Annotated in this window: 54 protein-coding genes and 1 tRNA gene (1 of these 55 running past the window's edge); 32 read left to right on the top strand and 23 right to left on the bottom strand. The window is 33.6% G+C overall.

Going from position 1 to position 57,671, the window contains the following annotated elements; translation table 11 throughout:
• Positions 1–594: the 5' portion of a TonB-dependent receptor plug domain-containing protein gene (locus tag NU08_RS15545; protein ID WP_129748048.1), read on the bottom strand. It extends 1,872 nt beyond the left edge of the window; only the first 594 of its 2,466 coding nucleotides appear in the window; its start codon is at positions 592–594; its stop codon lies beyond the left edge, outside the window.
• A 12-nt stretch (positions 595–606) separates the two neighbouring features.
• Complete coding sequence (locus NU08_RS15540) at positions 607–2,289, bottom strand: M23 family metallopeptidase (protein ID WP_129748047.1); 1,683 nt, start codon at positions 2,287–2,289, stop codon at positions 607–609.
• Between the two features lie 181 nt (positions 2,290–2,470).
• On the opposite strand from NU08_RS15540, the gene NU08_RS15535 reads away from it, so the two are divergent.
• The 3 genes from NU08_RS15535 to rny all read left to right on the top strand — a co-directional run bounded on the left by NU08_RS15535 (position 2,471) and on the right by rny (position 4,828).
• Positions 2,471–2,761, top strand: coding sequence for a hypothetical protein (locus tag NU08_RS15535; RefSeq protein ID WP_008464802.1), 291 nt, complete (start codon positions 2,471–2,473; stop codon positions 2,759–2,761).
• A 4-nt stretch (positions 2,762–2,765) separates the two neighbouring features.
• Positions 2,766–3,059, top strand: a complete 294-nt coding sequence (locus NU08_RS15530) for a cell division protein ZapA (RefSeq protein WP_008464801.1) — start codon at positions 2,766–2,768, stop codon at positions 3,057–3,059.
• 209 nt (positions 3,060–3,268) lie between these two features.
• Positions 3,269–4,828: a ribonuclease Y gene (gene rny, locus NU08_RS15525; protein WP_111363704.1), complete on the top strand. Its 1,560-nt coding sequence runs from the start codon at positions 3,269–3,271 to the stop codon at positions 4,826–4,828.
• Positions 4,829–4,903: 75 nt separating this feature from the next.
• On the opposite strand, the gene NU08_RS15520 is transcribed toward rny, so the two are convergent.
• The 6 genes from NU08_RS15520 to NU08_RS15495 all read right to left on the bottom strand — a co-directional run bounded on the left by NU08_RS15520 (position 4,904) and on the right by NU08_RS15495 (position 10,366).
• Positions 4,904–6,424: a PAS domain-containing protein gene (locus tag NU08_RS15520; protein WP_129748046.1), complete on the bottom strand. Its 1,521-nt coding sequence runs from the start codon at positions 6,422–6,424 to the stop codon at positions 4,904–4,906.
• Positions 6,425–6,577: 153 nt separating this feature from the next.
• Positions 6,578–7,474 carry a site-specific tyrosine recombinase XerD gene (gene xerD, locus NU08_RS15515; RefSeq protein ID WP_129748045.1) on the bottom strand — a complete coding sequence of 299 codons (897 nt, stop codon included), beginning with the start codon at positions 7,472–7,474 and terminating at the stop codon, positions 6,578–6,580.
• Positions 7,475–7,555: 81 nt separating this feature from the next.
• Complete coding sequence (locus tag NU08_RS15510; protein ID WP_129748044.1) at positions 7,556–8,167, bottom strand: porin family protein; 612 nt, start codon at positions 8,165–8,167, stop codon at positions 7,556–7,558.
• Between the two features lie 141 nt (positions 8,168–8,308).
• Positions 8,309–8,884 carry a porin family protein gene (locus NU08_RS15505; RefSeq protein WP_129748043.1) on the bottom strand — a complete coding sequence of 192 codons (576 nt, stop codon included), beginning with the start codon at positions 8,882–8,884 and terminating at the stop codon, positions 8,309–8,311.
• An 88-nt stretch (positions 8,885–8,972) separates the two neighbouring features.
• Positions 8,973–9,554 carry a porin family protein gene (locus tag NU08_RS15500; RefSeq protein WP_129748042.1) on the bottom strand — a complete coding sequence of 194 codons (582 nt, stop codon included), beginning with the start codon at positions 9,552–9,554 and terminating at the stop codon, positions 8,973–8,975.
• Positions 9,555–9,763: 209 nt separating this feature from the next.
• Positions 9,764–10,366: a porin family protein gene (locus tag NU08_RS15495; protein WP_129748041.1), complete on the bottom strand. Its 603-nt coding sequence runs from the start codon at positions 10,364–10,366 to the stop codon at positions 9,764–9,766.
• Positions 10,367–10,657: 291 nt separating this feature from the next.
• On the opposite strand from NU08_RS15495, the gene NU08_RS15490 reads away from it, so the two are divergent.
• The 3 genes from NU08_RS15490 (at position 10,658) to NU08_RS15480 (ending at position 14,378) form a co-directional block, all read left to right on the top strand.
• A complete protein-coding gene (locus tag NU08_RS15490; RefSeq protein WP_129748040.1) occupies positions 10,658–11,215 on the top strand; it encodes a porin family protein in 558 nt (185 codons plus the stop codon).
• 124 nt (positions 11,216–11,339) lie between these two features.
• Positions 11,340–11,753, top strand: a complete 414-nt coding sequence (gene aroQ / locus NU08_RS15485; RefSeq protein ID WP_066035150.1) for a type II 3-dehydroquinate dehydratase — start codon at positions 11,340–11,342, stop codon at positions 11,751–11,753.
• 135 nt (positions 11,754–11,888) lie between these two features.
• On the top strand, positions 11,889–14,378 hold the full coding sequence (locus NU08_RS15480; RefSeq protein ID WP_129748039.1) for a DUF5686 and carboxypeptidase regulatory-like domain-containing protein: 2,490 nt from the start codon (positions 11,889–11,891) through the stop codon (positions 14,376–14,378).
• Between the two features lie 251 nt (positions 14,379–14,629).
• Here the strand turns inward: NU08_RS15480 and NU08_RS15475 are convergent, their stop codons facing one another.
• From NU08_RS15475 to NU08_RS15460, 4 genes are all read right to left on the bottom strand, one after another.
• The gene (locus tag NU08_RS15475) at positions 14,630–15,505 is read right to left on the bottom strand and encodes a cation diffusion facilitator family transporter (protein ID WP_129748038.1); all 876 of its coding nucleotides are present in this window, start codon (positions 15,503–15,505) and stop codon (positions 14,630–14,632) included.
• A 154-nt stretch (positions 15,506–15,659) separates the two neighbouring features.
• Positions 15,660–16,973 (bottom strand): UDP-N-acetylglucosamine 1-carboxyvinyltransferase, encoded by a 1,314-nt coding sequence (gene murA / locus NU08_RS15470; protein WP_111363682.1) that lies wholly within the window; start codon positions 16,971–16,973, stop codon positions 15,660–15,662.
• Between the two features lie 188 nt (positions 16,974–17,161).
• Positions 17,162–17,881, bottom strand: coding sequence for a DUF4290 domain-containing protein (locus NU08_RS15465; protein ID WP_129748037.1), 720 nt, complete (start codon positions 17,879–17,881; stop codon positions 17,162–17,164).
• Between the two features lie 4 nt (positions 17,882–17,885).
• On the bottom strand, positions 17,886–18,182 hold the full coding sequence (locus NU08_RS15460) for a DUF493 family protein (RefSeq protein ID WP_066033683.1): 297 nt from the start codon (positions 18,180–18,182) through the stop codon (positions 17,886–17,888).
• A gap of 289 nt (positions 18,183–18,471) precedes the next feature.
• Here NU08_RS15460 and NU08_RS15455 point away from each other — a divergent pair, with 289 nt between their 5' ends.
• The 7 genes from NU08_RS15455 to NU08_RS15425 all read left to right on the top strand — a co-directional run bounded on the left by NU08_RS15455 (position 18,472) and on the right by NU08_RS15425 (position 24,977).
• Entirely contained in the window at positions 18,472–19,383 is a 912-nt protein-coding gene (locus tag NU08_RS15455; RefSeq protein WP_129748036.1) for an alpha/beta hydrolase family protein, read from the top strand.
• A 10-nt stretch (positions 19,384–19,393) separates the two neighbouring features.
• Positions 19,394–20,176, top strand: a complete 783-nt coding sequence (locus NU08_RS15450) for a hypothetical protein (RefSeq protein WP_129748035.1) — start codon at positions 19,394–19,396, stop codon at positions 20,174–20,176.
• 217 nt (positions 20,177–20,393) lie between these two features.
• Positions 20,394–20,927 carry an AAA family ATPase gene (locus tag NU08_RS15445; protein ID WP_129748034.1) on the top strand — a complete coding sequence of 178 codons (534 nt, stop codon included), beginning with the start codon at positions 20,394–20,396 and terminating at the stop codon, positions 20,925–20,927.
• Positions 20,928–20,992: 65 nt separating this feature from the next.
• A complete protein-coding gene (locus NU08_RS15440) occupies positions 20,993–22,888 on the top strand; it encodes an ATP-dependent DNA helicase RecQ (RefSeq protein WP_129748033.1) in 1,896 nt (631 codons plus the stop codon).
• Entirely contained in the window at positions 22,888–23,835 is a 948-nt protein-coding gene (fmt, locus tag NU08_RS15435; protein WP_129748032.1) for a methionyl-tRNA formyltransferase, read from the top strand. The genes NU08_RS15440 and fmt overlap by 1 nt, the downstream gene beginning before the upstream one ends.
• A gap of 180 nt (positions 23,836–24,015) precedes the next feature.
• A complete protein-coding gene (locus NU08_RS15430; RefSeq protein ID WP_008464760.1) occupies positions 24,016–24,288 on the top strand; it encodes an HU family DNA-binding protein in 273 nt (90 codons plus the stop codon).
• Between the two features lie 128 nt (positions 24,289–24,416).
• Positions 24,417–24,977: a YqgE/AlgH family protein gene (locus NU08_RS15425; protein ID WP_129748031.1), complete on the top strand. Its 561-nt coding sequence runs from the start codon at positions 24,417–24,419 to the stop codon at positions 24,975–24,977.
• On the opposite strand, the gene NU08_RS15420 is transcribed toward NU08_RS15425, so the two are convergent.
• Together NU08_RS15420 and NU08_RS15415 are read right to left on the bottom strand one after the other, a co-directional pair.
• Positions 24,974–25,810, bottom strand: coding sequence for an aminotransferase class IV (locus NU08_RS15420; RefSeq protein ID WP_129748030.1), 837 nt, complete (start codon positions 25,808–25,810; stop codon positions 24,974–24,976). The genes NU08_RS15425 and NU08_RS15420 overlap by 4 nt on opposite strands.
• A gap of 54 nt (positions 25,811–25,864) precedes the next feature.
• Positions 25,865–26,257, bottom strand: a complete 393-nt coding sequence (locus NU08_RS15415) for an START-like domain-containing protein (RefSeq protein WP_008464757.1) — start codon at positions 26,255–26,257, stop codon at positions 25,865–25,867.
• 150 nt (positions 26,258–26,407) lie between these two features.
• On the opposite strand from NU08_RS15415, the gene NU08_RS15410 reads away from it, so the two are divergent.
• The 8 genes from NU08_RS15410 to NU08_RS15375 all read left to right on the top strand — a co-directional run bounded on the left by NU08_RS15410 (position 26,408) and on the right by NU08_RS15375 (position 32,735).
• Positions 26,408–26,481, top strand: a tRNA-Met gene (locus NU08_RS15410).
• A 116-nt stretch (positions 26,482–26,597) separates the two neighbouring features.
• Positions 26,598–26,858 (top strand): hypothetical protein, encoded by a 261-nt coding sequence (locus tag NU08_RS15405; protein WP_129748029.1) that lies wholly within the window; start codon positions 26,598–26,600, stop codon positions 26,856–26,858.
• 215 nt (positions 26,859–27,073) lie between these two features.
• Positions 27,074–27,310 (top strand): GNAT family N-acetyltransferase, encoded by a 237-nt coding sequence (locus NU08_RS15400; protein ID WP_317126363.1) that lies wholly within the window; start codon positions 27,074–27,076, stop codon positions 27,308–27,310.
• Positions 27,311–27,536: 226 nt separating this feature from the next.
• On the top strand, positions 27,537–28,058 hold the full coding sequence (locus tag NU08_RS15395) for an RNA polymerase sigma factor (protein WP_129748028.1): 522 nt from the start codon (positions 27,537–27,539) through the stop codon (positions 28,056–28,058).
• A gap of 46 nt (positions 28,059–28,104) precedes the next feature.
• Positions 28,105–28,314 carry a hypothetical protein gene (locus NU08_RS15390; RefSeq protein WP_119792834.1) on the top strand — a complete coding sequence of 70 codons (210 nt, stop codon included), beginning with the start codon at positions 28,105–28,107 and terminating at the stop codon, positions 28,312–28,314.
• Between the two features lie 12 nt (positions 28,315–28,326).
• On the top strand, positions 28,327–29,169 hold the full coding sequence (locus NU08_RS15385; protein ID WP_129748027.1) for a FecR family protein: 843 nt from the start codon (positions 28,327–28,329) through the stop codon (positions 29,167–29,169).
• Between the two features lie 100 nt (positions 29,170–29,269).
• Positions 29,270–31,888 (top strand): TonB-dependent receptor, encoded by a 2,619-nt coding sequence (locus NU08_RS15380; protein ID WP_129748026.1) that lies wholly within the window; start codon positions 29,270–29,272, stop codon positions 31,886–31,888.
• A gap of 4 nt (positions 31,889–31,892) precedes the next feature.
• The gene (locus tag NU08_RS15375; RefSeq protein ID WP_165352464.1) at positions 31,893–32,735 is read left to right on the top strand and encodes a DUF4249 domain-containing protein; all 843 of its coding nucleotides are present in this window, start codon (positions 31,893–31,895) and stop codon (positions 32,733–32,735) included.
• Between the two features lie 42 nt (positions 32,736–32,777).
• Here NU08_RS15375 and NU08_RS15370 read toward each other — a convergent pair whose 3' ends face one another.
• From NU08_RS15370 to NU08_RS15355, 4 genes are all read right to left on the bottom strand, one after another.
• Positions 32,778–33,317 carry a GNAT family N-acetyltransferase gene (locus NU08_RS15370; RefSeq protein ID WP_129748024.1) on the bottom strand — a complete coding sequence of 180 codons (540 nt, stop codon included), beginning with the start codon at positions 33,315–33,317 and terminating at the stop codon, positions 32,778–32,780.
• Positions 33,318–33,328: 11 nt separating this feature from the next.
• On the bottom strand, positions 33,329–33,958 hold the full coding sequence (locus NU08_RS15365) for an MgtC/SapB family protein (RefSeq protein WP_129748023.1): 630 nt from the start codon (positions 33,956–33,958) through the stop codon (positions 33,329–33,331).
• A 98-nt stretch (positions 33,959–34,056) separates the two neighbouring features.
• On the bottom strand, positions 34,057–35,859 hold the full coding sequence (locus tag NU08_RS15360) for a glycoside hydrolase family 2 protein (RefSeq protein ID WP_129748022.1): 1,803 nt from the start codon (positions 35,857–35,859) through the stop codon (positions 34,057–34,059).
• Positions 35,860–36,164: 305 nt separating this feature from the next.
• Entirely contained in the window at positions 36,165–36,770 is a 606-nt protein-coding gene (locus tag NU08_RS15355) for a nucleosidase (RefSeq protein ID WP_129748021.1), read from the bottom strand.
• Positions 36,771–36,952: 182 nt separating this feature from the next.
• Between NU08_RS15355 and NU08_RS15350 the strand changes: the two genes are divergently transcribed.
• The 4 genes from NU08_RS15350 to NU08_RS15335 all read left to right on the top strand — a co-directional run bounded on the left by NU08_RS15350 (position 36,953) and on the right by NU08_RS15335 (position 39,306).
• On the top strand, positions 36,953–37,516 hold the full coding sequence (locus tag NU08_RS15350) for a DUF6642 family protein (RefSeq protein WP_129748020.1): 564 nt from the start codon (positions 36,953–36,955) through the stop codon (positions 37,514–37,516).
• A 1-nt stretch (position 37,517) separates the two neighbouring features.
• Positions 37,518–38,435: a helix-turn-helix domain-containing protein gene (locus NU08_RS15345; protein WP_242502568.1), complete on the top strand. Its 918-nt coding sequence runs from the start codon at positions 37,518–37,520 to the stop codon at positions 38,433–38,435.
• A gap of 70 nt (positions 38,436–38,505) precedes the next feature.
• On the top strand, positions 38,506–38,706 hold the full coding sequence (locus tag NU08_RS15340) for a hypothetical protein (RefSeq protein WP_129748019.1): 201 nt from the start codon (positions 38,506–38,508) through the stop codon (positions 38,704–38,706).
• Between the two features lie 27 nt (positions 38,707–38,733).
• Positions 38,734–39,306, top strand: coding sequence for a pentapeptide repeat-containing protein (locus tag NU08_RS15335; RefSeq protein WP_129748018.1), 573 nt, complete (start codon positions 38,734–38,736; stop codon positions 39,304–39,306).
• Positions 39,307–39,397: 91 nt separating this feature from the next.
• On the opposite strand, the gene NU08_RS15330 is transcribed toward NU08_RS15335, so the two are convergent.
• From NU08_RS15330 to NU08_RS15315, 4 genes are all read right to left on the bottom strand, one after another.
• Positions 39,398–40,966 carry a DUF5123 domain-containing protein gene (locus tag NU08_RS15330; protein WP_129748017.1) on the bottom strand — a complete coding sequence of 523 codons (1,569 nt, stop codon included), beginning with the start codon at positions 40,964–40,966 and terminating at the stop codon, positions 39,398–39,400.
• Between the two features lie 43 nt (positions 40,967–41,009).
• Positions 41,010–42,803 (bottom strand): RagB/SusD family nutrient uptake outer membrane protein, encoded by a 1,794-nt coding sequence (locus NU08_RS15325; protein WP_129748016.1) that lies wholly within the window; start codon positions 42,801–42,803, stop codon positions 41,010–41,012.
• Positions 42,804–42,823: 20 nt separating this feature from the next.
• Entirely contained in the window at positions 42,824–46,051 is a 3,228-nt protein-coding gene (locus tag NU08_RS15320; protein ID WP_129748015.1) for a SusC/RagA family TonB-linked outer membrane protein, read from the bottom strand.
• A gap of 631 nt (positions 46,052–46,682) precedes the next feature.
• Complete coding sequence (locus tag NU08_RS15315) at positions 46,683–47,849, bottom strand: MFS transporter (protein WP_129748014.1); 1,167 nt, start codon at positions 47,847–47,849, stop codon at positions 46,683–46,685.
• A gap of 103 nt (positions 47,850–47,952) precedes the next feature.
• On the opposite strand from NU08_RS15315, the gene NU08_RS15310 reads away from it, so the two are divergent.
• From NU08_RS15310 to NU08_RS22360, 7 genes are all read left to right on the top strand, one after another.
• Complete coding sequence (locus NU08_RS15310) at positions 47,953–48,786, top strand: AraC family transcriptional regulator (protein WP_129748013.1); 834 nt, start codon at positions 47,953–47,955, stop codon at positions 48,784–48,786.
• Positions 48,787–48,856: 70 nt separating this feature from the next.
• The gene (locus NU08_RS15305) at positions 48,857–49,213 is read left to right on the top strand and encodes a hypothetical protein (RefSeq protein ID WP_242502567.1); all 357 of its coding nucleotides are present in this window, start codon (positions 48,857–48,859) and stop codon (positions 49,211–49,213) included.
• A 96-nt stretch (positions 49,214–49,309) separates the two neighbouring features.
• Positions 49,310–49,837 carry a DUF3347 domain-containing protein gene (locus tag NU08_RS15300; RefSeq protein ID WP_129748012.1) on the top strand — a complete coding sequence of 176 codons (528 nt, stop codon included), beginning with the start codon at positions 49,310–49,312 and terminating at the stop codon, positions 49,835–49,837.
• 2 nt (positions 49,838–49,839) lie between these two features.
• Positions 49,840–50,400: a helix-turn-helix domain-containing protein gene (locus NU08_RS15295; RefSeq protein WP_129748011.1), complete on the top strand. Its 561-nt coding sequence runs from the start codon at positions 49,840–49,842 to the stop codon at positions 50,398–50,400.
• 470 nt (positions 50,401–50,870) lie between these two features.
• Positions 50,871–53,405 carry a heavy metal translocating P-type ATPase gene (locus NU08_RS15290; RefSeq protein ID WP_129748010.1) on the top strand — a complete coding sequence of 845 codons (2,535 nt, stop codon included), beginning with the start codon at positions 50,871–50,873 and terminating at the stop codon, positions 53,403–53,405.
• A 186-nt stretch (positions 53,406–53,591) separates the two neighbouring features.
• Positions 53,592–55,835, top strand: coding sequence for a multicopper oxidase family protein (locus NU08_RS15285; RefSeq protein WP_242502566.1), 2,244 nt, complete (start codon positions 53,592–53,594; stop codon positions 55,833–55,835).
• 137 nt (positions 55,836–55,972) lie between these two features.
• The gene (locus tag NU08_RS22360) at positions 55,973–56,131 is read left to right on the top strand and encodes a hypothetical protein (protein WP_165352463.1); all 159 of its coding nucleotides are present in this window, start codon (positions 55,973–55,975) and stop codon (positions 56,129–56,131) included.
• A 67-nt stretch (positions 56,132–56,198) separates the two neighbouring features.
• Here NU08_RS22360 and NU08_RS15280 read toward each other — a convergent pair.
• Positions 56,199–57,671: gliding motility-associated C-terminal domain-containing protein (locus NU08_RS15280; RefSeq protein ID WP_129748009.1), on the bottom strand; the 1,473-nt coding region annotated here is incomplete at its 5' end.

Genomic DNA, 57,671 nt, shown 5'->3' with positions numbered 1-57,671 from the left:
ATCTGTATTCGTAAAACTTAATCCTTCCTGCTGTCCTGAACGAATTAAAAACGGACGATATACCTCTACTTCGTTTACATACACTAGATTTTCATCATAATTCCCGCCACGAACCATGTACTGCGTGCTTAATTCGTTATTTGAATTAACGCCAGGAAGCGTTTTCAGAATATTTTCGATTCCTGGATTGGCACCCGGAATCTTTTTTATGGTTTCAGTATCAACAGAAGTTATTCCTTGAACACGTTTTCTATTTCCAGAAGAAACAAAAACTTCTCCCATCTGTTCTTCAGAATTATTCATAATCGGATTAAAGACAAATACTTCATTTGTTTTTAAACTAACTGTCAAACTCATCATTTTTAAAGAAACGTGAGTAAAAATCAGAGAAACTTTTTTGTTTGACGATATTACTATTTCGTAAAAACCATTTGCATCAGATTGCACAGAAGTTTCTTGTGACGAAATATTTACGCCAGCAACAGGATGTTTCTCTACATCCAAAACCAACCCTTTAATACGAGCGTTTTGAGCCAAAGCAATGCAGCTGAAAAATAAAAAAAGAAAAGCGAATGTTAACCTATTTTGACTCAAAGATTTTGGGTTTTATTTTTGTTGACTTCTAAAAAAACGAGTTTCAAAGATAGTAGTATTTCCTACATTATCAACAACTTCAACTTTTAATACGTTTTCACCTTCTGCCAAATACTGATCGTCAAAAGTATGCGTAATTCTTCTCGCTTTATTTTCGTATTCAAACAAAACCCAGCTTCCGTTCAAATATCCATTATAAGATTTTATTCCAGACAACGAATCGCTTATCGTTAAATCAATTTTCTTTTGATCGCTAATCCATTTTCCTTCAATTGGTTTTGCAATTTTAACAACTGGCGGAATCGTATCTAAAACCAAACCGTAAGTGCCCAATATTTTTGCTTTTGCAGTAAAAACATCACCTTTTCTGATCGTTCCATTATAGCTTGTTCCCTTTCCGATATAAAGTTTATCTCGCAAAGATTCTGGATAAGTATCATCTTTTATAGTAATTGTAAAATTAGAATGCGCAGGAACAGTATCGTCATGAATAAAAATTTTATTATTTCTCACATCAAAATTCATATTGAAATCATCGTAAAAAGTTCCAGCAGGAAAGAAAACCGACATATTGTCTTTCTCAAAATTAGCATCTCTATTATACTTGATAAAATACTGTCCGTTTGTTGGCTCCGCTCCTACAAGCGGTGTTGCAACATCAAACTCAATTGGAACCGTAACCGAATTCATATTCCCAAAATAATCCGAAACTTCAATTTTGTAATTTGAAGTTAAATTCGGTTCTGCTTTTACAATACCATGAAGAGAATCTGTTTTGATAATGCTCAACGCAAAAGGCGTTTTCATGAAAAGCTTCTGCACGCGTTGTCCCGATTTTTTATATCTAGGATAATCAATAAAAGCATTGATGTAACGCATTTCATCAAAAGAATATGTATTAAACTGATAATTATAATTCTGATTTCCGTTTAAAAAAGTCGAAACATTAAAAACTCCATTTTTATTATGCGACACATCATCGGTGTCTACTGCATTAATTCCGAAACCAATTTTTCCGTTTGCCTTAATTTTAGATGCTAAATAAGTGCCATCTTTTTGAAGTGCCATACTTACCAGCAAAGGCTGTTTTGACTGATTTACCGTTGCATTATCTAAAGGATAAACATACAAACTAGACAAAGTTGGTTTTTTGGTATCTTTTAAATTTTGGTCAAAGCCGAAGAAAATCGGATTGATAACAAATTCGGTTTTGGTATCACGAATTTCAAAATGAAGATGCGGTCCTTCTGACGAACCTGTATTTCCAGAAAGTCCAATTATATCTCCTTTTTTTACAGGAAGCTCATCCGGCTTTGGAAACATTTCAATCTCATAGGCTTTTTCTTTGTAATGCGTTTTTTTTACATAATCTAAAATTGCTCCAGTCGGCGTTTGCAAATGCCCGTAAACCGAAGTATATCCATTTGGATGTGTAATGTAGATGCATTTTCCGTTTCCAAAAGTCGAAATTTTAATTCGTGAAACATATCCATCCGCAATTGCATGTACAGTCAAACCTTCTCTTTGATTCGTTTTTAAATCAAAACCAGCATGAAAATGATTCGGTCTTAACTCCCCAAAATTACCGGATAGTTGCATTGGAATATCTAATGGGGGACGGAAATAATCTTTAGGATATTGTGTTTGAGCAAACACAGAATTACAAATTAAAAGGGCAAGTACATATAATCTCATAAACAACATTTTTGCTAAGATAAGCAAAAATAAGCCAATAAAAGCAAGAAAAAAGCTTCAAAAACCCAATTAATTGAATTACAATATATTTATCTAAAATAATGCAAAAAAATCGATAAAAAATTGCATTAATAAAAAGGAATATTAACTTTGTAGGATTAAGTAATGAATAGGATGTATAATGAGTGTAATTGCAGAAATAATTGATACTCTTGAATATAAAGTTGAAAAGCTTTTTGAGAAATCAAAAGCCTTTGAACAAAACAATCAAGTATTACGATTAGAACTAGCCAAAGCTGCGCAAATTATCCAGAAACAATCTGAGGAAATGGAAGCTTTGAAGAAGCAAAATGAAACACTTAAGATAGCCAATTCGTTGCTCGGCAGCGACAATAACAAGAGAGAGACAAAGCTTAAAATAAATTCATTAATTCGCGAAATCGATTACTGCATAGCGCAACTATCAGATTAATAACATGGACGGAAAGCTTAGAATTAAAATATCAATTGCCGACCGCGTTTATCCACTTACGGTTGAACCGGCTCAGGAAGAAGGACTTAGAAGTGCTTCTAAAAAAATTGATGCCATGATCAAGCAGTTCGAAGAAAATTACGCGGTTCGTGACAAACAAGATGTTCTAGCTATGTGTGCATTGCAATTTGCATCGCAGGTAGAACAAAAACAGATTGATAATGCAATCGATGGAGAAGAAACTATCGAAAGAATTAAAAGATTAAATACGCTTTTAGATCAATATCTCGAAAATTAAACGTTCTTTACAGAAACTAAGATACTGCCTACATTAGTTCACATTTGGTAAACTCAACACTAACAATTTAGAATGAGCAAATCGTCGCTACTATAGTATGCCCTCCTTTTGGCTGGGAAACTTGAACAGTGAGTTAGCTCAAAACTTGTCTTTACGAGTTTATACAAGCAATTAATGTAGGCTTTTTTTATATATAAACCCTAACAAACATGGACATCATAACGATCATTATTGGTATTGTAGGTATTGCGGCAGGATTTGCAATAGCTAAAATTATCGAGAAAAGTAATATTTCAAACCTAATTAAAAACGCTAAAAAAGAAGCGGCTTCTATCTTAAAAGACGCTAATTTAGAAGCTGAAAACATCAAAAAAGATAAAATTCTTCAAGCAAAAGAGCGTTTTATCGAACTAAAATCAGAACATGAACAGGTTATTTTAGCACGTGATAAAAAAGTGGCTGAAGTAGAAAAACGTGTTCGCGATAAAGAATCTCAAGTTTCTAATGAACTTTCTAAAGCCAAAAAAATAAACGAAGATTTTGAAGCTAAAACAGCTGAATACAACAATAAAATTGAAGTTTTAGACAAAAAACAAGCTGAAGTTGACAAACTTCACAAAAGCCAATTACAGCAATTAGAAGTAATCTCTGGTCTTTCTGCTGAGGAAGCTAAAGAACAATTGGTAGAAGGATTAAAAGCTGAAGCTAAAACAAAAGCAATGTCTCATATTCAAGAAACTATTGAAGAGGCAAAATTGACTGCACAGCAAGAAGCTAAAAAAATCATCATTAATACGATCCAAAGAGTCGGAACGGAAGAAGCGGTTGAAAACTGCGTTTCTGTTTTCAACATTGAATCTGACGATGTAAAAGGTAGAATTATCGGTCGTGAAGGACGTAACATTAGAGCGCTTGAAGCTGCAACTGGAGTTGAAATTATTGTTGATGATACGCCAGAAGCAATTATTCTTTCTTGCTTTGATCCAGTTCGTAGAGAAATTGCTCGTTTGTCTTTACACAAATTAGTAACTGACGGACGTATTCACCCAGCACGTATCGAAGAAGTTGTAGCTAAAACTGCAAAACAAATCGACGACGAAATTATCGAAGTTGGAAAACGTACGGTTATCGACTTAGGAATTCACGGTTTACACCCAGAATTAATTAAAGTTGTAGGTAGAATGAAATACCGTTCTTCTTACGGACAAAACTTATTACAGCACTCTAGAGAAGTTTCTAAACTTTGCGGTATTATGGCTGCAGAATTAGGACTGAACGTGAAATTGGCAAAAAGAGCTGGTTTACTTCACGATATCGGAAAAGTGCCAGATACAGAAAGCGATTTACCACACGCACTTTTAGGAATGCAGTGGGCTGAGAAATACGGCGAGAAAGAAGAGGTTTGCAACGCAATTGGAGCGCACCACGATGAGATTGAAATGAAATCTTTATTATCTCCAATCATCCAAGTTTGTGATGCTATTTCTGGAGCTAGACCAGGTGCAAGACGTCAAGTTCTTGATTCTTACATCCAGCGCCTAAAAGATCTTGAAGATGTAGCTTACGGATTCAGCGGAGTTAAAAATGCTTATGCAATCCAAGCTGGTAGAGAATTACGTGTAATTGTAGAAAGCGAAAAAGTTTCTGATGATAATGCTGCGAACTTATCTTTTGAAATTTCACAAAAAATTCAAACAGAAATGACTTATCCTGGACAGGTAAAAGTTACAGTTATTAGAGAGACTAGAGCTGTAAACATTGCTAAATAATCTGGGAGATAATATATAGAAAAAAATAAAGGCTGTCAATTGACAGCCTTTATTTTTATTTAGCTCTTTGCAGGTTTACATATCATTAAAAACGATTTTAAAGCTTGTCCCAACCCCTACTTCACTTTCCACTTCAACCGTTCCTTTCATCGCTTCAATTTGATTTCTTGTAATGTATAAACCAATACCTCGAGCTTCTTCATGCTTATGAAAGGTTTTATACATTCCGAACAATAAATCTCCATACACCTTCAAATCAATCCCTAGACCATTATCAGTAATTTTAAGCGATTTATAACCTTCTGGCTCTATTGCAAAATCAAAAGTTATGATTGGATCTCGATCCGGATGGGCATATTTAATTGCGTTTGTTGCAAAATTCAACAAAACGCTTTCCATGTAAGCCGGATTAAAATTAATCGTTAAATACTTGGGAACGTTGTTTATAATGGTGACTTTTCGATGTTTATCATAACCTTTGATTGTTGAGATCGTTTTCTCAATATATTCACAAAGCTTTAGTGGCACTACCGCAATATTAATATTACTCTGCGTTTTTACAATTTGGGTAAGATTCGAAATAGTTTCATTCAGATCATTAGAAACGGTGCGTAAATATTCCAGCATTTCTGTCACGGTTTGTTTACTAACATCTGCATCAATAAGATCTAAAATCGATTTTATATTTCCTGCCTGTGTGTTTAGGTTATGAGAAACAATATGCGAAAAATTCAATAAACGGCTATTTTGATCACTATACAATTTCATTGTTTTCAATAGCTCCAACTCTTTCTCTTTTTGAGCAGAAACATCAGTATGAGTTCCAATTACACGCAACGGCCTTCCGTTTTCATCACGTTTAATTACTTTTCCACGATCCAAAATCCATTTATAATTACCGCTAGAAGTCATTACACGATGGTAATTTTCGTAAAACGGAATCTTATTATCAAAATGTTCATGTATGTCTGAATAATATTTCGGAAGATCGTCCGGATGCACAATTTTATCCCAACGTTCAGGATCATCAAAAATATCAGCAGATTCTAGCTCCAAAATTTTCAGAGACAGAGAAGAATAAAAAACTCTATTGGTAACCATATCCCAATCCCATATTCCGGCAGTCGAAGCATCGAGAGCAAACTGGAAACGTTCTTCAGAAATTCGAAGCTTTTCTTCTTTATCTTTTAATTCAGTAATATCCGAAACGTGTCCATAAAAAATCACATTCCCATTTGCTGAAGATTCTGTTTTTGAAGAAATCTTAAACCAGCGAATTCCTTTCTTAGGAAGAGTAGCTCTAAACTCTATTTTCCAAGGTTTGATTTCCTTTCTAGCTCTGACCAAAGATTGAAAAAAAAGTTCGCGATCCTGTGGTAAAATACGATCGTAAACTATAAACTTTATATCGTTATTAAAATCGGTTACAGAAAGTTCAAATATTTCATCTACCGATTTACTTACAAGGGGAAATGTGTAATTATTATCAGCATCAATAACAAATTGAAAAAGCAGGTCGGGCATTTCGGCCAACAATTTTTTATAAAAATTATTTACCTCTAAGCAATCTTCATTTCCATATAAATCAAAAACCATATGCTACTCTTTTATGTAAATAAGATATTGAAACTTATTCAGAAAAGCAAAAAACAAAACCTAGTTTTCAACGCTTTTTACTTTATTTAAAACAAAAATTTAACACAATATAACAAATTTCAACAACAAAAACACAAAATACTGTAAAATTAATTATTTCCTAGGATGAAAACTATACATTACTTCTTTTAAAAAACTGCGATCCAAATGCACATAAATTTCAGTTGTTGTAATAGATTCATGGCCAAGCATTAATTGAATCGATCTCAAGTCGGCACCATTTTCAAGCAGGTGAGTCGCAAAAGAATGTCTCAAAGTATGCGGACTTATACTTTTCTTAAGCCCCATTTTCTGAGCAAGATCTTTGATGATAGTAAAAACCATAGCCCGAGTCAATTGATTTCCTCGTCGATTTAAGAACAAAGTATCTTCAGCTCCTTTTTTAATAGTAAGATTTGAGCGAACCGCATTTTTGTAAATATCAATATATTTCTGAGTTAATGAACCTATTGGAACAAACCTTTCTTTGTTTCCTTTACCAGTAATTTTAATAAAACCTTCATCAAAAAAAAGATCTGAAATTTTAAGCGTAATCAATTCCGAAACACGTAATCCGCAACCATACAAAGTTTCGAGCATTGCTCTGTTTCTTTCGCCTTCATTAGTACTTAAATCGATTGCTTCTATTAGAGCATCAATTTCCTGAAGTGACAGTGTATCGGGCAATTTACGACCTGTTTTAGGCGCTTCTATCAATTCTAAAGGATTATCGTTTCTGTAATCTTCAAAAACCAGATAATTAAAGAAACTTTTAAGTCCAGAAATAATCCTTGCCTGTGATCTCGGATTTACCTCTTTAGCTACTGAATATATAAACTGCTGTAAAGTTTCATCAGAAATTTTTATTGGCGAAACATCAATCTTATTGTTTCCTAAAAAAAGACATAAACGTTCAATATCAAAACCATAATTTTCAATTGTATTTTTAGATAAACCTCTCTCTATCCTCAAATACGACTGATAATCTTTTATATACCTGCTCCAATTCATATTTACAAAGTAAGTAATTTTTTGGCATAAAAAAACCTTCCCAATGATAAGGAAGGTTTGTTTTTTTATTCCATTTATAAATTAGAACTTGTATCCTACCGATAGTGAAAATACACCATTATGAACTTTTGAATCATCGTCAGCTTCCGTTTTAGCTATATTTGATAAACCTAAATTATATCTCGCACTAGCAAATATATTTTCGGTAAACTCGTATCCTGCTCCAAAATTCAATCCAAAATCAATTGATTCAAAATTATCTTTAATATCTTCTTTATTATCAATATTAAGCTCATCTATCTTTACTCTCGCTTTTGCTGAAGTCAGAAACCCAATTTGCGGACCAGCTTCAATAAAAAACTTTTCTGCTGCAAAGTATTTAAACATAACTGGCACATTGATATAATCTAAGTTAAAACATGTTTTTGTTTTGTATCCATTTACTTCAAGATCATCAAATCTGGTACCTTGTGTAGAGTACAAAAGCTCAGGTTGCAATGCAAATTTCTCAGAAAATTTTATTTCAACGAAACCACCTGCATGAAATCCAAATTTTGATTTCAAATCCATTCCGTCTGTATCACCCGACAAATTTGACAAATTCAAACCACCTTTAACTCCATACTTAACTTCTTGTGCATTTGCAAATCCAAATGCCATAACTGCAATCGCAGATAAAATAACGTTTTTCATTTTTTGTTTTTGGTTAAAATTAATTGGGCCAAATATAAAAATTTACTTATGAAAAACTAACTAAAATTTTAACACTATAAACTATCTAAACAAAAAAAACCTTCCGTTATCAGGAAGGTTTTAAAAACATTATAGTTTGGATTAGAACTTATATGCCAAAGAAAGAGCCAAAACACTATTCTTTGCACTGTCATAATAATCATCAATATCATCATAATCTCCACGATCAACAACTCCAGAAAGTCCTACTGTGTAACGTAAACCTACAGAAAGATTGTCCGTAAAATTATATCCTGCTCCAAAATTAAAACCGAAGTCTACAGATTTGTAGAAATCCTTAACATCCTCACCGTCGTCTTTGGCAGAAACAAGGAAACCAATTTGAGGCCCTCCTTCAACAGTAAATTCTTTAGTAATATAAAATTTAGCTAAAACAGGAACATTGATGTAGTTTAAGTTAAGATTTGTATTATCCATACCAATATACTCATATTTAGCTCCTTGAGAAGAGAACAAAAGCTCTGGCTGAATAGATAATCTATCAATAATTTTAATTTCTGCGAAACCACCAACAAGAAAACCAACTTTTGAATTAGCTTCAACATCTCCGGAAAAGTTGGTAAGACTCACGCCTCCTTTAATTCCAAATCTTGTTTCCTGAGCATTTGAGAATGCAAAAGCCATAATTGCAACGGCTGATAAAATAATTTTTTTCATTTTTAATCTGCTTTTGAGTTTGAAAGAAAATTAGCTTCTCCATAAAAAAACCTCCTAAAAAAGGAGGCTTCAATATTTTAAATTAAGACTAGAATTTATAAGCTAAAGAAATCTGGAAATTACCATTTTTTGCACTGTCATACAGGTCTCCTGAGTCATCAATATTATCATCCCAGATAGGTGATAATCCTACAGTATAGCGAAGTCCAACTGAAAAATTATCAGTAAAATCATAACCTGCACCGAAGTTAAAACCAAAATCTACCGATTTTGTATCATCTTTAACATCATAACCATCAGCTTTAGCTGACAACAAAAAACCAAGTTGTGGACCAGCTTCAACGCTAAATTTTTTATCAACGATATAATATTTCGCCAGAACAGGAATATTTAAATAATTTAATTTTACATCTGCATCATCTCCAAAACCATAATCAAATTTTGCTCCTTGAGTTGAGAATAAGAGCTCTGGTTGGATATAAAACTTTTCTACTACGTGGATTTCAGCTAAACCACCAACGTGAAATCCTACTAATGCATTAGCATCTCTCACGTCACCGCCAACAATACTTGAAATATTAAGACCTCCTTTTACTCCAAATCTTGTTGATTGAGCATTTGAGAATGCAAAAGCCATAATTGCAATGGCAGATAAAATAATTTTTTTCATTCTAATTTGTTTTGGGTTAAATTAATTGGTCAAATATAAAAATATTCTTCACAATTCTACATTAGGAATTTAACAAATAAAATAGTAAATATTACGCTAATTGTTAATTTTAAATTAAGCCAACTTAAAAATTAGAATTTTCAACATAAAAAAAAGACCTTCCTTAGAAATAAGGAAAGGCCTTAAAAAAACTAACTAAATGTTTTTTACTAGAATTTATAACCAACTGATAATGAAATTACATTATTATGAATTTTTGCATTATCACTAAAATCTGAAATATTAGACAAACCAAAATTATATCGTAATCCAGCTGATACATTTTCTGTAAAATCATATCCTGCACCAACATTTAAGCTAAAATCAACTGTTTTAAAAGAATCTTTGACATTCTCTTTTCCTGAATACATTTCTCCTTCATAAGTCTCTTCCCATTTACTTTTTGCCGCTAACAAAAAACCTACTTGAGGACCAGCTTCAACACTAAATTTGTCAACCACATAATACTTAGCCATTACAGGAACATTCAAATAACTTGCATTAACATTTTCTGTATAAGTATAAGAATCTTCAGTTTCTTTAAATTTCGCACCTTGTAACGAGTATAACATCTCTGGCTGAATTGAGAACTTATCTGAAAGTTTTATTTCTGCAAAACCTCCCGCTTGAAAACCAACTTTAGAAGATGCGTCTTCGACATCACCAGTAAAAGTTGAAAGATTAATTCCACCTTTAACTCCATACTTTACATCTTGCGCATTTGCAAAACTAAATCCCATTACTGCAATAGCAGCTAAAACAATTTTTTTCATAATTTTTTAAATATTAATTTGATTTAATATTCGCAAAACTAAGATTAGACTTACAATACATACTCCGCAATAAGTTTAAAAAGTATTAAAATAAGACATAAAATAAACAGATATAGACATCTTGAAAATCAAAACTTTAAAAGAGAAACAGCACAATCTTATCCCAATAAAAACATTTTGAGTGGGAATTTTAGTAATTATTTAATCTAAATTATAATGCAATAAAATGCTAAATATGTAGTTTTGAATTTTAAATAACATTTTAAAATACCAATTTTTAAAAACCTTTTTATGAAGAAAATACTTTTAGCAGCTTTTATGTTCATTGCAACATCAGCAGCAGTACAAGCACAATTATTAAAATTAGGAGTAAAAGCAGGGGTTAACTTTGCAAGTCAAACAGGAGATTTTCCAGATCAAATAGACAAAGAAGGAATTACTAGCTACCATGCAGGTTTGGTTGCAGAAATAAAATTATTAGACAAATTTTCTATCCAGCCAGAGCTTTTATATTCTACGACAGGAGCATCTTATAAATTTAGTGATGTAAGTGAAGATATCAAAAATGAGTTAGGATACATTGCTATTCCAGTAATGGCTAAATTTTACTTAAACAACACTTTTAGCTTAGAGGTTGGTCCACAAGCTTCTTTCTTAGTAAGCGAAAGAAACGATTTTGATGTTAAAAATGGAGAAACATTCGAATTTGGTGTAAACGCAGGTTTAGGTGTTAAACTTACTGAAAACATCTTTTTACAAGGGCGTTACGGTTTAGGTTTGACTGAGGCTTCTAAAAATGCTGATATTAAAAACTCTGTATTCCAGATTTCTGCTGGATTCATGTTCTAAAAATTTATCACATACTTTTACAAAAACCGCTCTATTTATTAGTGCGGTTTTTTTTATTTTTACAAAGTTCAATGACAATTGCAAAATCAATTGCAATGTCAATATCTCAAAATAAAAAAAACTTATGAAAATCTGCATTATCAACGGACCAAATTTGAATCTTTTAGGAAAACGCGAACCAGAAGTTTACGGAAGCCAGACTTTTGAAGATTATTTTGAAACGTTGAAACAAAAATTCCCAAACATTGAACTTTCATATTACCAAAGCAATATTGAAGGCGAATTGATTGGCAAAATTCAAGAAGTTGGTTTTTCATTTGATGGCATTATTCTGAATGCTGGAGCGTACACACACACTTCCATCGGTTTGGGCGATGCTATGAAAGCCGTTACCACGCCAGTCATTGAGGTTCATATTTCTAATACATATGCGCGCGAAAGCTTTAGACATCAATCGTATTTATCTGGAAATGCAAAAGGTGTTATTCTAGGCTTCGGACTAAAAAGTTACGAATTGGCTATACAGTCTTTTTTATAATATAATGTTATTCTGGACTGAGAATTCGACTTCGACTTCGCTCAGTGAGACAAACTATCATCTCATTCAATTTAACAAATTATTAATAAGCTCAGATTTAACTTATTATATTTTTGTAAGATATACCACATTTGTATGAGAAACTATACTTTACTTGCCTTTCTACTTTTTTCACTTTCTAATTTTGCTCAAATCAGAGGAACTGTAACTGATGATAAAGGAAATCCGCTTCCTTTTGTATCCGTTTTTGAAGAAAACACTTATGCTGGAACCACTACAAATGAACAGGGAAAATATCAGCTGAATGTAAAAGAAATTGGCGGAAACGTTATCACTTTTCAATATTTAGGTTATAAAACTAAAAAAATAACCATTCTTGCTGCGACAAGAATAGTCAATGTAGATGTTAGTCTTGAGGAAGAAAGTTTTGCTTTAAACGAAGTAATCATTGATCCTAAAAACAATCCTGCAAACGCAATTATAAAAAGCGCCATAGCAAATAAAAAAGAAAACTCAGATAAAACAGGAAGATATACAGCCGATTTTTATTCGAAAGGTATGTTTAAAGTTAAAGATCTTCCTAAAAAAATTCTAGGCAAAAAAGTAGAATTGGGCGATGACATGGCTTCGAATCTAGATTCTACTGGAACGGGAATTTTGTATTTATCTGAAACCATTTCGAAAGTGACTTTTGAAAAACCAGATAAACTAAAAGAAAAAATTATTGCTTCAAAAATTTCAGGAAACAATCGCGGTTATAGCTATAATACAGCTGCTTTATCGACTTATGATTTTTACGACAATACTTTAGATTTTGATGTAAAACTCATCTCTCCTATTGCCGACAATGCTTTCAATTATTACAAATACAAATTGGAAAGCACTTTTTATGATGACAACAATCAACAGATAAACAAAATCAAAGTTATTCCTAAACGAGATAAGGAACCTGTTTTTGAAGGTTACATTTATATTGTAGATGACAGTTTTGCGATTTATGCCATTGATCTAGACATTAAAGGGTATCGAATGAAAAACGAGTTTACAGAAGTGATGACTCTAAAACAGAGTTTTAGTTATAACACAAAAAACAAAATCTGGTCTAAAAATGCACAGACGCTTTCTTTTACAGCAGGTATTTTTGGAATAAAATTCTCTGGAAACTTCAATTATGTTTATTCAAATTATGAATTTCCTAATTCTTTTGACAAAAAAACTTTCGGAAACGAAATCGTGGCGTTTGAACTTAATGCCAACAAAAAAGACGATGCTTTCTGGAATGAAATTCGCCCAATACCGTTAACTATTGAAGAAAGCTCTGATTATGCCAAAAAAGACAGTTTGCAGACGATTAGAAAATCAAAAAAGTATACCGATTCTATTGATGCCAGAAACAACAAATTTAAGGTCTGGGATATTTTAATGGGCTATGACTACAAAAACACATTCAAAAAATATTCTTTTGATTATAAAGGCTTACTGAATATAGCTTCTTTGAGTTTCAATACCGTTCAAGGTTTTAATTTAGATTCTGGGTTTTCTTTCAAAAAATGGGATGAAGAAAAAGGAACAAATACTTCGATAAGCACTACTTTCAATTATGGCTTTTCTGATGAACGTTTTCGTGCAATTGGCCAATTCAGTCATCGTTTCAACACTATAAATTATGCTACAATATGGGGCTCTGGCGGTGTAAAAACAGCTCAGTTTAATAGCGCCGAACCCATTTCTAAACTTGTCAATTCTATAAGTTCTTTGTTTTTTAAAGACAACTACATGAAACTGTACAACTTGGAATTTGCAGAAATAAATTATGGACAAGATATTGCAAACGGAATAAATTTTACTGGAAAAATTGGTTACGAACAGCGTAAACCGCTTTTCAATACAACTGATTATTCTTTCTTTAAAAAAGATGACATTTATTCTTCAAACAATCCTTTGGCGCCAAACGATTTTACAACTCCAGCTTTTGACCAGCATCATTTGTTTAAAGCTCTTGTAACAACTAGAATTAACTTTGGAAATAAATACATATCAAGACCTGACGGAAGATATAATTTTAAAAACGATAAATATCCTACAGTTTATTTAGCGTTCGAAAAAGCATTCGCGGCAAGCGAAAAAAAATATGAATATGAACGAATTGGTGCTTCTGTCCAATATGATTTATCATTTGGAAACAAAGGTCTTTTAGGAACCAATTTTAGAGCGGGAAAATTCTTTAATGCAGAAAACATCTCATTTATTGATTATAGACATTTTAACGGAAATCAGACTCATATAGGAACAAGTGACCGCTATTTGAATGTTTTTAACATGATGCCTTATTATTCAAATAGCACAAATGACAGTTATTTCGAAATGCATACTGAATATAATGACACTGGTTTTATCATGAATAAAATTCCGCTGTTAAATCTTTTGAAATCGACTATGAATATTGGCTTTCATGCTTTAGCAATTCCCGATCGAAAACCATATTCTGAGTTCACCATCGGTCTAGATAATTTAGGTTTTGGAAAATTCAAATTATTCAGAGTAGATTATGTGCATTCTTATCAAGGTGGCATTCAGCAAAACGGGGTGGTTTTTGGCTTGAAAATCTTAAATGCATTAGATTAAAAAAAGATACTAAGGTTCTGAGATGCTAAGATTCTAAGTTTTTCTTTTAATACCTAATAGTTATTCTTGTCAAGCTTAGCGAAGTCGAAGCCCTCACAAAGATTTTCAATCTTAAAAAAAAATCAGCTTAATTTATAATCTGGTTTCAAGTAGATTGTAAATTAAGCTGATTTTTAAATTAATCCTTGTCAAAGTTTAAAACTTTGACAAGGATAAAGCTTAGAATCTTAGCATCTCAGAACCTTAGAATCTTAGGAATAATCATCTGGTTCGACATGAATTAACACATGTCCTAATTCAGGATTTTTTTCTCTGAGTGTATCCTTTAGTTTATGTGCCAAATCATGCCCTTCTTTAACCGAAATTTTTGCTGAAACGATAGCATGCAAATCAACATGATATTTCATTCCAGCTTTACGGATAAAACATTTTTCAGTCCCTAAAATACCAGGAACTGTAAGGGCTACAACGCGAATTTCTTCTACTAAGTCCTCATTTAGATTTTCATCCATGATTTCGCCAAGCGCAGGTCTGAAAATTTTATAACTATTATAGAGAATAAAAAACGCCGCAAAAAGTGCTGCCCAATCATCAGCAGACTCATAGCCTTTTCCCATAATTAAAGCAATCGAAATTCCGATAAATGCAGCCACAGAAGTTATAGCATCGCTTCTATGATGCCAAGCGTCTGCTGCTAGTGAAGTGCTATTAGTCTGTTTACTTCTTTTCATTACCAAACGGAAAGAGTATTCTTTCCAAATAATAATGGCTCCTAAAACATATAATGTCCAAGATTTAGGCAAATCGTGCGAAGTGCCAATATTGGCAATACTTTCATAACCAATAATAGTAGCAGAAGTAATTAAAAATCCAACAACTAAAAAGGTAATAAGTGGCTCTGCACGACCGTGCCCATAAGGATGATTTTCATCGGCAGGTTTATTCGAATATTTGATTCCAAACAACACCAAAAATGACGCAAATATATCCGTCGTTGATTCAATTGCATCTGCAATTAAGGCATAAGAATTGCCAAAAAAACCTGCGAGACCTTTTATAAGGGCCAAGCAGGTATTTCCTATTATACTAAAAATAGTAGCTTTTATAGCTTTTTGTTCATTTGTCATTTAAAGACATTTATTTTTTTGCCACGAATTACACAAATTACACGAAGATTAACACTATGTTTTATTTCACTAATTTTTAAAAATTAAATTCGTGTAATTGAATTTCAAAAATTAAAAATTAGTGCAATTTGTGTAATTCGTGGTTAACTTTTATTTAAGCTCTCACGATTTTTGCGCCGATTGCTCTTAAACGCTCATCGATACGCTCATATCCACGGTCGATTTGCTCGATATTCTGGATTGTGCTTGTTCCTTTTGCAGAAAGCGCTGCAATCAATAATGAAATTCCCGCACGAATATCAGGAGAAGACATTGTTGTTGCTTTCAATTGAGATTCGAAATTATGCCCCATAACCACAGCTCTGTGCGGATCACATAACATAATTTTTGCTCCCATATCGATTAATTTGTCAACGAAGAACAAACGGCTTTCGAACATTTTTTGGTGAATCAAAACATCTCCTTTTGCTTGAGTTGCTACAACCAAAACAATACTTAACAGGTCAGGTGTAAATCCTGGCCATGGCGCATCGGCAATAGTCAAGATAGAACCATCGATATCTGTTTTTACTTCGTACCCATTTGTGTGAGCAGGAATGTAAATATCATCATTACGTTTTTCAACAGTAATTCCAAGTTTTCTAAAAGTATTCGGAATCAAACCTAAGTTTTCCCAGCTTACATTTTTGATTGTGATTTCGCTTTTTGTCATAGCTGCAAGACCAATCCAAGAACCGATTTCAATCATATCCGGAAGAATTCTGTGCTCGCAACCACCAAGGCTTTCAACACCTTCGATAGTCAACAAGTTAGATCCAACTCCAGTGATTTTAGCTCCCATAGAGTTCAGCATTTTACACAATTGCTGTAAGTATGGTTCGCAAGCTGCGTTGTAAACTGTAGTTGTTCCTTTTGCTAAAACTGCAGCCATTACAATATTTGCAGTTCCAGTTACAGATGCTTCGTCAAGAAGCATGTCTGTTCCTTTAAGACCTTCTTCAGGAGTTTCTACTCCGTAAAAGTGATCTTCTCTGTTATATCTGAATTTTGCTCCAAGGTTGATGAAACCTTCAAAGTGTGTATCTAATCTACGGCGACCGATTTTATCTCCACCTGGTTTTGGAATATATCCTTTTCCGAAACGAGCCAAAAGCGGACCAACAATCATAATAGAACCGCGAAGCGCTCCACCTTCTTTTTTGAAAGCTTCGGTTTCTAAATATCCAACATTAACTTCATCAGCTTGAAAAGTAATCGAACCTGGTTCGTTACGTTGAATTTTCACCCCTAAATTCCCCAACAAAGTGATTAATTTATTGATGTCTATAATATCAGGAATGTTATTAATTTTCACTTTCTCTCCTGTTAGAAGCACGGCACATAAAATTTGTAATGCCTCATTCTTTGCTCCTTGTGGAGTGATTTCTCCTTTTAAAGGAGTTCCTCCTTCGATTTTAAAAATTCCCATAGATTTCTTTTAGGTTCTTTCAAAGTTTCTAAGATTCTGAGATTCTAAGATTCTAAGTAAAAAAACTCAGCAACTTAGTAGCTTAGCAGCTTAGCAGCTTTTTTTTATTTTTGTTTTTGTTTGTTTTTTTTAAGTGTCAAAGTAAAAAAACTTAGCAACTTAGAAGCTTAGCCTCTTAGCACCTTTTTTTACTTCTGATTATTGTTTTTTTGAAAATTCTTTTTTTGACCGCCTTTGTTGTTTTTGTTATTCTGGATTTTTGGCTGTGTTCCAGAAGCTGTTTTATTAGACATGCGTTTGTTGGTACGCATTAAATCTGTTGTGTTTAAAAGCTCTTCTGTACTGTGCAATAAATTGATTTTACCACCAGATAATTCATATAAATGCTCAAAAATCACATCGTCTTTTACGGTGTCTTTGTTCCAGCTTAAGAAAGATTTTTTCATGTGATTGGCAATTACCATTACCAGCGCATTTTTCATCTCTCCTTCTTCCCATTTATTAGCAACTTCTATCATGTATTTGATATTATTGCCATAAAATCTGTATTTCGGGAAATTTTGCGGATACTGCAATACCTCTGGCTTTAGCTGCAAAACATCTCTTGATGGAATTGGGTAAGGAGACTCAACATTCAGTTTAAAATCAGACATGATAAAAAGCTGATCCCAAAGTTTGTGCTGAAAATCTGGCACATCACGCAAATGCGGATTCAGACTTCCCATAACCTGAATGATGTATTTTGCGGCTTTATTGCGCGTTTCATCATCTTCAATTGCAGTTGCCTGATCAATCAGTTTTTGCAAATGACGACCATATTCTGGGATAATTAAACGCTGTCTTTCAGAATTGTATTCTAAATTATACACAACGTCGCTTGCTGCTTCTCTTTTATATTTTTCGATCATAAGTTTATAATGAAACTATACCTTCTATTGTAGAAACTTCTTTGTATTTGCTTATCACATCATCTGAGCTGTGCATTGTAACATCAACAGAAACACTAGTAAATTTACCTGTTTTTGACTTTGTTGTTTTAATAACTGCTCCCATTCTATCAAAAGCTTTTTCGACACGCTCAACATTATCTGCTACAGAAGGCACAATAAATTTGTACAAGTATTCTGCTGGCCAAGTATTTGCGTTATCTAGCTCGACTTTTAATCTTTCGTAAAATTCGGCTGTATTTTTTTCTTTATCGTTCTCCATTCGTAATTAAAAATAAACGCAAATATACGTTTTTGATTTCAGATTTATGATTTTAGATTTTAGATTTTTTGACTCTAAAAATGAGGTTGTTTTTTTGCCACAAATTACACTAATTAACACAAATTATTAAATCCTAAAATTCAATTTCCCTAATTTTAATTAACTTGGCAAATCAAAAAATAATAATTAGCGAAAATTCGTGAAATTGCTTCGCCTGTTCGCTATCGCTCGAGTCGTGGCAGAAAAACTTTGCGACTCTGCGGCTTTGCGAGATTAAAAACACATTACAATGAAAAAACTCCTTTTACTTTTTATCGCTCTTACCTTAAATTCAGTTCAAGCACAAGAAGTTAAAACCTTAACTTATTTCCAAAACGACACTTTAAAGCTAGACCTGGATTTGTATCTGCCAAAGAAAAAAGCAGGCGAGAAAATTCCTTTGATCATGTTTGCTTTTGGCGGAGGTTTTTCTGGCGGCGAACGCACAAGCGAGAAAGATTTCGGAAAATTCATGTCGCAAAATGGCTATGCCGTTGCTAGTATTTCGTACAGTCTATATATGAAAGGAAAAGATTTTGGATGTAAAGGAACTCTAACCGAAAAAATAAAAGCCATTCAAATTGGCGTAAGCGACATGTGGCAAGCAACTGCTTTCATGATTGAGAATGCCGACAAATACAATCTTGACACTTCAAAAATCTTTATTTCAGGAATTAGTGCTGGAGCTGAAATTGGTTTCCACGCTTCGTTTTGGGATTATAAATTAATGAATTTATACAAAAGCAATCTGCCTGAAAACTTTAAATACAAAGGTTTTATTGGAGGTTCGGGAGCAATTCAGGACATTAATTTGATTACGAAAGAAAAAGCGATTCCGATGTTATTGGCACATGGAAGTAATGACGACACCGTTCCATACGCGGCTGGTTCGCATCGTTCTTGCCCAACAAATGCTTCTGGCTGGCTGATTCTTTTTGGTTCTTATGCGGTTTACAATCAAATGACCGATTTACATAAAGATATCGAACTGATTACTTTCTGCGGTGGCGGACATGAATTTTCAGGCTATCTTTTTCACGAAGGACAGCAATATGTTTTGGATTTTGTAAATGATGTTTTGAATGGCAAAAAGTTCCAATCGCATTTGATTGTTCCTTCTAAAAACGGAAAAAGTTCTGGGAAGTATTTGTTTTGTGAGTAAATAAAAATTTATGAAAGTAAAAACTATATTATCATTAATAATATTAGGATTATGCATTCAATGTAAAGAAGCTAAATCTAAAAAAAACAAACAAAAGATTGAGCAAATCTCTGCTATAAATCATTATAATTTCTTTGGCAAGTCAAGTTTTAAATTTCAGTATTTCTCAGATAGTTCATATGTCTTTACAATTATTGACAAAGATGTAAATCATGAAAAATTTGAGACATTTAATGATTTCTGTTACTCAAAAAACGACACTATCTATTTCAGTCAAACAAGATTTCGTTATAACGGAAGTGATAAGGCAGTTATTAAAAATAATTATATTGAATTTATTCGAGGAGATTTTCCTTTAAAGATTGAGATAACAAAAAATCTTCTTCAAACAAAAAACAAACTAAATCTTGAAAAGTTTAATGACTATGCGTTTTTTATTTTTGAACCAAATTTCCATGAAAGATATTTTCATGAGAAAACAAAAACTTTAAAATCAGCAGATTTAGATCAGAAAGAATTAATCGAACTTGATCAGATTTTGAAAAAATGTTTTTCTGAGAAAAAATCAAAACTTGAAAATTTCGATAAATACATACACCAATGCATTGTTGTAACAACTACAAAAGGAGAAAAAGAAGTTTTAATAAATTCTTATTGTAAAGATCCATATAACAAAAAAGACTATAAATACTCCTTGATACAAATGGATGATGGTGGAAATTGCAATGTAAGTCTAATAATTAATTTGACTAAACATAATTATTCAGATTTAAGTATTTCAGGAAGTGCATAAAATTTCTTTTTGATTTTAAATTTCAAAAACAAAACCATCTCTCCTTTTTAACCCTGATGGAAGCGGAAATCCTTTTGCTTTTTTCTTTAAAAAGCAAAAGATTGGAGCGGACAGCAGGAACCCATGATGACTAAAAATGCCAAATCTTTCGTTTCTAATAAATATTCTTTTTAATTATAAATAAGTTTAGGTAAATTTGCGCTTTATTTTTAGAATAGTGCAAAAAGAAATTATAGTCTTGCTTGGCGGACCTGGTACTGGAAAATCAACACTTATTAACGAATTGGTAGCTCGTGGCTTTTGTTGCTATCCAGAAATCTCTAGACAGGTTACCATGAAAGCGCAACAAGAAGGCATTGAGCAGTTGTTTCTAGAACAGCCACTTTTGTTTAGCGAAATGTTATTGGAAGGTCGTATTGAACAATATAAAAATGCTCTAGAAGAACCTGATAATGTGGTTTTTATTGACCGCGGAATTCCAGATGTGGTAGCTTATATGGATTATATTGGCGATGAATATCCAGAAAGTTTCGTTAAAGCATGCGAGGACTATAAATATTCTAAAACTTTTATTTTACCGCCTTGGGAAGAAATTTACCAAAGTGATTCTGAGCGTTATGAAAATTTTGATCAGGCTGTAAAAATTCAAGAGCATCTTGTAGAGACCTATAAAAAATATGGTTACGAACTTATTGAGGTTCCAAAAGACACAGTTGAAAACAGAATTCTTTATATCTTAGACAAAATTTAGCAAAAGGTTTTAAAGTTGTAAAACTAGGAACTGCTTTCTAAATTTTTAACTTTAAAACAAACGCAATGCTCGGAGCGCAGGATATTCTTCTAAAATACTGGAAACACGACAGTTTTAGACCGTTGCAAAAAGAAATTATCGATTCTGTTCTTGATGGACAGGATACTTTTGCAGTACTTCCGACGGGAGGCGGAAAATCGATTTGTTTTCAGGTCCCCGCAATGATGCAAGAAGGAATCTGTCTTGTTATTTCTCCTTTAATTGCTTTAATGAAAGATCAGGTGATGAATTTGCAGAAAAGAGGCATTAAAGCGATTGCTCTTACTGGCGGAATTCACACCGAAGAATTAATTGATCTTCTAGATAATTGCCAATACGGAAATTACAAATTCTTATACCTGTCGCCAGAAAGACTGCAATCTGACTGGATTCTGGAGCGTATTAAAAATTTACCTATCAATTTAATTGCTGTTGACGAAGCGCATTGTGTTTCGCAATGGGGCCACGATTTTAGACCTGCCTATCTTAAAATTTCGGAACTGAAAAAATACTTTCCAAAAATTCCGTTTTTGGCCTTGACTGCGACGGCAACTCCGAGAGTTATTGAAGATATTAGAACCCAATTAGAATTAAAAAATCCAAGACATTTCCAGCAGTCATTTGAGCGAAAAAATATCGCTTACATGGTTTTTGAAGTCGAAGACAAATTATACCGCACGGAACAGATTCTTAAAAAAAATCCGCAGCCTTCTATTATATATGTGCGAAATCGCAAAGCGTGCTTGAACATGTCTTCGCAATTGCAGTCACTTGGCTTTACGGCAACGTATTATCATGGTGGACTTTCATCAAAAGAAAAAGACAAAAACATGCAGTTGTGGATGTCGGAGCAGGCACAGGTTATCGTAGCCACAAATGCTTTCGGAATGGGAATCGACAAAGACAATGTAAAAACAGTTATTCATACACAGCTTCCGGAAAACTTAGAAAATTATTATCAGGAATCTGGGCGCGCAGGACGAAATGGAGCAAAAGCTTTTTCGGTTTTGCTTTATAACAATTCGGATTCCATTCAGACCGAACAGCAATTTTTAAATATTTTACCAGACAAAAAATTCCTGAAAGCGATGTACAACAAACTGTGCAACTACTTTCAGATTGCTTACGGAGAAGGTTTGGACGAATCTTTTTCTTTTAAACTGAATCATTTTTGCAATAAATACGAATTCCCAACTTTGAAAACGTATAATGCATTACAGTTTTTGAATCAGCAGGGAATTATTACAATGTCTCAGGAATTCTCAGAAAAAATCAGCATTCAGTTTTTGATTGAATCCAAAGAAGTGATTCGGTACATGAGTCTGAATCCAAATGACGAAGAAATCATTTTGGCAATTTTAAGAACTTATCCTGGCGTTTACGAAGTAAAATCTAATTTGAATCTAGGATTAATTGCCAAAAAGTCGAATCGATCTGAAGAACAGGTTATCGCGCTTTTAGAAAAATTAAAAGAAAAGGAAATCATCGAATACAAATCAAAAAACAATGACGCTACTATATTATTTAATGAAGTTCGAGAGGACGATCATACTATAAATAGGGTTTCAAAATATTTAGAAAAACAAAACGAAGTTAAAAAAGAACAGCTTTTATCTGTTCTTCACTATATAAAGGACACCAAAACTTGCAAAAACAGATTGGTTTTGGATTATTTTGGAGAAGAAACAAATGAAAATTGCGGTATTTGTTCGTACTGCATTACACAAAAAGGAAAAATTACAGAAGCCGATTCGATTGCAGATAAGATTTTGTCTTTGCTTAGAACAGCTTCTTTGACTTCGAGAGAAATTGAGAATCAGATTAAAATGGATACAAAAGATATTTTATCGGTTCTTCAGGAATTGCTCGAAAACAATCATATTATCATACAAGCGAATAATAAATACACTTTAAAATCATAATGGAGAAATTGAGAATTATATTTATGGGAACGCCAGAATTTGCCGTTGGTATTTTGGACACCATTATTAAACATAACTATGAAGTTGTTGGCGTAATTACTGCTGCAGATAAACCAGCAGGACGCGGACAAAAAATAAAATATTCAGCTGTAAAAGAATATGCGCTTGCTAACAATCTCACTTTATTACAGCCAACCAATTTGAAAGACGAAAGTTTCTTAGCAGAATTAAAAGCTTTAAATGCCAATTTACAAATTGTAGTTGCTTTTAGAATGCTTCCAAAAGTGGTTTGGGAAATGCCAAGTTTAGGAACTTTTAATCTTCATGCTTCTTTATTGCCAAATTATCGTGGTGCTGCTCCTATTAACTGGGCTATTATTAATGGCGAAACTAAAACTGGTGTTACCACTTTCTTTATTGATGATAAAATTGATACTGGCGCTATGATTTTAAATTCTGAAATCAATATTGAGCCAGAAGAAACCGCAGGACAATTACACGATCGTTTGATGCATTTAGGAAGCACAACTGTTATCGATACTTTAAAAGTTATTGAAAACGGAAATGTCGTAACCAAAATTCAAGAAGATAACGACGATATCAAAACGGCTTATAAATTAAATAAAGAAAACTGTAAAATAGATTGGACAAAATCTGGAGCAGAAATCAATAATTTAATTCGCGGTTTAAGTCCGTATCCAGCTTCTTGGTGCTTCTTGAAAGACCAAAATGAAGAATTGAACATTAAAATTTATGAAGCCAAATTAGTCTCAGAATCACATTCTTATGAGATTGGAAAGCTAATTAGCAGTAAAAAAGAAATCAAGATTGCAATAAAAGAGGGCTTTATTCAGTTATTAAGTCTACAATTTCCAGGAAAAAAGCGAATGCTTGCTTCAGAATTATTAAATGGAGTGAGTTTTTCGGATGCTGCAAAAGTGTATTAACGTCAGTAAAACAGGGGTTTGTACTTGTTTTTCATCGACAAACAACACTCTTTATGAACAAAAAAAGCAAGTTATCAACAATTTTTGCTAAAAATAAAGAAAACACTTGCACGCAACGGATTTCCTACTAAATTTGTGTATTAACAATTTTTTTTAACCAACAATTAATAACTAATTATTATGAACAAATCAGAATTAATCGATGCTATCGCTGCTGATGCAGGAATTACAAAAGCTGCGGCGAAATTAGCTTTAGAGTCTTTTTTAGGTAATGTAGGAACTACTTTGAAAAAAGGTGGAAGAGTTTCATTAGTAGGTTTTGGATCATGGTCAGTATCTTCAAGAGCTGCTAGAGACGGTAGAAACCCTCAAACAGGAAAAACTATCAAAATCGCAGCTAAAAACGTTGTAAAATTTAAAGCTGGTGCTGAATTAGAAGGTGCAGTGAACTAAGTAAGAAAGTTCTCTAAACTTATAATATAATTAAAACCTTCCTTCTGGAAGGTTTTTTTATGCGGTTTAACGATTTTTTTTGTGATTTTAATTTTTTTATGATTAAATTTAATAAAAATTGTAACCGTATGATTTCAGAAAAATTAAAAAAAGGACACCTGCTTATTGCCGAGCCTTCAATAATTGGAGATTTATCTTTTAACAGATCGGTAATTTTATTAGCAGACCATAACAAAGAAGGATCAATAGGTTTTATAATTAACAAGCCGTTAAAATATACTATTAATGACTTGATTCCCGAGATTGATGCTAACTTTAAGATATATAACGGCGGCCCTGTAGAACAAGACAACCTTTATTTTATTCACAATATTCCTGATTTAATCCCAAACAGTGTTGAGATTTCAAATGGAATTTATTGGGGAGGCGATTTTGAGTCCACCAAAGACCTAATAAACAACGGATCTATTAGTAAAAACAACATTCGTTTTTTCTTAGGTTATACCGGCTGGGAAGAAAATCAGCTTGAGAATGAGATGCAAGGAAACTCTTGGATTATTGCTGATAATAATTATAAAAATAAAATTATCGGAAAATCTACTACTCATTTTTGGAAAGAGCAGATTATTGAGCTTGGCGGCGATTATCTTATATGGTCTAATGCACCAGAAAATCCATATCTGAATTAATTTTCAGAGATGGATTCATTTAGTTTCTGCACTAATAAATGCGCCAAATTTGTTTTAAACTCCTTTTTTCGATATTTAGTTATCGGCTGTATCCCTGTGATTACATTTGTCAGAAATAATTCATCTGCTTTTTGAAGATCAAACGGCGAAATTACTTCTTCTACTACTTCTATGCCTTCTACTTTTTTAGCCAGCGCTATAATTTGTTTACGCATAATACCGTTTAAAGCACCTTCTGAAACCGGAGGTGTAATAAGCTTATTGCCCGTTACCATAAAAATATTGCCCTGAAGTGCTTCTACAACATTTTTACTGTCGTTCAGTAAAATACAATTTGCAAGATCATTTTCATTCGCATAGATACTTCCTGTTATATTAATCATCTTATTAGTCGTTTTAAGAGATGATAATAATTGTTTTGTCACGTAGAAGTCTTTATACAAATCTACTTCGTATTCGTTTGTATTTATAGAGTAAGATTTATTTCCAAGCGAAATGGCATTGATTAAGAATGAAATATCATTGCTTTTTGGAAGATATAAACCGCCATCATTTCTAAAAACGGTAATTCTTGCACGTGCCGAAGCTGCAATTCCTTGTTCGTTTACCAAATTAAGAATCTGCTCTTCAAAATATTCCATTGTAAAATCCATAGGAATCATCATTCTAACCACACGCATAGAAGCCATTAGCCTAAAATAATGATCTTCAAGAAACAAGATTTTTCCGTTGACAATTTTTACCGTTTCAAATATTCCGTCACCATACAAAAAGGCACGATTTAGAGTTAGTATATTATCCTCTTTCCCTATGTTTCCGTTAAAATTAATCATAAAAAAACCCTGAATTTTGTTCAGGGCAAATATAAGGTATAAAATAGACTTTTACTAAACCGAACCTATAAGATGTTTTAGATCTGAGATCTGGTTCTCCCACAATTGTTTAGCTTCGCCTAATTCTTCTTTTTCAGCAAAATCTACCACCATAAGCGATACATCTTTAGTTAATTCGTCAACTAAAATATGGAGTTCGAAAAAATACTCAGTATCCTTACTGCTGTCATCAACCCATTTAAACTTTACTTTTTCCCCAGATTTCTTTGAAGCTAAACGTGCTCTCTCTTGCGAATCATTCCAGATAAAAGTAAAAAATTCACCTCTCGAATTAACATTGTCAGCAAACCATTCTTGTAAACCTGACGGTGTTGATATATATTGATACAATAATTGTGGCGAAGAATTAATCGGAAACTCGATTTCGTAACGTATTTTTGACTCCATGTGCTACTTTAATTTTTTTCGAAATATAAGAATATATGTCCAAAAACAATGCATTTTTAAAAATATTTTTTTTTCTTCATTTTATGCTTGCGTGCTTTAATATTATTTCTATCTTTGCACCCGCAATCAGGAATTCATGATAGCAGTCCAGGCGAGGTAGCTCAGTTGGTTAGAGCGCAGGATTCATAACCCTGAGGTCACGGGTTCAACTCCCGTCCTCGCTACTTAGAAGGTAAAACCCTTAAACAGAAATGTTTAAGGGTTTTTTATTTAAATTAACCCTTCTTTAAGTACAGATTTTATTAAATTAGTATCTTGCAACAAGTAATTTACACAGAACATGGACATAGTAAAATTTAAAATCACATCTAAAACAATCAAAGTAGAAGTACGCAATTCAAATAATTATGTTTTTAATTTCAATTCTGCTTTAGATATTAAAAAAGAGGACAAAGATGTTTTATTAAAGCTTTACAATGCACTAGACCTTCTTTTTAAGAAAGAACAGGTTACTGAAAACAAAAATTACATTTCGCCAAATCAGACCAATATCTTAGATCAGATCTCAGCTGCAGATTTGGAAAAAGAAAATCAACAATAGAACTTTACAGTCTTTAAATTAAATGTCCTTGAATAAATAAATGTTCAAGGATTTTCTTTTTTTAAGACGGGCGTAATAAAACAGTATTTAATGTATTATGAAAAATAAAGATCAAGTAGAAATAGTAACTTATAAACCTGAGTATCAAAAAAAGTTTTATTGTTTTAGGTGTTTGCGCTTTAATTAAAAGTGACGGAAAAGAGTATGATTACGAATTGGCAAAAATGGCTGTAAGTCCAAAAGCGCAAGGAAAAGGTGTCGGATTATTACTGGCTCAATCGGCAATTAAATGGGCTGCAGACAAAGGAGCTTCTAAAATTTATCTAGAAAGCAACACTAAACTAAAACCTGCTATTAAACTGTATGAGAAATTAGGTTTTAAAGAAATAACAGGCATCTCTTCTTCTTATGACAGAGTAGACATTCAAATGCTGCTAAACATTAATTTTTAGATTAATAGAATCAAAAAACAAAAAAAGTAGAACCCTTGACATTTCTGTTAAGGGGTTTTTATTTGAAATAAATTGTAACATTTAATCTACAAAAGCGTCAAATCTTGGATTAAATTACGGTTCTTTGTAACTTATTACATTCCTGATTAATATTACTCAATTTCTGAGTACAATAATATTGAAACCTATGAGTTTAGACTAGGAAGCTAGTCGCGATATTTTCGTTATGGACAATAAAAAATTTATTTTAAGTTTAAAAAAAGGTAATGAAGCAGCTTTCAAAGAAGTTTACTTTAGCTATTACGATAAACTTATAAATATTGCCAAACGATTCAATTCTTCTGTATTTACTCCCGAAGATTTTGTTCAGGAAACTTTCATTAGATTATATAACAAAAGAGAATTGCTTAACGAAGAGGTGCTGTTTGACAAACAGATATTTGTTATCTGCAAAAACATTATAATCAATCATGTTAACAGAGAGAATAAAATAATACAGCTTGATCCTTCTCAAGTTGAAATGCTAGATGAAGAAAGTGATTCAGGAATTTTTGAAGAAAGACAAGAAAAACTTCAAAATTTCATTAATCAGCTTCCAGAACAGCAGCAAAAAATATTCACTTTACACAAACTGGAAAACCTTAGCTATAAAGAGATTGCAGAAATAACGGATCTTTCTGAAAAGACCATTGCCAATCATATTTATCTCGCCAGTAAATTTATTCGAAAAAAAATCGAAAACCATTAGGAACTTTTTAGTTCTCGTTTGTTATACTAAAAAACAAGAACTAAAAATGCATATCGAAGCGTATAAAACTAATGTAAAAACAAAGAAAGATGCAAGCTTGCTTGTAGCTTATCTTCAGTTTGTCATTTCTGACTGTATCATAAACTTTGATCGCCAGGGACGCGAAAACATCCTTAAAATAGAAACTAACAGAGACATTAAAGAAATGGTTTACGGCGTTTTTACCAAACAAGGTTTTCATTGTCAAATTATTTAATATCTAAGAAAAATGGATCAGGAGAAATTTGACGAAGAATTTAAAAAGTTATGGGAAGAATCTCCCCTATCTCATTCCGACAGCGATAAAGAAGCTTCGTGGAAACAATTTCATGCTAAAACATTTTCTAAGAAGAAAAGAAAATATAAGCCTTGGCATCTTTATGCGGCGGCTTCAGTTTTACTTTTTGCACTTATTGGAACTGGAATTTATTTTAACCAAGACCCAACTGCTGAAAATGTTGTTCTAGCCGAAAATGTAATTGAAAATAAAACCTCAACTATAAAATACGTCGTTTTACCAGACAGCTCAAAAGTAGAATTGAGTCCGAACTCTAAAATTTCTTACGGAGCAAATTTTACTTTAAACAGAAAAATTCAAATTGACGGTGAAGCTTATTTTAAAGTAAAGAAAGACAAGCAGCATCCTTTTCAGGTTTTTTGTGACGAAACCACAACGACTGTTTTAGGAACTTCTTTTATAGTTAAAGAAACTGAAAACGAACAAGTGACTGTTGAGCTTTTTGAAGGAAGTGTTCAAATGAATGTAAAAGGCCAAAACCAAAAATGGATTTTGAAACCGGGAGAAAAATTTACATACGGAAACCAAACTGCTTCAGTATCAGAATTTAGCCGTTTTATAGATTTTGATAACGAAAAATTGTCTGTTATCAGTCAATATATCGAAGAAAACTATGGTTATAAAGTCAATATTCCGAAAGAGAATCTCGATCAGAAAATCACTATCCGAATCAATAAAAGAGAAGATTTAAAAACAATTGTACAATTACTATCCGAAATGTATAACCTAAACTTTGAAATAAATGAAGATTTAAAACAGATCACTTTTCAATAAAAAACAAGAAAGGATGTAAGCCGCTAAACTACACATCCTCCTAATTTTCAGGATAACACGAAGTTATTCCATTTAATAATATTCAAAAATACAAAATTTCATGAAGCATATAATTTCAGCGTGCTTTTTTTTATTCAGTTTAGGTATGTCTGCCCAGAGCGTCACAGTAACTGTAGATCAAAATGTAACTTTAAAAGAATTCTTCAAACAGATCGAAAGTCAAACCGATTTTAAATTTGCTTTTACAGATCAGATAGATACCAATAAAAAGTATTTTACGCAAAAAAACACGTATAAGAATATCGAAATGAGCAAGCTTATTACGGAATTGAACCAAACTTCGATTGTACAATTTTCTATAGTTGGGAGCAATATTTTTGTAAAACAGAAAGCTCAAACTCAGAAGCCGACCAAAAAAAAAAGCAAGCTGACGGGGCACGTTTATGATGACGAAAGACAGCCTGTTATTGGCGCCAATGTTTTTATTAAAGAACTGGAAACTGGTGTTGTAACGGATGCTAATGGAAAATACAGTATTGATGTCCCAAACGGAAGTTATACCGTACAGGTGAGCTATGTTGGATTTAAAAATGAAGAAAAACGTGTTTCTGTTTCAGACGATACCAAAGTGAACTTCAATATAGATTCAGACAGCCAGCAGTTGGGAGAAGTCATCGTAATGAACAATAAAGCAGTTGATATTAAAACCACTCAAATGAGTGTTAACAAGCTTTCAATGCAGGAAATCAAAAAAATTCCTGTTGCAATGGGCGAACCAGATCCGTTAAAATCAATTTTGACTTTGCCTGGAGTTACCAATGCGGGAGAAGCTTCTTCGGGGTTTAATGTCCGAGGTGGTGCTGCCGATCAGAATCTGATTCTTTTGGATGGCGCTCCGGTTTACGCCGATTCACACATGTTTGGGTTCTTTTCTATTTTTAATGCCGACATTGTTAACGGTTTAGATTTGTATAAAGGAGGAATCCCGTCAAAATTTGGAGGACGTGTTTCTTCTGTTTTAGATGTTACGCAACAAACGGGAGACTTTGAAGAATATAAAGTAAATGGAGGAATCGGAATCATTTCGAGCCGTCTTTTAGTTCAAGGTCCGTTGCAAAAAGAAAAAGGTTCGTTCATCCTTTCCGGACGAGCTTCGTACGCGCATTTGTTCATGAAACTGGCAGATAATAACAACTCTGCCATGTTTTATGATTTGAATGCTAAATTAAATTATCGCTTTAATGCCAAGAATTCGCTGTCTTTTTCCGGTTATTTTGGCAATGATTTATTCGACATAAATGATCGTTTTGCCAGCACTTACGGAAGCACAATGGGTATTTTGAGCTGGAAACATAAATTTTCTGATCGTGTAAACAGTAATTTATCTACTTTCTACAGCGATTATAGATTTAATTTAGAAATTCCGATTGAAAGTTTTAAATGGGACAGCAATATTGCGAGTTACGGATTGAAATACAATTGGAATTTCCAGCAATCTGAGAAGTTTAAAATCAATTACGGAATTGATGGTTTGTACTATAATTTCAATCCTGGAGTTGTAAAACCGACTTCTCCAGATTCTCAGTTTAATTATATGCAATTGGATAAAAAATATGCTCTAGAAGCTTCTGCCTTTGTTGATTTTGAAAATCAGATTACAGAGAAACTGAATTTCCGATACGGACTTCGTTACAGCATGTTTTATCGTTTAGGAGACGAAACTATTAGCACTTACGAAAATGGTCAAGCAGTTGTATACAATCCGTTGTATAAAATTTATGAAGAAGGAACTCCAAACGGAAGCATTTCGTACGGAAAAGGAAAAACCATCAGCAAGTTTAATAATTTTGAACCTCGAGCTGCCTTGTCTTATGCCTTTAACGACGAAACTTCTATAAAAGCAAGTTACAACAGAATGGCGCAGTACATTCATATTTTATCAAACACCCAGTCTCCTCTGCCAATGAGCATCTGGACGCCAAGCGGACCTTTTACAAAACCTCAACTTTTGGATCAGTATGCGATGGGTTATTTCAGAAATTTCAAAGACGGAGATTACTCTTTAGAAACCGAATTATTTTATAAAAATGTTCAAAATCGTATTGACTATATTGACGGCGCTGATGTTTTGGCTAACAACAATATTGAGCAGGTTATTTTAAACGGAAAAGCCAGATCGTATGGTTTAGAATTGTTATTCAGAAAAAACACTGGCGTTTTTACCGGATGGGTTTCTTATACTTTATCTCGTGCTGAACAAAAAACTCCAGGAAGAACTCCTGAAGAACCTGGAATTGCAAACGGTGACTGGTATTTATCTGGTTATGACAAATTGCATAATCTGAGCATTGTGGGAAGTTATGAATTGAATCCGAAATGGTCTTTTAACGGAAATTTCACTTTACAATCTGGCCAGCCAGTAACGTATGCAAATGGCTATTATGAAATGGGGGGTATTCATATTCCTAATTATTCTCTGCGAAATGAAAACCGTTTACCGCTTTTCCATCATTTGGATGTTGCAGCAACTTATACTCCTAAACCAGACAAAAAGAAAGGATGGCAAAGCTATTGGGTATTTAGCCTTTACAATATTTACAATAGAAAAAATGCTGCTTCTATGAGTTTTACAACCAATGAAGATACGGGAGCAAATGAAACCAGAAGACTTTCTATTTTCGGAATTGTTCCTGGGGTTTCTTATAATTTTAAATTTTAATGCTATGAATAAATTGAAAAAATATACGATAATGAATAGAGCGCTGGCATTAATAAGTCTTCTTTTTGTTTTTTCTTTTGCTTCTTGCGAAGATGTAGTGAATCTGGATCTGGAAACTGGCGAAACCAAATTGGTAATTGATGCCGAAATTATCTGGAAAAAAGGAACTGACGGAAAAGAACAAACCATAAAAATCAGTAAAACAGCGCCATATTATAGCGGTTCTACACCAAAAGTTTCTGGTGCGCAAGTAAGAATAGAAAACAGTAACGGAGATGTTTTTACATTTAACGAAACTGAAGCTGGAGTTTACAAATGCACTAATTTTGTTCCTGTTCTTAATGCAGATTACAAATTATTTATTACTGCCGAAGGGCAAAGTTTCACAGCAGTTGAAAAACTAACTTCTGTAACGCCAATTAATAAAATAGAGCAAAATATTGTTCCCGATTTTAGCGGAAAAGATATTATTGAACTGACCTTTTATTATAATGATCCTGCAGATGAGATCAATTATTATGTAACCGATTATCAAGCTTCATTTTTGATATACCCAGAATATGAAATCACGAATGATGAATTCTTTAACGGAAACGAAATCAGTACAAGATATTCTCATGAAGACAAAATGAAATCTGGAAACACAGTAACGATAACACATAGAGGAGTTTCTAAAAACTTTTTCAATTATTGGAAATTAATACTAGAAGCTTCAAGTTCAAATCCGTTTCTTGTTCCTCCAGGAAATATTAGAGGAAACATTGTAAATACTTCCGATGCTAACAATTTCGCTTTTGGTTATTTCAGACTTTGCGAAGCAGATCAAGTTGATTATTTGGTAAAATAAAAAATCTATTTTATAACAAGACAAAAGCCTTAAACGAAATGTTTAAGGCTTTTGTCTTTTCCAATCTTCTTTATTTATTTGATACACAAAATTCAGTTTTGGCTTTTCTCCAAAATAAGCCACTTCTTCTTCAGCCACTTTTTTGGCTCCTACTCTTGAAATTGCAATTTGCGATCTGATATTTTCTGAACCAATATGAAATTTCACTTTTGAAACATATTGAAAAAGATAATCCAGCATGGTCTTTTTTACGCTTTGATTAATGCCTTTTCCCCAACACGAAACCGCATAAAAAGTATAACCGATAAAAACACTATCGTCTTCTTCGTTAAAATCGTAAAATCTGGTACTTCCTACAACTGCCCCAGTTTCCTTATTTATAATCTTAAAGGCGCCTTTACTTTTGATTGCTCCCTCAAAAAACTTTTCAAAAACTTCTTTTTGCCATCGGTCTTTGTTTGGATGTTGTTCCCAAATTTTAGGATCAGAAGCTGCTTTGTACAAAGCTTCAAAATCTTTTTCTTCTAAAGGAGAAAGAATACAAAAATCATTTTCTAAAATGGGTTGTAAATTAAAATTCATAGTTTTTATTATTATAATACCAATTCCTCAAAAACAGGATCTTGCAAAAGTGCTGTATACAAAGATTCAATAGATTTTTTTGGTCCATGTATTTGCCATTCTAAAACCACATGATTCAAATTACGGCGCTGTGTAATCAGTTTTGATTTTACTCCGTAAGTTGAAAAAAGTTCTAGACATCTTGCGTATCCGCTATCAGAACGATTAAAAGTTATTTGAAGCGTTTTATGTGCGTTGATGAGGTCTATTTTATCCTGAAGAAAAGTAAGCACCGTAAGAATGGAAAGAATCATCAAGGCTGCACAAGCCGATGCAAAATAATAGCCTGCTCCTACTCCCATACTTACCGCTGCAACCGACCATATTGTTGCCGCCGTAGTAATGCCGCTAACATGATTATCTGATCTAAAAATTACTCCTGCGCAAAGAAAACCTAAACCAGTTACAATATTAGAAGCTATTCGGTCTGGATTTCCCGTTCCTCCTATCCATTCGGACATAAAGGTAAAGAAACACGCTCCGACAGAAATCATTATTGTGGTGCGAAGACCCGCCGCTTTTCCGCTATATTCTCTTTCGGCACCAATTAAAGCTCCCCAAAATGCTGCTAAAAGCAATCTTATGACAATTTCTAGTTCCATTAAAAGTCTTCTGTTTTTTCAAATAAAATTAAGGAAAAAACATAAAAAAAACCTCCAAAATCTAAAGGACTTTGAAGGTTTTTCTACTTGGTCTTTCTTTACTTATATTCTACTTCTTTTTGAGCATACCAATCTTTCATTACATAAAAAGCTTTCTTTTTAATTCCCTGATCTGAAATTAATCCTTTACGATTGAAGAAATCCTGAATATTAGGCAACTGTCTTCTTGGAGATCTGAAATCAACGAGAATCCAAGGAGAAACTCCTGCTAATCCTTCAATACGATTGAACATTTGTGTATTTTGAATGTACAATTCTTCTTGATATTCTTCGTTCCAGCGTTCTTTTTTATCGCCGTGTAAACCTTGCAAAGCTTCGCCGCCAAACTCACTTATAATAACGGGTTTGTTGTATGGAATTACCCATTGCATGTCTTTACAAGATTCGTTAGTTCCTCTATACCAACCTAAATATTGATTGAAACTCACAATATCTACATATTCATTCATATTGTCGTGAAGTGTATTGATATTATTTGAACTCGAAGTAACTTCCATCGCCATACTAATCAAACGAGAATTATCTTGCGTGCGCGCATATTTTGCCAATTTGCTCAAGAAAGCATCACGATCATCACCATGTGGAGTTTCATTAGCAATTGACCAAATTACGATGCCGCAACGGTTTTTATCTCGGTAAATCATATCGTGCAATTGATGTTCAGCATTTGCGTAAGTATCCGGATTTGTCCAAGAAATAGTCCAATAAACTGGCACTTCAGACCAAATCATCAATCCCATTTTTTCTGCTTCTTTGACCATGTTTTCGTTATGCGGATAATGCGCCAAACGAACATAATTACAGCCCAATTCTTTTGCCCAAGTCAATAACGTAATCGCATCATTTTGAGACCAAGCTCTTCCTGATCTAAAAGGAGCTTCTTCATGAATGCTGATTCCGCGTAAAAAGACTTTTTTTCCGTTTAACAGAATTTCTTTTCCTTTTGTTTCAATGGTTCTAAAGCCAATTTGATCCGCTATATTTTCATCTGCTTTAGAAATGGTAACATCATATAATTTTGGTTTTTCTGGCGTCCATAAAACTGGACTGGCTTTTACTTCGAAATAGGCCATTCCTTTAGAATCTGTTGTAATGCTTTTTTTAATTTTCAATTCTGGAATGGAAACCGAAACTGTTTGATTTGCCGATTCGCTATTTAGTTTTATCCAACCCGAAATTTTTCCTTTTTCTTTTTTATCCAACTGAACCAAATAATCTTCAATATAAGTATTCGGAACTTGAGCCAGAGTAACATCTCTTGTAATGCCGCCGTAATTCCACCAATCCATATTTACAGTTGGCACATTGTCTTTGTGTCGTTTGTTATCGACTTTTACTACTACAAAATTATTTCCGTCAACTAATAAATTGGTTACATCAAAATTGAAAGGCGTGTAACCGCCAATATGAGTTCCGGCCAATTTTCCGTTTACATAGACTTTTGCATCATAATTAACAGCTCCAAAATGAAGAATTCCTTTCGTTTTTGCATCTTTTTTATAATTAAAGTCTTTCTGAAACCAAACCGTTCCTTCATAAAAAAACAATCTTTGATCTTTCGAATTCCAATCTGACGGAATATCCATTACTGCAGAGGTTGCAAAATTATATTCGCTCAATTCTGTAGTGTTCCATTTTTTATTTTCGAAAAATCCGTTGTCTTTAAAAGGTTCTAAACGGTAATTATAATATCCGTTTTCGAGAGGATCTACAATATATCTCCATTTTCCGTTTAGCGTAATATTGTTTCTGGCTGAAATATTAGATAGTAGCGAAATTTCCTGTGCCATTGCTTTTCCAATAAACAGAAAAGTACAGCACAGCATTACAATTTTCTTCATAGTTAAAATCATTTTGGTTTCAATAGTTAATTAGTTTTTCATCAAAAATGAAAACTATAAAGTTAAAAAGTTTCTTTAAAGCATAATTAAATCAACCTCATCCATTTCTTCAAAATACCCCATCAAATACTTATCAGTTTTACTGTATGAGGAGTATTTAGTCGCTTTTCATTCTTTATTCATACTAAAATTAGGTATTCTCAATATGTCGCACCTCTGGAGCTTTTTGAATTTGAGGATTTGAATTATGCTCAAATATTTTGCTCCGCTGGAGCAACTTCCTAAAAAAACAAAAGCCACTTCAATTAAGAAATGGCTTCTGATTCTTTTATTAATCCCAAAATTTTGCCGTAAGCAATTGCAGCTTTATGAACTTGAACCGTCCAGTCTTCGGCAGCATTATCATCGGCTCCATCAGAGATATATTTTAAACTTAAAAACGGAATATTTTCTTTCATGGCAATCATGGCTAGAGCGTAAGCTTCCATATCAACCACATTATAAGCGTCTGAACAATGTTCCATTTCGAAATTATCTCCTGTTCCACAGATTCCTTCTTGAAGATTGTCCATTAATAAACCATATTCTAAAACTGGTGGTAAACCAGAAAGAGGCGTTTCATATAATGCAAATCCCAAACCTCGAACATCCATATCTCTTTGTACAAATTTGGTACAACAGATTACTTCGCCTTTTTGAAAACAGCTGCTTCCTGCCGATCCTAAATTTATTATAACAGAAGGTCTTTTCTTTTGAATCGCTTTTGTCAATTCATAAGCTGCGTTTACTTTTCCAATTCCAGTAATTAAAACATTGTGTCCTTTAAAAACTTCTGCTGCCTCAGATTCAAGAGCAAAAGAGAATAATATATCTTCGAGAGCAAAAGATGCCGTCTGATTAATTTGTATCATGTGTAATTTATTTTCGGTTTACAAAAATACGCTTAAAAATTTACTCGGCTTTAACCAAAGTTTAAAATCTAAAAAGCACGTTAAATTCTATTTTCTATGCTAGATTTCATTTCAGAAAAAATACTTTTGTTAGAATCATAAAAGAAGAATTTCAATCCCTAAATACCAGAAAGAAAAACTGCATGGATAATGAAAAATTTATTTTCTGCCTTGAAGGCGTCCGAGATATAGACGATCATACCCCAACTAATGTGGTAAAATGTTTGGAAGAATTGGCCATTGACCAAGGAATTTCGAGCATTCATAAAACTTGTGATACAATCGAAGGTTTGGAAGAAAGTTTGAATATTTTACTTTACGAAGATCATAATTTCAAAGACTATGAAATTATTTATCTTGCCATGCCAGGTCAGGAAAATAATATTTGTCTTCACGATTATTATTACAGCATCGAAGAAATTGCCGAATTGTTTGAAGGAAAAATGAAAGGGAAAATTATTCATTTCGCAAATCTGAAAGTTTTAGATTTAAATGAAGAAGAAGCACAATATTTCTTAGACATAACGGGAGCGAGAGCAATTTCTGGCTACGGATCAACTTATAATAAAATTGCAAGCTGCAGCACAATTGATAAAGCTTTTTTTAGTTTGTATCAGGAGAACGATAATTTAATTGAAGTTGTCGAAGATCTTTATGCCAAACATTACAACCTCTGTAAACTGCTTGATTTTAGATTATATTATTAGAATGAAAAAGCAGGCAGAAAAAATAAAAACCTATAATCCAAAAGGATTTCGAGAAAAGTTTTTAGGAGAAGACAATCCTATTCATTTGCTTTTCAAATCGGATTCTGATCATTTTTTCTGTCTTGAAATCGAAGAAATGATGCAGATGCAGCATCCTGTTCCGCCTTCTAAACATTCTTGCCATACTTTAATTTTTATTTCTTCAGGTCAGCATGTTATGAAATTGGGTTATCTGGAATACATCACAACGGATAACGAAATGATTATGGTTCCTGCTGGGCAGATTTTTTCGCTTGATAATGTTAACAATATTCACAAAGGTTATATCTGCCAGTTTCATCCTGACATTTTAATTAGAAAATATGGAAGCCGCGAACTGCTAAATGATTTTGATTTTCTAAAGATTTCAGGAAATCCGAAAATTAAACTCGCTCCTGAAGATATTGCCCCAATTACAAATATATTGGAACGATTGAAAAAGGAATATTCAGAAACTACAATTACAGATTTAAATATTGTCCAATCGTATCTTATTACTTTGTTTTATGAAATGAATAAAAATGCGGTAAAAACTTCTAAAAGCATTTCGGCGGCAGAAGCAATTACAGGGAGATTTAAAGAATTGATTCATGATCATATTAAAACCCAACATCAGGTTAATTATTACTCCTCGCTATTAAATGTTACTCCGAACCATTTAAACAAGTGCGTTAAGACTGTAACTGGAAAATCGGCGGTAAAATGGATTGACGAAAACATATTATTAGAAGCTAAATATTTGCTGTTTCAAACCACTCTTTCAGTAGGCGAAATCGCAACGCAAGTAGGATTTGAAGATCAATCCTACTTTAGCCGATTTTTTAAAAAAGCAGAAGGAATCTCTCCTATTCGATACCGAAAAATGATTGATAAGTCCTAATTATTGATTATAGAGTCCTAACAAATATGTGGGTGTTTTTCAGAAATTTGCTTCCTCAAAAATGCAAATTATGATTTATGTTTTTAAAACTTCCGTTGATAATCAGGCCAAATTTGAATCGGCTTCTGTACTTCTAAATGAATTATTACCTAATTCTGAGTGGAATTTTGATCTTGAAGATTGTGACAATATTCTTAGAGTTGACAGCGAATTGAATGTTGCAGAAATACTTCAAAACAATACTATTTTCGAATGTATCGAATTAGAATAGAACTTTAAATGCCTTTTTAATTTTTTTATGGAATCAAAATTATATCAAAACCGAACTTTTGAATCGATCGATTATTCGGATCAAAGTTTAGCCAATACCGAATTTGTTAATTGCAAATTCATTAACTGTAACTTTTCTAAAAGTGAATTGAGTCATAATGATTTTCTAGATTCTACTTTTAAAAACTGTAATCTTTCGCTGGCAGTTTTAAAAAACACTGGATTGAAAAACATCAAATTTATTGGATGCAAATTGATGGGGCTTGATTTCAGCGCTTGCAATAGTTTTTTGTTTTCGATGAATTTTGAAGATTGCATTTTAGACTATTCAACTTTCATTTATAAAAAGCTCAAGAAGACAAATTTCATCGATTGTTCTTTGAAAGAAACGGATTTATCTAATAGTGATTTGTCTTTGGCGGTTTTTAAAAATTGTGATCTTTCTGGCGCCACTTTCGTGGAAAGTATTCTGGAGAAAACTGATTTTAGAACTTCTAAAAATTATTCTTTTGATCCCTCAGAAAACAAAATAAAAGGCACTAAGGTTTCACATACAGCCCTCGCAGGATTACTTGCAAAATTCGATTTACTAATTGAATAAATTAGATATCATTTTTGCGAAAATTATAGATTCATAAAAAAAGCGGAATACAAAAATGTATTCCGCTTTTCTATTAACTAACCATGAAATTTTATTTTAACCATCTTGGATCTCCAATATTGTTATCAATCAACGTTTGATTTTTAACTGTGAAATCTCCATTTGCTGGATCAACAAACTGCGGATTTGCAGTAGTTGCCGATGCATCAATTTTATTGTTTGTAATTGTTCCATCTATAAAACTTGGAGCATCATTATAATAGTTTTTACTAAATGTTGGCTGCGTTGTCAATGGCTGGTTGGTATAAATTGCAGTTGTTGAAGTAATCAACGTATTTTTAACTGTTGAGGTATTATTTGCAAAACGCACATATAATATTCTCTTTGGTGCAACCGTATTTGAAACAGCATAAAGCGTACAGCTTTCAATTAAAACATTTGTAGTTAATCCAGTTCCAGAGAAACCATTTGGAGAAACCACTGCATCTGCTCTTACAAAGTCACGTCCTGTCGAACAAGTATCGAATGTACTGTTTTTAAGAACAATACTTGCAACATACGTATTTCTAAAATCGATAAAATCTGCACCTATATTTGTGTTTACATTTTTTACAATGCTATTATCTACTGTGAAAGAAGACAATTTAGAACCAGCTGCGTTTGCCGCAATTAACGCACGAGTATAATCATGTACTTTACTGCTGCTAATTAAGAAATCACCGTAAGTTGAGTTTGCTCCAGAGATAGTAATTACGGCCGCATTATCCATTCCTGTTCCATCCAAATCTAAATCGATCAACGACAGATTTGCTGTTCCAGAATTAACTGTAAATTTCACATGCAACTTCGGCTTATCGTAAGTACGAAGTCCTCTTAGTGTTATCGATTTGTTCAATGCGATCTCGCCTGTAAATACAGTATAATCTCCAGGCATTAATACTAGAACTGATCCTGAAGCAACTTCAGTAATTTTAGCATTCAAATCGTCTTCTGGTTTAATTAGAATTCCAGTTCCAATATCGATTCCGGTTGTAAATGTCGTTGTACCTCTTTTCTTAGTACCATTCATTAACTCGGCTGTATAAGCTGTTTCTGCGGTTAATCCAGTAACAACTGCAACTCCTGCAGTTTTTTCTGCTGGGGTAATCGCATGTGTTATAGCGCCTGGATTTACAACAATCTGCGTAACATTACTATTAGGAGTCCATCTTAATGTAACTTGTTTAGCCTCTACATCGCCGTCCTGAATTGGCAAGAAAAGCTCTTCTGCCAAAGTAGTAGCCTTAATAACAGACCATTTAGAATCTTCTAATCCTGCTGCGTTAACAGATTTTACTCTTATTGAATAAACTGTTTCTCCTTCTAATGCCACTTGCACAGGAAGCTCAGTTGGAGCAACTTTCAAAGTTTTATAAATTGTATTAAAATTAGGATCATCTGCGCTTATTTCTACAACATAATGATCTGCATCTTCTTTAACCATCCAATTTAATTCGACTGTAGTTTTATTTCTAACTACAGCAGAGATGCCCACAGGTGAAAAAGCTCTACTAACATCTAAACTTTCAATAACAGACTCATTAAAAGTCTCACAATTTGAAAAAGTGAGAGCAAGTAACATAACAGCAATATACCCCTTTACTTTATATTTTGTTTTCATAATATACTTTATTAATTTTCAAGTCACTAACTACAACTATTCGTTATTCGTATCCATAATCATTTGTTAGCATCCCATTACTACCCTCAATAAAAACTTTCCAAATTGGCCAAAACTGTCTATTGTTTGGATCAACCCCTGGTTTGTATAAGGTATTGATTTTAGTATCTGCTGTAGAGCCAGTCCAAGTCCATGTGAATTGCGAATAATCTGCTCCTGGATTTGCAGTTTCTCCACGATTAAGACCATAAATATCTAAAGTCACATTATCCGATTTATATTTGTAGTATAAAGTTGATGGAACATCAGCATAATCACCTGTACGATCAGATAAGCTTTTCATTTTCACTTTAGCCTCATCTAATTTTGTTTTTAATAAATTCCAACGTATAAGAGCCTGTTTACGTTCCATCTCTCCTGTAAACTCATATTTATTTTCATTAACAAGAGCATTAAACATTGCTTCTTTACTAGTTAATGAGTTTACATAGTTTTCAACTTTAGCAGCCTGAGATGCTGCTGGAAATGCTCTTCTTCTAATTTCTTTTAGATATGGAGCTGCCGAAGCTGGGCCTTCTAATTCATTTGCAGCTTCTGCTGCTATTAAAAGGACTTCGGCATATCTCATATAAATTTTATTTACACCATCATCATTTGTTGATGTTACAAAACGAGTCATCCATTCGTAACGATATTTTCCAAAATACCAAGTATTTAATGCTCCTAACTCTTGTTTAGCGACATTATTTACTGCTGTACCATATTTATAAGGAACACATGTTACATCCCTTCTCGTATCTTCTTGGTCATAATCATAAAAAACATTAGGTAGTGGTCCTGCAGTTCCTCCACGATTAGCCCCATTTGCATGAAATTGGTCGTTAGTTGTATGTTTTACAGCAAAAGTAAACAACATACGCCCTCTACCGTCTGAAAAAGGTATTTCCCATAAAGATTCTCCACCTGCAACTATGTACTCCTGATTGTATTTTTTCCAGAATGTTTCAAACGAAGGCTCCAAATGTGCTGAACCGCTTGCAATAACAGAACGAGATTCTGCTAATGCTAAAGCATACATATTTGCAACTGACAATTCAGGATCTGTACTTCTTCTGATACCGTCAGGATATTGTTGGTAACCACTGGCAGCCATTGCCAAACGAGCGCGGAATCCTTTGACAAATGCCTTATTAATTCTTTCCACACTACTAGTCGCAGAGCTTCCGCCTGGCCAAGGCACTAATGTTGCAGCTTCACCTAAATCGGCAATAATTTGCTTATAAATCACATCACGACTTGATTTAGCAACATATAAAGTTGCATTATTTAATGGTTCAAATCGTGCAGGCACATCTCCCCACGCTTTTACCAAGTCAGCATAATAAATCGCTCTTAAAGTTAATGCTTCACCAAGTAAATATCCTAAATCTGATCCAGGTGTCGGATTTCCATAAGTACGCAAACCTCTAATGGCAATATTAGCACGTTCAATACCAGAATACATCATTGCCCAAGCATTATTAGTTGTATTCATTTGAGAGTTAACTGTCTGTGCATCATAAGTACATAAGTCTGACGCATCACTTACCGTTTGAGAAGAGTTATACCATTCTGTATCTGTATTCATACCATAAAAAGGAAGAAAACGACCTCTGTATGAATTAGTTTCTGCAAAAGGAATTTTTATTCCATCAATTGCGCCTTCAGCTAATCCTACATTAGAAAAAATAACTGATTCATCTAATGTTGATTTTGCTGGGGCATCTAAGTAATCATCTGAGCAAGAAGTAAAAAAACTTGCAACAAACATTCCTGCTATTAATATTTTATGTTTCATCTTGTGAAAATTTAACTGAATTAGAAATTAAGGTTTAAACCAAATATCATCTGTCTACTTCTTGGATAAGCTGAATAATCAACCCCTGGAGTATACGGTGTCGCTCTTCTAGTTGAAGCTTCTGGGTCTTGACCTGAGTACTTAGTCCAAACAAAAACATTGCTAGCTGTCAAGTAAAATCTCAACTTAGAAACTCCTAAAGCAGAAGTTAAAGCATCTGGTGTAGTATAACCTAAACTTAAATTGTTAAGTCTTAAGAAAGACCCATCTTCAACAGACCAATCAGTAAAAACATAACGAGGCATGTATGGAGACCACATTGTAGTATTCGCATTTAAAGCAGTCAATTGAGCAGGATCGGTTACTAGTTGTCCTGTATTAGGATCAAGATTTGTCCATCTTTTTCCATCTGCCATTTCAGAACCTAAATTTCTATATTGTCCATTAGGAACTGAAGTAGAAAATTCTGTTTTATTTCCGTTGTATACATCGTTTCCAATACTCCAGTTAAAAGCTGCAGAAAGATCAAATCCATAAGCATTAGCATTTAACACCATACCTCCAGTGCTTTTTGGGTTCGCATTTCCTATAACAGTAAGATCTTTGCTATCTACAACATTGTCACCATTAATATCTTTTAATTTCATAGCACCTGGCTTCATTGGACCAACGACAGTTTTAGCATCTGCAACTCCTGTTTTTAAAGTATAAGTTCCTGCATTATAATCAAAGTCTGAAACTTCATAACGTCCATCACTTTTATACCCATACATAATTCCTAGAGGTTGTCCTACGTTTACTAGATAATCTGCTGTGATTGAAGAAGAAGCCCATCCACTTGACCATGTAAAATCTTTCATTACACCAAGAGAGTTAATTCTGTTAGTATTGAATGCGGCATTAAATGATACGCTTACTCCATATTTAGGTCTTTCAATTAAGTTAAGGTTTAAAGTTGCCTCTACACCACTGTTTTGAATTTCACCCATATTTCTATACTGATAATCATAACCTCCAGAAATTGGGAAATTCATTAGCAAGTCTTTTGTTTTGTTTTTATAAAACTCAACAGATCCCGTTACTTTATTTTTGAAAAGATCGTAATCTAAACCAATATTTTGTGTTACAGTAGTTTCCCATTTCAAATCTGGATTAGCCATTGTTTTTGAAGCTGCCCAATAGCTATCTACTCCATTAATCCATGTAGATGTAGTAGATGCAAAACTTTGTACCATTTGTCCTGTCGGAATATTATTGTTTCCTGCTTCACCATAACTTACTCTTAATTTAAGCAAATTAACCCATGAAGCATTTTTCATAAATTCTTCTCCTGAAATTTTCCAAGCTGCTGCTGCTGCTGGAAAAAATCCCCATTTGTTACTTCCTAAGAACTTACTTGAACCATCGGCACGATAAGTCGCTGTTAAAAGATAACGATCTTTATAATCATAATTTGCACGTCCGAAGAAAGAGAGTAATTTATCATCTGGGAAATAGAAATTATCAACTGAAACTGGTGTTCCTTGTGTAGTTAATTTCTTAGCTTCATCTAACTCAAAAGACAATGGTAATCCGTGAATTGTATTTATCAAATCATTTCTATCATAGTTTATAGACTCTTCTCCTAAAAGAAATTTTAAGCTATGGTTTTCTCCCATTATTTTTTTCAAATCATAGTTAAGAGTATTTGCATTTCTAAAACGAGTATCTTTTCTATCTGACATTATCAATGCAGGCATACCTTGTCTTTCTGCCGCTGGATTATTTTTCACATAATACGTTGTACGTCCATAGAAACGATAATCTTGAAAATTATAATTATCTAAACCTAATTCCGTTTTAAAAATTAAATCAGAAGTAAGTTTCCAAGAAAAACTTCCTAATGTATTGAAGTTCTTTCTAAACTGTTGGCGATTGTTATCGGTAATAGCGACAAAAGGATGAGTTAAATTATTAGAAACTGCTTCATCTGTATCATCTGTAGTTAAACCTGGAACAGGAATTGGTGCATATCCAACAATATTTTTCAAACGAGAATCTGCAGAAGAAGCCTCATTCTGTTCATTCATACCAGCACCATTAATTTCAGTATCTGAGTAACGTACTGTAAAACTTAAATCAATTTTATCTGAAGCTTTACTATTTAAAGCAAGAGACAAGTTATTTCTCTTAAAGTCCGACCCCAACATAATTGCTTTTTCATCATAATGCGCATAGTTGAAGTTATAGTTCATTTTTTCACTTCCGCCACGAATAGATAAGTCACGGCTTTGTACTTCTCCTGTACGTCCAAAAACTTGTTTCTGCCAGTTATTTCCTTTCATGCCTTTGTACATATCATAATCTTGCCAATTACCAAAATACTTGGTATAAGAAACTGGATTACTCAAAATAGTTTTATCATTTTGATCAAGCAAAGCATATTCATACTGCCATTTTACGTAATCCTCTGGAGAAGTAACATCGATAGTATTAGCCAGTTTTTTCATCCCATAAAACATATTGAAGTTTACTGCTATTTTACCATCTTTACCTTTTTTAGTTGTAACTATAATAACACCATAAGCTCCTCGAGAACCATAAATTGCTGTAGATGACGCGTCTTTTAAAACGGTCATCGTTTCAATATCTGAAGAAGAAATATCATTGATATTATTTACTGGAAATCCATCTACAATATACAATGGAGAAGCGTCTTGGCTTAAAGACCCGTTTCCACGAATTCTAACCTGAACATTTGAATCTGGCGAACCTTCAGAACTGCTTACTGATACTCCGGCAATACGCCCTGTTAAAGCCTCCGCTACGTTTGGAACAGGAATTTTACGAGCTTCACTTCCCGAGAAAGTTGCAACAGCTCCAGTTAAATCAGATTTCTTAGAAGTTCCATATCCAATTACCACAACTTCATTTAAATTATTAGAATCCTCAGACATTGTTGCATTTACTTTTGTTTTCCCATCTGTAGAGATATCAATGCTTTTAAACCCAATAAAAGAAAAGCTTAATACTGCTTTCGGATTGGTCAGTTTTATTTTGTAATGCCCATCAAAATCGGTAGAAGTTCCGTTCTTAGTTCCTTTTTCTAAGACATTTACCCCAGGAAGAGAAAGTCCCGCGGCATCTTTCACGGTTCCCTCTATCGTTGTGCCCTGCGCGTATACTTGAGTACCGATCAATAAGCACAGTAAGAAAACAAGTTTAAAGCAAAAATCTGCTCCTTTGTTTAATAGTTCTTTAAAGTTCATGGTTGATTGTTTAAGTTATTAAAAGTTTTTCTTTTTGGTTTAAGTGGTTTTTTGTGGTTACTTTCAATTCATTTTATAGTTAACATTTGCGGTTTTGATTTAACAATAATTTATTTATTTTTTCAACAAAACTTTATTCAAGCTTTATTTTTCCTTCTTATTACTTAATCGATTTCGAAGCATTGCAAAAAAATGTTGTAATCGATTACACAAACATAGATATTTTTTTTAAACGAAAAATAAAATTTGCCAAAAAAATCCCAAAATAAACTACATAATAAAATTTTTATCGCCTTTTTATGTGACATGTATAATTTATATCACTTTAAAATATTAAAAATATTATTATTATTCGTTCATTTGATTCGATTATTGCAAAAAAAACAATCGATTACAGGAATGTTAATTACGAAATCATCAGGTGTTATTTTTACACTTAAAAAGTTAAAGTCAAGCCAAAAAAAATTAAAAAAAATCTATTAAGAGCTTAAATTTTATAATGATTTTACCTATAAATACAATCAATAAAGAAAAAGAAAAGGTAGTTTTGACTATAAGCTTGCGCATTTACAAGCATAAAAAAAGCCCTTAAACAAAAAGTTAAGGGCTTAAAAATTTGATTATTTTAGATTTATATCCGCTGAACCTGAACCTGTTTTTGATGTAATCTCATCAATATGAATGTAATAATCATTCCGATAACCGACATTACTACTCCAATAAGATTAGGAGAAGAATAGCTGAATCCCGCTGCCAACGGCAATCCACCAAGAAAAGCACCTAAAGCATTACCAATATTGAAGCTTCCTTGAAGAGAAGCTGAAGCAATCATCTCCGCTCCTTTTGCTGTACGAATCATCAGCATCTGAATTGGAGCAATTACTGAGAATGAAATAGCCCCCGTTAAGAAAGTTAGAAACAAAGATATATATTGGTTAAATGAGAAAAAGTAAACCAAAACCAAATCGGTAGACATAACAAGCAATAAAGCTAGAGTTGTTGGAGCTGGTGAAAAACGATCTGCCAGTTTACCTCCCACAAAATTACCAACCACCATTCCTAATCCCGCTAAGATTAAAATTGTAGAAACATCTTCTGGTGCAAATTTTGAAACATTAATTAATAGTGGTGCAATGTAACTGATCCATGCAAATAGACCTCCAAACCCAATTGCTGTAATTCCTATTATAAGCCAAGCTTCGGTTTTCTTAAAAAATTGCAGTTGTGTCTTCATATTTACACTTTCTCCTTTTTCAAGATTTGGCATCCATAAATAAATCGCCAAAAAGGTTAATAATCCCACTAAAGCAATCAATACAAAAGTATAACGCCAAATAAAATGATGTCCAATATAGGTCCCAATTGGTACACCTATTAAATTGGCAATAGTTAAACCAGCAAACATAATCGAGATGGCCTGCGCTTCTTTTCCTTTATCTGCCAAACGGCTTGCAACTACCGCTCCCACACCAAAGAATGCTCCATGCGGCAGTCCAGAAAGAAATCGTGAAGCAAATAACACTTCATAACTTGGAGCAATAATAGATAGTGCATTAAAGACAGCCAGCATTAAGGCTAAAATTAAAAGCATTTTTTTAGGTGCATAATTTCTTCCTGCAATTACTAATAAAGGTGCTCCAATAACAACTCCAAGTGCGTAAGACGAAATTAAATATCCAGCAACCGGAATTGAAACTTTCATATCTGAAGCAATATCTGGGAGTAATCCCATCATTACAAATTCTGTAATTCCAATAGTTAACCCTCCTAGAGAGAGTGCAATAAGACTTTTTTTCATTTTGATTTAATGTAGAAAGGAATAGATTTCTACGAGGCAAAATTAACACTGTTAGCCCAGAAATAAATTGTAAATTTGTGACATAAAATTGTATATTTAAGTTATGCCGAAATTAAATCAGTTTAAAACACTTGTTCTTGATGAATTTGAAGAAGAGAAATTTCATCTTCCTCCGCATACACATACGTATTATGAAATCATCTATATCAAAAAAGGAAGCGGTATTCATCATATAAATAATAATCTGCTTCACTATAAAGCAGGAGATCTTTTTGTGATTTCGCCTGATGACGAACATTACTTTGATATTAAAAAGAGCACTCGTTTTATTTTTATAAAATTCACCGATAATTATTTTAATTCGAAGCAAAATCTAACTTGTGATGAATTTCTAATTCACTCGCCAGAAAGTTTCATGCGCGATAAGATTTTAAAAGAAACCGTTTTAAAATTTGACGAACCTTGCAAAACTATTCTAAAGAATACTGTTGAGAACATTACAAAATATGGAGAATATACTGATGTTACCAATTCGCCAATTGTATTCTATCAGATACTATCGATTTTTGGATTGATTAAAGAAACGATTAGATGCATGAACTTGCAAATGACATCCAAACATTTGGACAATGAACAAATTGCCAATTACATTCATCAGAATATTTATCAGCCAAAATTGGTGCAAGTAAAAGTAATTGCAGAACATTTTAATATTGCTCAAACCTATTTTAGCGCTTATTTTAAAAGAACTTTCAGCATTAGTTATCGCGAATACATTCATAATTTAAGATTGGCTTTAATCGAAAAAAGATTTCACAACAATCAATTGCCGATTAAACAGATTGCGCACGAATTTGGTTTTACCGACGAAAGCCATTTGACCAATTATTTCAAGAAACGTAAAAACATGAAACCGACAGATTTCAAAAAACTCTAGTTAGCGAAATCTTAAAAAGTTATTTCCTCAAACATTTTTAGCTAAATTTGTGCTACTAAAAACAATCTCTTTGAAAAAGAAAATCCACATAATAATGCTTTTTATTACTCTTAGCTTCTTTTTGAACCCGAGTTATACCTACGCATGCCATACTGGACACTCTAAAGAAATTGCTAGTAAAGAAGAAAACAGTTGTTCTAAAAAATGCTGTGAAAAGAAAACCTCCAAAGAAGAAAAACATAATTGTGATGGAAAATGCAGTCATTCTGGCTGTAATACCTCAACATTAAACATCTTTTTAACTTCAAATGATTTTGATTTGCAAAACGATGTTTTCAATTTTTCTTTAAAAAATACCATTTCTTCTTATAGTAATTCTACTATTTCTTCTGGATTTACTTCTATCTGGCTGAAGCCGAAAATATAATTATTGTATTTGTGACAGCCCATATTGGGTCTTTTTGAAATCAAATTTTTTAATTAATTTTAAAGGAAATAATCCTTTACTCAAATATTATATACAATGAAAAAATCAATTATAGCTTTAGCAACAGCACTTACAGTAGTATTTAGCGCAAATACAATTCAAGCAAAAACCAATACTACTGAAATAACAACAATCGAAATTGCAGATTCTCAACTGCAATCTGTTTACGATGCTTATTTTTCAGTAAAAGATGCACTTATTAAAAGTGACAGCAAATTGACTTCGGCGAAAGCTGCAACTTTACTGACAGCGATTTCTGCAGTAAAAATGGACAAACTAAAAAGCAACGAACATACGGTTTGGATGAAAGTGGTAAAAAAATTAACTGCCGATGCCAAAAGTATTTCGTCAACTACAGATCTTAAAAAACAACGTGAGACTTTTAAATCTTTATCTAAAAGCACTTACGATTTAATAAAAGTTTCAAATCCAACAGAACCAATCTACAAACAATATTGCCCAATGGCAGATGCTGATTGGTTAAGCAAAGAAAAAGCAGTTAAGAATCCATATTATGGTTCTTCGATGCTGACTTGCGGTAACGTGGTAGAAACGATCAAATAAATATGAAGCTCTACATCAAAAATATGGTGTGCAGCCGATGCAAAATGGTAGTGAAGTCTGAGTTCGAAAAACTCGGACTTCAACCTACTGCTGTAGAATTGGGAGAAGTCGAACTGAACGAAGAAATCACCGATAACCAAAAAGAAGTTTTATTAGAAAATCTTCAAGCTTTAGGTTTTGATCTAATCGACGACAAAAAAACAAAAACCGTCGAAAGAATAAAAAACCTCATCGTCGATTTGGTTCATCATAAAAACAATGATTTAAAAATCAACCTATCAGAATATCTGGCAGAAAACCTCAATCAAGATTATAATTCGCTAAGCAATTTATTCTCTGAAATTGAAAATACTACAATAGAAAAGTATTTCATAAGCCAGAAAATCGAGAAAGTAAAAGAATTATTGATTTACAATGAGCTTTCGTTAAGCGAAATTGCTGATATTTTAAATTACAGTAATGTGGCGCATTTAAGCAATCAATTCAAAAAAATTACTGGCTTTACTCCTACTTCATTCAAACAATTGAAAGATAATAAACGCATTCAAATCGAGAATTTGTAGTTTTTTATTTAACCGCAAAGAGCGCAAAGGTTTACGCAATCCCAATAGCTATCGGGAGCAAAGTTTTTTAGCCACAGATTATAAGGATTAAAAGGATTTTAAAATCTGTGTTAATCTTTTTAATCTGTGGCTAACTTTTCAAATAACGATTTCGCAATTTATTCAGAACATAGCCCAAGGTTTCAACCTTGGGTACACAAAGATTGGAACACGATGCGTTTCCCAAGGTTGAAACCTTGGGCTATGTTTAAATACAGCTCGCAGAATTATTCAGACAAAGCTTTGCGAACTTTTAAAAATCTCAACTAAATAAAAACTTAGCTCCCGATAGCTATTGGGATTGCGTAAACCTTTGCGCCCTTTGCGGTTAAAAAAACATTTAGTAAATCTTACAAATCATTCCCAAAATTCTACAAACCGAACTCGCACATACTTCGGAAATTTGCATTGTAATACTTAAAACCAATACAATGACTCATCAATATATAATTTCAGGAATGTCTTGCAATGGATGCCGAACCAAAGTCGAAAAAACTTTAAATGAAGTCGAAGGCGTTCAAGCAGAAGTGACTTTGAATCCGCCAACAGCTACTATTACAATGGACAAACACGTCCCGACAGAAAAATTTCAAGAAGTTTTAGCCGCTGCGGGAAATTATACCATTGAAATGGATTCTCCTAAAAATCACGAAGAAACTAAATCTTGCTGTTCAAGTCATAAAAAAGAGAATCACGATCATAGTCATCATAAAACAGAAACTAAAAAAGTACACCAGCACAGTGCAAATGGCGTTTATTATTGTCCAATGCATTGCGAAGGTGACAAAACATACAACAAACCTGGTGACTGCCCTGTCTGCGGAATGGACTTGGTACCGCAAGTTGCCGTAACCGCAACACAATTTACTTGTCCGATGCATCCAGAAATTGTTTCAAACGAACCAGGTGATTGTCCAATTTGCGGAATGGATTTAGTTCCGATGCAGGCTTCTGAAAGCGAAGAAAACACAACTTATACTGATTTATTGAAAAAAATGAAAATTGCGATTTTGTTTACGCTTCCAATTTTCATCATTTCCATGTCAGAAATGATTCCGAATAATCCGCTTTACAATATCATGTCTACTGAAAAATGGAACTGGATTCAGTTATTATTTTCTATTCCCGTTTTATTTTATGCTGGATGGATGTTTTTCGTTCGTGCTTACAAATCGATTGTGACTTGGAATCTCAACATGTTTACATTAATCGGAATCGGAACCAGCGTTGCTTTTCTTTTTAGTATTGTCGGAATGTTTTTTCCAGATATTTTTCCATCCGAATTCAAATCACATCACGGAACTATTCATTTGTATTTTGAAGCGGCAACGGTAATTATCACCTTAGTTTTATTAGGACAATTATTGGAAGCCAAAGCACACGGACAAACCAATGGTGCCATAAAAGAATTATTAAAATTAGCTCCAACAGAAGCGACTTTAGTTGAAAACGGAATAGATAAAGTAATCTCCATTCACAACATTAAAAAAGGCGATTTGCTTCGTGTAAAACCCGGAGAAAAAATTCCTGTTGATGGAAAAATAACAACTGGCGAAAGCAATATAGACGAATCGATGATTACGGGAGAACCAATTCCGGTAGATAAAAAAACAGGAGATGCCGTAATTTCTGGAACCATAAACGGTACAAAATCATTTGTAATGATTGCCGAAAAAGTAGGGTCAGAAACGATGCTTTCGCAGATTATTCAAATGGTAAATGACGCAAGCCGATCTCGCGCTCCAATTCAGAAATTAGCCGATCGCGTTTCTAAATATTTTGTACCGACAGTTGTTATCATCTCAATTATAACCTTTTTTGTTTGGGCAAAATTTGGTCCAGAACCTGCTTATGTTTACGGATTAATTAATGCTATTGCCGTTTTAATTATTGCTTGTCCTTGCGCACTTGGACTGGCAACTCCAATGTCGGTTATGGTTGGAGTTGGAAAAGGTGCTCAAAACGGAATCTTGATTAAAAATGCCGAAGCTCTCGAAAACATGAATAAAATTGATGTTTTAATTACCGATAAAACAGGAACAATCACTGAAGGAAAACCTTCTGTTGAAAAAATATATGCTATTAATAATGATGAAAATTTTCTGCTTGAAAACATTGCTTCTTTAAATCAGCATAGCGAACATCCTTTAGCGCAAGCCGTAGTAAATTTCGCGAAAGCAAAAAATAGCTCATTCAAAGAAGTTCAAGGTTTCGAAACTATTGCAGGAAAAGGTGTTTTAGGAACTATAGAAAACATAAGTGTCGCTTTAGGAAACAAAAAATTAATGGATGAGATTGGCGCTTCTGTTTCTACTGATTTAGAACAAAAAGTGATTTCTGAACAGAATTTAGGAAAAACCATTTCGTACATCGCTATTGAAAAAAGCGTTTTAGGTTTCGTAGCCATTACCGATGCTATTAAAGAAAATAGCGCAAAAGCTATTAAAGAGTTAATTTCTCAGGGCGTTGAGGTTATCATGATGACAGGAGACAATCATAATACTGCAAAAGCAGTTGCAGAACATTTGCACTTGAGTTCTTTCAAAGCAGATTGTCTTCCGGAAGATAAATTAAAAGAAATTGAACGTCTTCAAGCACAAGGAAAAATCGTTGCCATGGCCGGTGACGGAATCAATGATGCACCTGCTTTGGCACAATCCAACATCGGAATTGCAATGGGAACAGGAACTGATGTTGCCATTGAAAGTGCCAAAATAACTTTGGTAAAAGGCGATTTAAATGGAATCGTAAAAGCTAAAAACCTCAGCCATGCTGTAATGTCAAATATTAAACAAAATTTATTTTTTGCTTTTATCTATAATACTTTGGGAGTGCCAATTGCAGCAGGAATTTTATATCCGTTTTTAGGAATATTGCTTTCGCCGATGTTGGCTGCGGTAGCAATGAGTTTGAGTTCTGTATCTGTAATCGTAAATGCTTTGCGATTGAGAAATCTAAAATTGTAAATTGGGAGTAATTATTTCAACACATAGAGACATAGCTTTGCATTGCGCTTAAAGGCGTTTCACTTGCATCAATACACATAGCTATGTGTGGAAACTAGTTTCTTTTATTCTCTTTTTTAGACAAAAAAATCTATGTCTCTATGTGTTAAAATTCAATTATGTTCAATTGATTTAAAATTATAATCCATGATTAAAATTAAATATATACTGATTCTTTTTTTAATTGCTTTTCAGCTAAAGGCACAAAAAGTCGTCCGTTACGATTTGCACGTTCGCGATACGATTGTTAATTTTTCGGGTAAAGAAAAACGTGCGATTGCAGTAAATGGGCAAATTCCGATGCCGACTTTGACTTTTACCGAAGGTGATATTGCAGAAATTTATGTACATAATGAATTAAAAAAGGAAAGCACTTCGATGCATTGGCACGGATTATTTTTACCAAATAAAGAAGACGGTGTTCCTTATTTAACTCAAATGCCAATTGAACCTGGAACAACGCATAAATATTCGTTTCCTATTATTCAGAATGGAACTTATTGGTATCACAGTCATTCGGGTTTACAGGAACAAATTGGTTTATACGGACTTTTTATCATCAATAAGAAAAAAGACGATTCCACAATCAGAAAAGGAATCGACGATTTGCCAACAATTCCGGTTATTTTAAGCGAATGGTCAGATTTGAAACCTGAGAATATTCAGCGAATGCTTCACAATGCCAATGATTGGTTTGCCATTAAAAAAGGAACAACACAAAGTTATTTTGAAGCTTTAAAACAAGGACATTTTTCGACCAAAGTGACCAACGAGTGGAAACGAATGAATGCCATGGATGTGAGCGATGTTTATTATGAAAAATTTCTAATCAACGGAAAAAATGAACAACAGTTTTCAGATCTTAAACCGGGCTCAAAAGTTAGATTGCGAATTGCCAACGGAGGCGCTTCCAGTTATTTCTGGCTGACGTATGGCGGAGGAAAAATCACCGTTGTAGCGAGCGACGGAAATGACGTTGAACCTGTAGAAGTGGATCGTTTGATTATTGCCGTTTCTGAAACGTATGACGTTGTAGTTACGATTCCCGAAGATCATAAATCTTTTGCCTTTTTGGCTACAGCCGAAGACAGAACGGGATCAGCCTCTTTGTTCTTAGGAAATGGAGAAAAACAACCTGTTCATCATCTTTCAAAACTAAAATATTTTGAAGGAATGAAAATGATGAACGATATGATGAAAATGAACGGCGAAATGAACGATATGGGCATGAATATGTCTCTGAACAAAATGGACATGAATGCCGTTATGTATCCTGAAATTTCTGGTGAAGATGAAAATGCAAAACCTATCATGGATCATTCGATGCATAATATGGAAGGAATGAAAATGGAAAATGACAGTACTGAAACTTCAGAAATTGTGACTTTGAATTATGGAATGCTGAAATCTCCTTTTAAAACAAATCTTCCAAAAGATGCGCCTGTAAAGGAATTGCGCTTTACACTTTCTGGAAATATGAATCGTTATGTGTGGAGTTTGGACAATAAAGTAGTTTCTGAAACCGATAAAATATTAATTAAAAAAGGAGAAAACGTTCGAATTGTTTTATATAATGGTTCGATGATGCGCCATCCGATGCATTTACATGGACATGATTTTCGAATTCTAAACGAACACGGCGATTATTCTCCTCTCAAAAATGTTATTGATATTATGCCAATGGAAACCGATACGATCGAATTCCAAGCAAATGCAGATGGCGACTGGTTTTTTCACTGTCATATTTTATATCACATGATGGCTGGAATGGGACGTATTTTTAGTTATGAAAATTCCGCTCCAAATCCGTTGATCCATCATCCTGAAATGGCTTTTAAAATGCTAAAAATGGACGACAGAATGTTTCATTTTATGGGAGAAAATGATTTTGCTACCAACGGAAATGACGGTGAAGCAATGTTAAGCAATACACGCTGGAGCATCGGAACGGAATGGAGATTGGGTTACAACGACAAACACGGTTATGAAACTGAAACTCATATTGGGCGATATATCGGAAAAAATCAATGGTTAATGCCTTTTATCGGTTTTGACTGGCGTTATCGAAAAATGGGAATGGATGAACAGGAACAAAATCTTTGGGGACAAAAAAATACCAAAGACAATCGTTCGGTTTTTAGTTTAGGAGCCGAATACACTTTACCAATGCTCATAAAAGCTCAAGTTGAAGTTTATACAGATGGAAATGTGAGAGTACAATTTGAACGAAAAGATATTCCGCTTTCGCAAAGACTTCGAATGAATTTAATGTGGAATACTGATAAAGAATATATGGCAGGATTGAAATATATCGTCGCCAGAAACTTCGGAATCACAACGCATTACGATAGCGATATGGGAATTGGATTTGGAGTTAATCTTAACTATTAAATACAATGGCGGAGGCTTTACAACTCATTAACAGATTTTACAAAAACATTAACAATTTGTAAGAATAAACGACAAGAATTTGAATTATATTTGATTTACCAATTATAATCTTTAACACAAAAAACATTTTAATCAAAATGACAAAAGTAATCACCGTAGTAACAGTTGCTTTCTTCTCTATTGGCGTAATGGCTCAGGATACAAAACCAGCAACAAAAGACAAGGCAAAAAAAGAATCGTGCTGTAAAAAAACAACAGACAAAAAAGACACAAAATCTTGTTGTGTTAAAAAATAAATGAAATTGGATTTTAAGAAAAAGGCTTCAAATATTTTGAAGCCTTTTTTATAGAATTATATTTTAATTATTGGCTATTCACATACAGATACCCTGCCTTTTCAACCTTTCTTCCGTTGCTATCATATTCCAAGGTGTAGAAATAAGTTCCTGTCGGAAGTTTATTTCCTCTGGCAACCGTTGCGCGTCCATCTGAGAAGCCCTGGAATGGGTTAGTAACGTTGTCATAGCCGTTTTTCTCGTAAACCACCACTCCGTATCTGTTATAGATTCTTACAACATTGTTTGGATAGCAGTCAATTCCTTTTATAAAGAAACTATCGTTTAATCCGTCACCGTTGGTCGATACCGCATTGTAGACTTCTTCTACACAAGAGACGTTTACCGTCTGGACAAAAGAATTCTGATTTCCACAATTATCTGATGCAGTCCATGTCCTGATCAGCGAATATCTGCTGGCGCAATCTCCGTCGACTCTCTGCTCGTCATAAGCAACTGTTGCACTGCCACAGTTATCTGTAGCTGTAAAAGTTTGGGCTAGAGGAATGGTATCACAGTCTGCTGTTATCGTTGCGTCAGGTAGTTTTTCTACAAACACTGGTGCTGTAGTATCGTGAATTAATATCGTCTGTGTACACATTGCCGTATCCAGAACATTATTCTCTCCCGCATCACGAACTCCATTGCTGTTGGTATCTTCATATTCTGTAATGGTATAAGTTCTGGTTACATTGGCATTACAACCTGGATCTGCTCCATTTGATGCTGTAATTTCGATCACTCCGCATCGGGTGTCTGCAATGCGTCCGTCGCCATTTCCCAAGGTTTCGAACTGAGTTTCTGTTAAGCTGACTTCCGAAGGAAGCTCCTCATAACATTGTACTGAAGTTGGCTGGAAAGTCGGGCAGATCACACTGAAACGGCAGCAGTTTGGCGAAATTCCAGCTACATTTACCGTATTACAAGCGCTTGCATCTTGAAAGTTTACATTATAATTGGTTCCAGAGCTGATAAGTCCTGATGTCCAAGTATTTCCTGACCAGGTTCCCGGCGCTCCGGTTCCGGTAGCAGTATAAGGCGCCTGACCGGTTACCGACAAGGTAATATTATATCCCGGCTGTGTGGCTGAACAGGTTGCAGTCTCTACTCCTGCCAGAGCAATCTGGCTGATAATCACATTCTGGTTTGCCGTGACGCTGTTTCCGTTTCCGTCATTAAATGTCCACGTAATAACTGTCGTTCCCGGATTTGTTATGGGGAAGGCCGCTGTAGTTGTTCCTGTTATTATTCCCGCGCAGACATCCGCTGTTGTCGGAGCCATTGGTGTTACACTGCATTGTCCTGTTATATCAGCAAGCATCGGTATTGCAGGCGGAGTAACATCATCAATAATTACATTCTGATTGGCTGTTGAAATATTTCCGCTTCCATCATCAAAAGTCCACGTAACCACTGTTGTTCCCTGTGCTGTGATTGGGAAAACTGTTGTGGTGGTTCCTCTAATTGTTCCCGCGCAGGCATCTGTTGCTATAGGAACTGC

The sequence above is a fragment of the Flavobacterium anhuiense genome (assembly GCF_004151235.1).
Lineage (GTDB): Bacteria > Bacteroidota > Bacteroidia > Flavobacteriales > Flavobacteriaceae > Flavobacterium > Flavobacterium anhuiense_A.
This window is presented reverse-complemented; position numbering and strand designations above follow the sequence as displayed.

Excerpts from the sequence above, each read along its gene's own strand:
- NU08_RS15415 (WP_008464757.1), bottom strand. The coding sequence starts at position 26,257 with ATGGAGTCAAAAATACGTTACGAAATCGAGTTTCCGATTAATTCTTCG.
- NU08_RS15460 (WP_066033683.1), bottom strand. The coding sequence starts at position 18,182 with ATGGAGAACGATAAAGAAAAAAATACAGCCGAATTTTACGAAAGATTA.
- NU08_RS15310 (WP_129748013.1), top strand. The coding sequence starts at position 47,953 with ATGCCGAAATTAAATCAGTTTAAAACACTTGTTCTTGATGAATTTGAA.
- NU08_RS15450 (WP_129748035.1), top strand. The coding sequence starts at position 19,394 with ATGAAAGTAAAAACTATATTATCATTAATAATATTAGGATTATGCATT.
- NU08_RS15340 (WP_129748019.1), top strand. The coding sequence starts at position 38,506 with ATGATTTATGTTTTTAAAACTTCCGTTGATAATCAGGCCAAATTTGAA.
- NU08_RS15345 (WP_242502568.1), top strand. The coding sequence starts at position 37,518 with ATGAAAAAGCAGGCAGAAAAAATAAAAACCTATAATCCAAAAGGATTT.
- NU08_RS15370 (WP_129748024.1), bottom strand. The coding sequence starts at position 33,317 with ATGAATTTTAATTTACAACCCATTTTAGAAAATGATTTTTGTATTCTT.
- NU08_RS15480 (WP_129748039.1), top strand. The coding sequence starts at position 11,889 with ATGAGAAACTATACTTTACTTGCCTTTCTACTTTTTTCACTTTCTAAT.
- fmt (WP_129748032.1), top strand. The coding sequence starts at position 22,888 with ATGGAGAAATTGAGAATTATATTTATGGGAACGCCAGAATTTGCCGTT.
- NU08_RS15510 (WP_129748044.1), bottom strand. The coding sequence starts at position 8,167 with ATGAAAAACGTTATTTTATCTGCGATTGCAGTTATGGCATTTGGATTT.
- NU08_RS15420 (WP_129748030.1), bottom strand. The coding sequence starts at position 25,810 with ATGATTAATTTTAACGGAAACATAGGGAAAGAGGATAATATACTAACT.
- NU08_RS15430 (WP_008464760.1), top strand. The coding sequence starts at position 24,016 with ATGAACAAATCAGAATTAATCGATGCTATCGCTGCTGATGCAGGAATT.
- NU08_RS15465 (WP_129748037.1), bottom strand. The coding sequence starts at position 17,881 with ATGATCGAAAAATATAAAAGAGAAGCAGCAAGCGACGTTGTGTATAAT.
- NU08_RS15315 (WP_129748014.1), bottom strand. The coding sequence starts at position 47,849 with ATGAAAAAAAGTCTTATTGCACTCTCTCTAGGAGGGTTAACTATTGGA.
- NU08_RS15285 (WP_242502566.1), top strand. The coding sequence starts at position 53,592 with ATGATTAAAATTAAATATATACTGATTCTTTTTTTAATTGCTTTTCAG.
- NU08_RS15405 (WP_129748029.1), top strand. The coding sequence starts at position 26,598 with ATGGACATAGTAAAATTTAAAATCACATCTAAAACAATCAAAGTAGAA.
- NU08_RS22360 (WP_165352463.1), top strand. The coding sequence starts at position 55,973 with ATGACAAAAGTAATCACCGTAGTAACAGTTGCTTTCTTCTCTATTGGC.
- NU08_RS15500 (WP_129748042.1), bottom strand. The coding sequence starts at position 9,554 with ATGAAAAAAATTATTTTATCTGCCATTGCAATTATGGCTTTTGCATTC.
- NU08_RS15540 (WP_129748047.1), bottom strand. The coding sequence starts at position 2,289 with ATGAGATTATATGTACTTGCCCTTTTAATTTGTAATTCTGTGTTTGCT.
- NU08_RS15425 (WP_129748031.1), top strand. The coding sequence starts at position 24,417 with ATGATTTCAGAAAAATTAAAAAAAGGACACCTGCTTATTGCCGAGCCT.
- NU08_RS15490 (WP_129748040.1), top strand. The coding sequence starts at position 10,658 with ATGAAGAAAATACTTTTAGCAGCTTTTATGTTCATTGCAACATCAGCA.
- NU08_RS15440 (WP_129748033.1), top strand. The coding sequence starts at position 20,993 with ATGCTCGGAGCGCAGGATATTCTTCTAAAATACTGGAAACACGACAGT.
- murA (WP_111363682.1), bottom strand. The coding sequence starts at position 16,973 with ATGGGAATTTTTAAAATCGAAGGAGGAACTCCTTTAAAAGGAGAAATC.
- NU08_RS15295 (WP_129748011.1), top strand. The coding sequence starts at position 49,840 with ATGAAGCTCTACATCAAAAATATGGTGTGCAGCCGATGCAAAATGGTA.
- NU08_RS15475 (WP_129748038.1), bottom strand. The coding sequence starts at position 15,505 with ATGACAAATGAACAAAAAGCTATAAAAGCTACTATTTTTAGTATAATA.
- NU08_RS15325 (WP_129748016.1), bottom strand. The coding sequence starts at position 42,803 with ATGAAACATAAAATATTAATAGCAGGAATGTTTGTTGCAAGTTTTTTT.
- NU08_RS15495 (WP_129748041.1), bottom strand. The coding sequence starts at position 10,366 with ATGAAAAAAATTGTTTTAGCTGCTATTGCAGTAATGGGATTTAGTTTT.
- NU08_RS15530 (WP_008464801.1), top strand. The coding sequence starts at position 2,766 with ATGGACGGAAAGCTTAGAATTAAAATATCAATTGCCGACCGCGTTTAT.
- NU08_RS15300 (WP_129748012.1), top strand. The coding sequence starts at position 49,310 with ATGAAAAAATCAATTATAGCTTTAGCAACAGCACTTACAGTAGTATTT.
- rny (WP_111363704.1), top strand. The coding sequence starts at position 3,269 with ATGGACATCATAACGATCATTATTGGTATTGTAGGTATTGCGGCAGGA.
- NU08_RS15385 (WP_129748027.1), top strand. The coding sequence starts at position 28,327 with ATGGATCAGGAGAAATTTGACGAAGAATTTAAAAAGTTATGGGAAGAA.
- NU08_RS15390 (WP_119792834.1), top strand. The coding sequence starts at position 28,105 with ATGCATATCGAAGCGTATAAAACTAATGTAAAAACAAAGAAAGATGCA.
- NU08_RS15335 (WP_129748018.1), top strand. The coding sequence starts at position 38,734 with ATGGAATCAAAATTATATCAAAACCGAACTTTTGAATCGATCGATTAT.
- NU08_RS15505 (WP_129748043.1), bottom strand. The coding sequence starts at position 8,884 with ATGAAAAAAATTATTTTATCAGCCGTTGCAATTATGGCTTTTGCATTC.
- NU08_RS15290 (WP_129748010.1), top strand. The coding sequence starts at position 50,871 with ATGACTCATCAATATATAATTTCAGGAATGTCTTGCAATGGATGCCGA.
- NU08_RS15330 (WP_129748017.1), bottom strand. The coding sequence starts at position 40,966 with ATGAAAACAAAATATAAAGTAAAGGGGTATATTGCTGTTATGTTACTT.
- NU08_RS15320 (WP_129748015.1), bottom strand. The coding sequence starts at position 46,051 with ATGAACTTTAAAGAACTATTAAACAAAGGAGCAGATTTTTGCTTTAAA.
- NU08_RS15375 (WP_165352464.1), top strand. The coding sequence starts at position 31,893 with ATGAATAAATTGAAAAAATATACGATAATGAATAGAGCGCTGGCATTA.
- NU08_RS15535 (WP_008464802.1), top strand. The coding sequence starts at position 2,471 with ATGAGTGTAATTGCAGAAATAATTGATACTCTTGAATATAAAGTTGAA.
- NU08_RS15380 (WP_129748026.1), top strand. The coding sequence starts at position 29,270 with ATGAAGCATATAATTTCAGCGTGCTTTTTTTTATTCAGTTTAGGTATG.
- NU08_RS15520 (WP_129748046.1), bottom strand. The coding sequence starts at position 6,424 with ATGGTTTTTGATTTATATGGAAATGAAGATTGCTTAGAGGTAAATAAT.
- NU08_RS15360 (WP_129748022.1), bottom strand. The coding sequence starts at position 35,859 with ATGAAGAAAATTGTAATGCTGTGCTGTACTTTTCTGTTTATTGGAAAA.
- xerD (WP_129748045.1), bottom strand. The coding sequence starts at position 7,474 with ATGAATTGGAGCAGGTATATAAAAGATTATCAGTCGTATTTGAGGATA.
- NU08_RS15355 (WP_129748021.1), bottom strand. The coding sequence starts at position 36,770 with ATGATACAAATTAATCAGACGGCATCTTTTGCTCTCGAAGATATATTA.
- NU08_RS15455 (WP_129748036.1), top strand. The coding sequence starts at position 18,472 with ATGAAAAAACTCCTTTTACTTTTTATCGCTCTTACCTTAAATTCAGTT.
- NU08_RS15395 (WP_129748028.1), top strand. The coding sequence starts at position 27,537 with ATGGACAATAAAAAATTTATTTTAAGTTTAAAAAAAGGTAATGAAGCA.
- NU08_RS15365 (WP_129748023.1), bottom strand. The coding sequence starts at position 33,958 with ATGGAACTAGAAATTGTCATAAGATTGCTTTTAGCAGCATTTTGGGGA.
- NU08_RS15350 (WP_129748020.1), top strand. The coding sequence starts at position 36,953 with ATGGATAATGAAAAATTTATTTTCTGCCTTGAAGGCGTCCGAGATATA.
- aroQ (WP_066035150.1), top strand. The coding sequence starts at position 11,340 with ATGAAAATCTGCATTATCAACGGACCAAATTTGAATCTTTTAGGAAAA.